We start from the raw sequence: 56833 nt of genomic DNA on the forward strand, positions 1-56833 counted from the left end.
CGCGCGCGCGGCGACCTCGGCGAGGGTCTCGCCCCGGGGCACCCCGTCCCGCCAGATCAGCCAGTCGGGACGGTCGGCCCGGATCTCGTCGGGGGTCATGCCCTCGTACGCGCCGTAGTCCCACTCCATGAGCGTGTCCCAGGGGGTCGCCCGGTCGCCGAACCCGGCGAGTTCGCAGGTCTCACGCGCGCGTGCCAGCGGACTCGTACGGATCTCCACCCCGGGCAGGCCGTTCAGCGGGGCCCTGTGCAGGCGCTCCCCGAGCAGTTTGGCGCCGCGCCTGCCCTCCTCCAGGAGGGGGATGTCGGTCCTGCCGGTGTGCTTGCCGGACAACGACCATTCCGTCTGTCCGTGCCGGGCCAGAAGGAAACGCGGTGCCATGGAAGGGGCCTTTCAGGGAAGATCGAGCGGTGAACCGCAGGGGAACGAGGGGTGGATCACTCCATCATCGCTCACTCACGGATTGAGCAACCCGGTGGGCGATCTCTGCGTCTATGACGACCAGGGGGCGCGGCCACGGGCGACGCGCGCAGAACGTAAATTGGGCCAGGTCATTGCGGCCGGGAAAAAGCAGGAGGGGGAGGGATCGGATGTTGCGGACCGATGCACCGAGCACCGAGGCGGCACCACGTTCCCGCCTCCGCTGGTGGACCGAGCTGCCACTGATCCTGCTGGTGTACGGGGCGTACTCGGCGGGCCGGCTCCTCGCGCGCGGGGACGTGACCAGCGCCGTCGACCACGGTCTGGCGATCCTGCGCGTCGAGAAGTTCTTCTTCCTCAACGCCGAGCACCCGCTGAACCGTCTCTTCACCCGCGAGCCCTGGATCGGCATACCCGCCGACTTCTGGTACGCGTCGCTGCACTACATGGTCACGCCGGCCGTCCTGGTCTGGCTCTTCCGGTCCCGCGCCGTGCGCTACAGAGCGGCCAGGACCTGGCTGATGACGTCCACGTTCATCGGTCTGATCGGCTTCACGCTGCTGCCGACCTGCCCGCCGCGGCTGCTGTCCGCGAGCCACGGGTTCGTCGACACGATGGCCCAGTACAGCGACTACGGCTGGTGGGGCGGCGAGGCGAGCGCGCCGCGCGGGCTCGGCGGCATGACGAACCAGTACGCGGCGATGCCGAGCCTGCACTGCGGCTGGGCGCTGTGGTGCGGTGTGATGCTCTGGATGTACGGCGGCACGCGGCTCACCAAGGTGGCGGGGGTCCTGTACCCGTTGATCACCACGATCGTGGTGATGGGCACCGCCAACCACTACTTCCTCGACGCGGTCGCGGGCTTCGTCGTGATGGGGATCGGCTTCCTGCTGACCCGGCCGGTGCTGCGGCTCGCGGACACGCTCCGGGCGCGGCTGGGGATCCGGCCCTTCGCACCGGTCGCCGGGGGTTCCACAGGCGCCTCGCACGGCGCAGGTTCCTCAATTGTCAGTGCGGGGTGCCAGACTTCGGCGGGTGAGCGAATTCCCCGACAGCGCAAGGTCCCAGCCGTCCCGGGTACCGCCGAGCCGGGAGCCCCTGCGGGAGCCGAACCGGGAGCGAGTCCCCCCGGCGCGGAGGACGGGGCTCCGGCAGCGGCTCGCTGAGCTGCGCGGCCCCGAGGTCCCGCCGCAGCCGCTCGACGCGCGCGCCCTCGCGGCCCTCGCCGCGAACCCGGGGTGCAAGCGGCGCGCGATCCTCGACGGGGCCGGCGTGAACAAGACGGCACTGGCGAGCGCGCTCGGCTCGCCCTCGGCCTTCGGCCAGTCGCAGTTCGCGTTCATGCGGGGCAACGCCTTCGAGGCGCGCGTCAAGGCCGACGGCGGCGCGGAGCTGCTGCGGCTCGTGCACGAGAAGCTGGACGCGGGGGCCGTACCGCCCACGGCCGGCGCCGTTCCCGACCTGTCCGCCGTGGGCCCCGAGGGCCGCACGGCGCGTACGGCCCTGGCGCTGCGCGAGGCCACCGAGGCGGGCGTCTGGACCCTGCTCGACCACCCCCTGCTCGCCCTGGACGTCGCGGGCTCCCCCGCCTTCCTGGAGCCGGACGCGGTGGTCGTGCATCCCGACGGGAGCTGGACCGTCGTGGAGATCAAGTCCTTCCCGATGCTGGACGGTTCGGCGGACGCGGCGAAGGTGGGCGCGGCGGCGCGCCAGGCCGCTGTGTACGTCCTGGCCCTGGAACGGGTCGCGGCCCGGCTGGATGACACACCCGAGGTCCGGCACACGGTGCTGCTGGTCTGCCCGAGGGACTTCTCCAACCTGCCCACCGCGTCCGCCGTCGACGTCCGCAAGCAGCGCTCGGTCACCCGCCGCCAGCTGGACCGCCTCACCCGCATCGAGGACATCGCCGACCTGCTCCCCGAGGGCACCTGCTTCTCCCCCGACCTCCCCACCGCCGACCTGACGGCCGCGGTGGAATCGGTCCCGGCGACCTACGCCCCCGAGTGCCTCTCCGCCTGCGAGCTCGCCTTCCACTGCCGCGACCACTCCCGGGCGGAGGGCGCGGTGACCTCCCTCGGTCGCTCCCTCCGCGCCGAACTGGGCGGCCTGACGACGATCACCGACGTCCTGTCGGCGGCCCGCGGCGAAACCGGCGACCCGACCGACCCGGCGGTCGCGGCCCTGCGGAGAGCGGCCCGACTCCGAGCCGAGGCACTGGGCGACCGGACGGGACCCCTGATCGGCGGGGAGAAGCAACTGGCCGAGGCACCGGGACACACGGCGTGCTGAGCCCCTTCGCCCCCGGCCCCGAAAGGGGCGCGGGGAACCGCACGAGCAACCCCCACCGACCCGCACGTCATGCGACACCGTTCCCCGCGGAGCGTCCGGCCCGGGAGGCAGCCCCATGTCCCTGATCACCACCCTCGCCCGGCTGGAAGCCGTGGACACCGGCCGGGCCCAGCCCCTGGCCACCACCCGCCACCGCCACCTCTCCGAGCACCCGCTCGTCTTCGTACCGCTCACCACCGCGGGAGAAGCCGGGGCCCCGCTGGGCGCACTGGTCGGCACGGACCGCGAAACCCCCCGCCTCCTCGTCGTCCCCCAGCCCCGCGACCGCGACCTCCGCTTCGCGTTCCTCGCCGAGCTGGCGGACATCGTCCTGCCGTACATCGACGCGTACGCAGCGGACGTCGAGGCGGCGGAGCGCAACGAGACCGACCCGGAGACCGGCAAGCGGGTCAAGGTGGAGGTCGAACTGTGCGCGGACGCCCCGCAGTTGATCGTCCCGAGCCGCTCGGGCATCGACTTCGTACGGCTGCTCGGCCGCTCCATGCGCTTCCGCCGCACCGCCGAACAGGACCCGGAGACACCGCACCCGGCGCCCCCGCACGTACCGCTGCTCGGCCGGTGGCTCACGCACTACGGCGAGCGGTCCCGCGTACCCGGCTCCTCGCTCCTCCTCGCACTCACCGACGTCCTGTCCCGGCACTGGGCGACCGGACAGTCCAGCCTGGAGGACCAGCACCTCGGGGCGCTGCTCGCCTGGATCGACCCGCCCGAGGGCGAGTCCGGCGCCGAGGCCGCGCTACGGGCCGAGCTGCGGCGGGACGGCAAGGGACAGCTCCTCTGCCCGCCGGCCGGGCCCGCCACCGACCCGGCGTTCGACAACAAACTGCTCGCCCCCGCCATCGAGCACTACGACCGCGCGCGTACGGCACTCGCGGCGGCCGAGGACGGCATCGAGGCGGACGACCGGCTCGGTGAACTCACCGCCGCCGAGCGGAAGATCCGCGACCTCGTGGAGAGCCGCACCCGCCCCACCTGGGACGCGGTGTGGCGCGGCCTCGACCTGCTGCGCGCCCTGCCCGAGGGCGCCCACGCGGCCGACCGGTGGACCCGGGACCGCTGGTCGTTCACCGGCCACCGGGACCGGGTCCTGGCCGGCGAGCCCCCGCAGCCGCGCCGCGACGACGCGGTCACCGCGGCGAACAAACTCGCCACGCGCGAGCGCGAACAGGCCCGTCTGGAGGCCCAGGAGGCCCTCGACGACCCGCTCGTCATGGCCGGCCGGCGGCTCGCGGGCGAGGCCTTCGCGGGCGAGGTCACGGATGTCGTGATGACGTACAGCGAGGGCAAGCGGCCCAGCCCGCGCCCCCTCGTGACCGTCCGCACGGACGACCGGCCGCACTTCGGCGAGCGCGCCAAGGTCTACCGCTCGCTCGGCGGAAAGCCGCAGGCGGCGGAGTTCGTCGAGTACGTCCGGCACGAGGCGGACGGCGCCCCCGACAACCACAGCGCCGGGCACGGCAATGACCCCACCGACACCCTCGGCTCCCTGGTCGTGCTGCGCGTGGTCGACAAGATGGGCCGCGGCAAGGAGCCCGAGACCGGATCCGTACCGGAGAAGGGCGATCTCGTCTGCTTCACGCTGTTCGAGCACGAGCAGCGGGGCGGGGCGAAGCTGCCCGACCCGGAGGACACGCCGTGGACGCACGGCGGGCCGCCGGGCGAGACCGATGCCGCCGCCCCGCAACTCGAGGTGCTGCCCGACGCCGTGACCGATGAGGACGTCCTGTGACCACCGTGTTCGATCCGGGCGCCGAGGCCGCCCGCGCCACCGACGCGATCCTGCGCGACACCCTCCACGGGACGTCCCGCGGGGTCGTGGTCGACTCCCCGCCCGGCGCCGGCAAGTCCACGCTCGTCGTACGTGCCGCGCTCGAACTGGCCGATGCGGGGCGCCCGTTGATGGTCATCGCGCAGACGAACGCGCAGGTCGACGACCTGGTGCTGCGGCTCGCCGAGAAGAACCCCGACCTGCCCGTCGGCCGGCTGCACAGCAGCGACGCGGACCCGTACGACAAGGCGCTCGACGACCTGCCGAACGTCCGCAAGTCCGCGAAGGCCGGGGACCTCGCCGGGCTCGACGTCGTCATCTCGACGGCCGCGAAGTGGGCGCACGTCAAGGGCGTCGAGCCGTGGGGGCACGCGATCGTCGACGAGGCGTACCAGATGCGGTCGGACGCACTGCTGGCCGTGGCCGGGCTGTTCGAGCGGGCGCTCTTCGTGGGCGACCCGGGCCAGCTGGACCCGTTCGCGATCGTCGGCAGCGAACAGTGGGCGGGGCTGTCGTACGACCCGTCGGCGTCCGCCGTCACGACGCTCCTGGCCCACAACCCGGAGCTGCCGCAGCACCGTCTCCCCGTGTCCTGGCGGCTTCCGGCGTCGGCGGCGCCGCTGGTCTCGGACGCGTTCTACCCCTTCACGCCGTTCCGCAGCGGCACGGGGCACGGCGACCGCCACCTCGCCTTCGCCGTCCCGTCGGACGGTTCGGGCCCCGACCGGGTCATCGACGAGGCGGCGGAATCGGGCTGGGGCCTGCTGGAACTGCCCGCCCGGAACACCCCGCGCACGGACCCGGAGGCGATCCGGGCGCTCGCCCAGGTCGTACGCCGACTCCTGGACCGGGGCGGCGCGGCGACCTCGGAGCGCTCCCCCGACCCGGCCCCGCTGACGGCCGACCGCATCGCCGTAGGCACCGCACACCGCGACCAGGCGGCGGCCGTCCGTACGGCACTGGCGGAGCTGGGCGTCACGGACGTGACCGTGGACACGGCGAACCGCCTCCAGGGCCGCGAGTACGACGTGACGGTCGTCCTGCATCCCCTGTCGGGCCGCCCCGACGCGACGGCCTTCCACCTCGAAACGGGCCGCCTGTGCGTCCTGGCCTCCCGCCACCGCCACGCCTGCATCGTCGTCTGCCGCGCCGGCATCACCGACCTCCTCGACGACCACCCGTCCACAGAACCGGTCCAGCTCGGCGTCACGGTGAAGTTCCCGGACGGCTGGGAGGCGAATCACGCGGTGCTGTCACACCTGGCGGAGCACCGGGTTCCGTGGGAGTCGTGAGGGAGCGCGAAGGGTAGGAGAGAGCGTGCATCAGGGCCGGTCAGCCGCGCCCCGAGGCACTCTTGCGCAGTCAAGGGACAATGGACGGTGGCCCACCAACATGGACGGGCCGACCACCGTACGAGGAGGAGAAGTCATGGCGGAGCCCACGCCGCGTCGGAACGAGCCGCGGCTTCGCCCCGCGCCGCTGCTCTTCGAGCCCGCGGAGGCTGCTGCCGATCCCGAGCACTTTTTCGACCTGGAATCGATAGAGGATCCCCAGGCGCTGCTGGACCGCGCCACGGAGCTGACCCTCGCGTTCCGCGCGGCCACCGACCGGGCGGTCGAGTTCCAGGCGATGGCCGCCGCACAGCTCGCCGATCCCCGCCGGTTCGACCGGCTGACGCCTGCGGAGATCGCCGAACGGGCCGAGTGGACCGAGGACTACGCGAAGAAGATGGTCGAGTTCGGCCGCGAACTCCTGCGCGGCGCGGACGCCGAGGGGTACGCGGACCCGGTCTGAGCGCCGGCGGCAGCTATAGCGAGTGCCCAACCAGAAGCCGTACAGGCAGCCGAAAACAACCCCTGGCATATGCCAGGCGGGCAAGATACCCCACCCCGCACCCCCCTGTCCCCCTTTCCCGCAACCCTCAGGGACAGGCCGTTCACCCCCGGTAGCTCTAGAAGACATGAGCAGCGACCGGAACCCGGCAAGCATCGCCCCCGACAGCCCCGGCTCGGGCCCCGGCCACGGCACCGTCGAGCCGTTCCCCGACCTCCCCGACCGGTTCGACGTCTCGGGGGTCACCTCCGAGGGGGCCGCCTGGCTCGCCTCGACGGGAACGTACCCGCGCAGCACGCTCGCGTTCTGGGAGGACCGGCCCGCCGCCCCGGTGGTCCTGTCCTGCGGCTTCGCCTTCGATGTCGTCAACGCGCCCGCAATCTTCGGCCGCCGCATGCTGGACCGGCTGTGGGACGAGGGCCCGGGATCGGGCCCCGTGGCCACCTACCGGGGCCGGATGCTCCTGTTCGCCGCGCCCGGCACCGCACAGCGGCTGCCCGCGCTCCTGGAGTGGGAGGAGTGGGGCTCGGGCGGCGCCTCCGAGCGGACCCGGACCGTCCCGCCGCTCCTCTGCCACGGCACCGGTGACGCGGTGACGGTCCCGCCCCCCACCCCGACCGTCCCGGCCGCTCCCCGCACCGGCTCCCGTACCCCCGCGGAATCCCGCTGGCTGGTCGCCCCCGACACCCGCCACCCCTGGCTGCCGACCCCGGCGATCCTGCTCTGGGCTGCGATACGAGCTGCCCGGTCAGCGGCCCGCCGACGCCTCCCCGAGCCCTCCCCCGAGGCCCCGATATCGATTTTTCCTCCCGCCGATCAGGATGCTAAGGTCTACGACGTCAGCAAGCGCCGCTAGCTCAGTTGGTTAGAGCAGCTGACTCTTAATCAGCGGGTCCGGGGTTCGAGTCCCTGGCGGCGCACAGACGGTGAAAGGCCCCTCGCGAGAGCGAGGGGCCTTTCGCATGCCCGGCATGCCACCCACCGCACCCACCGCCGACAGGACGCTCTCAGCTGCCGGTGGAGATCGTCACCGTCCACGCCCCCGAAGCCGTCCGGTCCTCCACCTCGACGCGTACGTTCTCGCCCGGCACGGTGAAGCTCTCCCCGAGCGCGACCGGCGCGTCGGCGAGCGGCGGATAGACCGAGTCGTCCCAGCAGGCCGCGGACGAGGGGTGCGCGTCGACGACCTCGATCGGGCCGCCGCCGGACTGGGTCCCGCCGCGGATGCGGTAGACGAGCACTCCCTGTGAGCAGACCGCCGCGTCGTTGCCGACCGGCCCGCGCGCCTCGAAGGCGACCGCGCTGTCCCGCCCGGTCCGCACCACCGCCAGTTTCGTCCCGTTCCCGGACCCGAATCCCATGCCGTCCGACTCCGGCCCGGCACCGGGAACACCCACCCTCTCGAAGGCCTCCGAACCCGCCGCGGCCACCCCGGACCCCGCCCCCAGAGACTCCAGCGTCAGCCGCGTACCCCGTGCGCCCGCGTCCCGCACACACGCCACCTGGCGTGTTTCCAGCCACCCGAGTTTCCACTTGTGCCAGCCGAACAGGTCGGGCGCCAGGCCGAACTGGCTGCCCATGAGGTCCCAGTCGCCGACGTACGTGTCCCAGTCGCCCTTGCCGTCGGAGGGGCGGTGGTAGAGGTCGGGCAGGTCGAAGACGTGTCCGGTCTCGTGGGCCAGGACCAGCCGGTCCGGCGGATGCTTCTCGAAGACCGTGACGACCCGGCGGATGTCCTTCCCGTCGGCCCGCAGCGGCGTGTCCATGTTCACCACCTTCGTCGCGTCCGAGTCCACACCGGGCGCGTCCGGGTCGGCGACGAAGTAGACGATGTCGTAGCGGGAGAAGTCGACCCGGTCGTCCGCCGCGGCGAGGGCGTCGCGCAGATACGCCGAGCGCGCCGCCGCGCTCCAGTCGCGCTGTATGGCGTACGAGGTGGAGGCCCGCGGCATCCGGATCCACTCGGTGAGCGGGTGCGGGCGGAGCTGGAACCTGCCGTACGAGGCCCGTTCGAAGAAGCGGCTGGTGGCGGGGAAGTAATCGGCCGTCAGTTCGTCCGGCGTGGTCAGCGGGTCGGCGTCCGGGAAGGAGAGGAAGACCATGACAGCGTCGAGGCGTCTGGTGGGGCGCGGGTAGGCGGCGTTCCAGGTGTCCAGGCCCTCCGAGTGGTGCGCGTCGGTGCGCTTGAGGGCGCACGGCATGGAGAGCGGGACGGCGACCGAGGGGCCCGTCACGAGGGAGGTCGCGGCGAGGGCCGTCATGGAGGTGAACACGGCCGCGGGCGCGTGCCACCAGCGTTCGCGCCAGGTCTGCCCCCACCATGCCGGTACCCACCGACCGGGACCGGGCCGACCCGCACCGGGCCGTCCGAGGCCTCGCCAACGGGGTCGAACCCCGCCACGGGTGAGCCCCTTGAGGGGGAGCAGACGCGGCACGTCGACCTCCGGATGCGGAATTCGGGATACCGCACCCAGCCTGTGCCGTTTTGATCGTTTACGCCCTGTTTATCTGAACCAAAGGAGTGAGAGGGCCGACATCCGACCGAGAACATCAGGGAGCGCCAGGGGGGCGCCAGGACACGCCGACACCCCGAGCACTCACGGAACGTCACAAGTGATCGACCAGGGAAGGAACCCGTCCAGCTGCGGGCAGAAACGATCTGTCAGAGAGAGGGGTTCATCCGGGACACTGGACAGTAGCTGGAAGGCCCTACGGCCAACCTCTATGATCGGCACACTTTCCTGCGCGGACACGGCTAGAGCGGCCGTCCACCACCGGCCGACCCCCCGACGAGACCTGTACGACGAACGAGTGCACAGCGGGAGCGAACGGTGAGCGGAACGTCCGATGGGCCGGCGCCCGCGGTAGACCTCGTCCGGCCGGCCGTCACAGAGAGTCACATCGCGGCCTCTCGTCGCGTCGGGACCCCTCCTCACGAGGAACGGGTCCCACGCGTCGAGTCCCTGGTCGCACCCCCTCTGGACCTCTCGGCGGGGCTGCCCGCCGAGCTACCGGCCGGGCTTCCGGCCGACTTCCTCGCCGGATTCCCCTCGGGTCTCTCGGCGGGACTGTCGGCGGGTCTTCCGGCGCGGCTCTCGGCCGGTGCCCCGGCGGGCCTCCCGCCGCGCCCCGGGATCGACTTCGAGGCCGACGGCCACCCCCACACCGGCACCGATCCGCGTGCCGACGCCCATCCCCACCCCCATCCCAGTACCGGCGCCGGAACCCGGGCCGGCACCGACACCGAGGCCGGTACACGTACATTCCGCGCCACTTTCGCCGCCGCTCCCCTCGCGATGGCCGTCGTGGACCGGGAAGGCCTGGTCGTCACGGCCAACGACACCCTGGCCGCGCTCCTCGGCGCGGGCCCGGAAGGGCTCACCGGCCGGATCGCCGCCGACCTGGTGGACCTCGCCTCGGACGCCCGTACATGGCACGCGTACCGCGAGGTGCTCCGCGGCCGGCAGGCCAGACTCCGCTGCACCCGACGCCTCAAACACCCCGACGGCCACTCCCTCTGGGCCCAGGTGACGGTCAGTCCGCTGCCCGAGGAGGAGCGCGCGGTGCTGCTCTCGGTCTCCGACATCAGCGCCCGCCGCGAACTCCAGGCCCGGCTGCGCCACCTGCAGATGCACGACCCAGTGACCCGGCTGCCCAACCGCACCCTGTTCTTCGAGCGGCTTTCGGCCGCGCTGGAGGCGGAGGCGTACGAGGAATCCGGAACCGGCCGGATCGGGCTCTGCTATCTGGACCTCGACGGGTTCAAGGCGGTCAACGACACGCTCGGCCACCGCGTCGGCGACCGGCTGCTCGCGGCCGTCGCCGAGCGGCTGACCCGCTGCGCGAACGAGGCCGGGTACGCGCGAGCGGCCACCCCGCTGGTCGCCCGGCTCGGCGGCGACGAGTTCGCGCTGCTTGTCGAGGACTCCACGGGTACGGAGCAGCTCGCGGACCTCGCCGACTCCGTACTGAAGTCCTTGCAGGTGCCGTTCGACCTGTCCGGGCAGCGGCTGTCGGTCTCGGCCTCGATCGGTGTCGTCGAGCGGCACGCGGCCGGCACCACCGCGACCGGTCTGATGCAGGCCGCCGACACGACGCTGTACTGGGCGAAGGCCGACGGCAAGTCCCGCTGGACGCTCTTCGACCCGGAGCGCAACGCCCACCGGATGACCCGTCAGGCCCTCTCCTCCACGCTCCGCCCGGCCATCGAGAAGGGCGAGTTCGCGCTGGAGTACCAGCCGCTCGTGTGCATGGAGGACGGCGGGGTGCGCGGGGTCGAGGCGCTGGTGCGATGGAACCATCCTCAGTTCGGCACACTGACGCCGAATCGGTTCATCGGACTTGCCGAAGAAGACGGTTCGATCGTGCAGCTGGGCCGCTGGGTGCTGGCCACCGCCTGCCGGCAGGCCCGCCGCTGGCAGCTGGACCACCCGGACGCGGAACCCATCTTCGTCAGCGTGAACGTGGCCGTGCGTCAGGTCTGGGACTCCGACCTGGTGGCCGACGTGGCCGCGACCCTCGCGGAGACCGGACTCGCCCCGCACCTCTTGCAACTCGAACTCACCGAGTCCGCGGTGATGGGCTCCGCGGGACGGCCGCTCCAGGCCCTCCAGGCGCTCAGCGACATGGGCGTACGCATCGCGATCGACGACTTCGGCACGGGGTACTCGAACCTCGCCTACCTCAGCCGGCTGCCCGTCTCGGTGCTGAAGCTCGACGGGTCGTTCGTGCGGGGCTTCCAGTACGAGACCGGCGAGAACGGCGCGGGTCCGGACCCCCGGTCCAACCCGGCGGACGAGGTCATCGTCGAGGCGATGATCCAGCTCGCGCACCGGCTCGGTCTGACGGTCACCGCCGAGTGCGTGGAGACCGCGGGTCAGGCGTCACGGCTGCGGCGCATCGGCTGCGACACCGGCCAGGGGTGGCTCTACTCCCGGCCGGTGGCGCCGGATCGTATCTCCGCGCTGTTGACGGCGGCGGCCTGCTCTCAGGCCTGAGTCCCGCCGGTCGTGGGCAACTGGTACGCGTCCGCGATCAGTTCGTAGGAGCGCAGGCGTACGTCACTGCTGTGGGCGTTGGCGGTGAGCATCAGCTCGTCGGCGCCCGTGCGCTTCTGGAGGTCGTCGAGGCCGGAGCGGACCTCGTCGGCGGTGCCGTGGATGACGTTCGAGTTCCAGGAGTCGACGAACTCCCGCTCCATCGGGCTGAACTCGTACGCCTCCGCCTCCTCCGGGGTGGGGACCAGGCCGGGGCGGCCGGTGCGCAGGCGGACCATGTTCAGCGCGGCGGCCATGATCTGGCGGCGGGCCTCCTTCTCGTCGTCCGTCGCGAGGGCGGAGACGCCGATCAGGGCGTAGGGCGAGTCGAGTACCGCCGAGGGGCGGAAGGACTCGCGGTAGAGGTCGAGCGCCGGGACCGTGTTCTGCGCCGAGAAGTGGTGCGCGAAGGCGAAGGGCAGACCGAGGGTGCCCGCGAGGCGGGCGCTGAAGCCGGAGGAGCCGAGCAGCCAGATCGGCGGGCGGTGCGGGGACTGTACGCCGCCGGGAGAGGTCGCCTGGACGGGGCCCGGGACCGCGTGGATGCGGGCGTAGCGGTGGCCGGGCGGGAAGTCGTCGTCCAGGAAGCGGGTGAGCTCCGCGAGCTGCTCGGGGAAGTCGTCCGCGCCTTCGTTGAGGCGGTCGGTGCGGCGGAGGGCCGCGGCCGTGGCGCCGTCCGTGCCCGGGGCCCGGCCGAGGCCCAGGTCGATGCGGCCCGGGGCCATCGCCTCCAGCGTGCCGAACTGCTCCGCGATGACCAGGGGGGCGTGGTTCGGGAGCATGACGCCTCCCGAGCCCAGGCGGATGCGGGTCGTGTGGGCGGCGAGGTGGGCGAGGATCACGGCGGGGGAGGTGGAGGCCACGCCCGGCATGGAGTGGTGTTCCGCCACCCAGTAGCGGTGGAAGCCCCTGTCCTCGGCGAGGCGGGAGAGCTTGACGCTGGTGCGGAGGGCGTCCGTCGCGGTGCGGCCGGCGCCTACCGTGACCAGGTCGAGGACGGACAGTGGCACCTGCGCGGTGCCCCTCGCCTCCGCCCTGATCTCGTCGGGTTCGCTGGTGGTGTGGTCCGGTGCCGCCACGGGGGTCCTCCTGTTTGGTACGACGCGTTGTCCGCGCCTCCCCTAACAGGAGGATGGCTCCGCTTTATTCCCTCGCCCCCGCCGCCCCTACCCATTCCCGTCACTTCCTCAGGGGCTCCGCCCCCGAACCCCCAAAAGACTGCGCAGTTCCCCGCGCCCCTAGGTTCCTAGGGGCGCGGGGAACTGCGCAGCCCAGCAACGACTCACCCGCACGCATCCCACCCACGCCAGCCCCCACCCACCCCGGTCAACCCACCCACGCCAGCCCCCAGCCCCTCCGGCGTTTGAGGAGCGGGGGTTCGGGGGCGGAGCCCCTGAGTAAGGGACGGGAATGGGTAGGGGCGGCGGGGGCGGAAAAAGCCCTGGCTCCGCCCCCGCCGGGACCGTCACGCCTGGACGATCGGTTCCCGCGTAAAGAGCGCGCCCAGTTCCGGGGCGTTCACGCGGCGGTCCGTGAGGCGTAGGGCCTCCCAGACCGTGACCTGGTTGGCGGTGAGGACCGGCTTGCCGAGTTCCTTTTCCAGGGTCGGGATGTGGGAGGCCGTGTGGAGGGCGGTGTCGGGGAGGAGGACGACCTCCGCCTCCGGATGGTCGCCCGCGCGGGCCAGGGCCAGGACTTCCGCCTCACCCCACGTGCCCACCTCGGCCGCCGTGATGATCCCGGAGCTGCGTACGCCGAGGACGTCCAGGCCCGCGTCCCCCAGGAAGGTCCCGAAGAGGACGGCCACGTCGTCGGGGTACGTCGCCGCGATCGCGACCCGCTTCACGCCCAGCTCCCGTACGGCATGGACGAACGCGAAGGACGTCGAGGAGGCCGGCAGCCCCGCCGTCGTGGCCAGCGTGCGGACCTGATCGTGGGCGCCCTCCCAGCCGTAGACGAAACTGCCGCTCGTGCAGGCCCAGACCACCGCCTCGGCACCCGACAGGCGCAGGTCCTCGACCCCGGCGCCGAGGCGTGCCGCCGAGCCCATCTCCAGCAATGCGTCCACGCGGTGGGCGTCCTCCCCGATGTCCGTGTGGACGACCTGGAGGCGGATGTCGCTGCCGAGGAGCTGCTCCATGCGCGGGTAGTCGTCCTCGGCCGAATGGCCCGGGTAGAGGAATCCGAGAGCCGTCATGCCCAACCTTCCTGTTCTTCCGGTAGCGCTGGTTCTGCCGGTAGCGCCGGCGGTACGGGCCGCTGTCGCGCCGACTCGTCGATCAGCGCCTGGTACGGCCCTACCGCCCGGGTACCCAGGTGACGCAGGGCAGCCCACATCGTCACCTGGTTGGCCGAGATCACCGGGATGCGCAGTTCCGCCTCCAGCTGTGGGATGACGTCGTAGGTGGGGAGATTCGTGCAGCTGATGAAGAGCGCGTCCGCCTGTCCCCGTACGGCGTCGCGGGCCATGTCGACCACGTTGCGGTACGGGACCTTCCAGATGTGCCTGGTCAGGCCCATGTAGGCGCGGCCGGTGACCGTGATGCCCGCCTCGGCGAGGTACTCCTCCAGGGACTGGGTCACGGAGACGGTGTACGGCGTGACGAGTGCGATCCGGCGTGCGCCCAGCTCCTCCAGTGCCTCCAGGAGGGCGCCGGACGTGGTCACGGAGGGGATCTCGCCGGCCCGGGTCATGGCCTCGCACATGGCGCGCTCGCCCGGGATGCCGCCGACGAAGCTGCCGGACGTACAGGCGTACGCGACGATCTCCGGCCCGACGGCGTTCAGCGCGCGCACCGCGTCGCCGAGCGTCTCGTGCTCGCTGACCAGTCGGGCCAGGTCGAGGCTGACCTCGACGGGCACGAACGGCGTACGGGTGAGGTGGAGCGAGACCTCGTCTGGGACCCAGCGCCACAGTTCACGGTCGAGAGCGAAATCGAAGGGAGCGACGACGCCGACACCCCTTTGAGGGTGTGGTCCACCAAGGAAGGAGACGTCCATGAGCAGCCCCAACTCAGGTCGAACGAGCGGTGGTGACCGGCCCGGAGGCCGGGGGGACACAGCCGGCGCATGCCGGGACGTCGGGACAGGGGAACGGACGGGACTCCGGGATTCCCACGGAAACTAGCCCTTGTTGACGAAGGTAGGTTCCGGTGCGAGCGTGGTCAATCCGCGCATCTGAGACGGCTGTGCGCCCCCGGCCCGACGGCCGGTCCCAGACGGTTCGGCCGATGTCCCGCAAGCACTCAGAGCCCGGCGTCCAGCGTCCAGACACCAGAGAAGCGGACCCTCGTTGCGAAATGGTTTCCCCCCGATGACCTCTGCCACGCCCCCGAACCTGGCCGAAAAGACAACCCTCCTGGTGCTCGACACCGACCCGCCGCCCCGGCTCGGCCGGCTCACCGGCCGGGTGCGCGTCGAGCACGCCGACGAGTCGTCGCTGGCCGAGCTCCTGCCCGCCGCGGACGTCCTGCTGGTCTGGGACTTCGCCTCGCACGCCGTGCGCCGGGCCTGGCCCGGCGAGGGCCCGCGACCACGCTGGGTGCACACGGCGAGCGCGGGCGTCGACCACCTGATGTGCCCCGAACTCGCCGCGTCCGACACGCTGGTGACGAACGCGCGCGGCGTCTTCGACCAGCCGATCGCGGAGTACGTGGCCGCGCTCGTCCTCGCCATGGCCAAGGACCTGCCGCGCACCTGGGACCTGCAGCGGGCCCGGGAGTGGCGGCACCGCGAGTCGCAGCGGATCGCCGGCAATCGCGCGTGCGTGGTCGGTTCCGGGCCGATCGGGCGCGCGATCGAGCGGACGCTCAAGGCGCTCGGTATGACGACGGCGCTCGTGGGGCGCACACAGCGCGAGGGGGTGCACGGCCCGGAGGACCTCGACCGGCTGATGGCGCGCGCCGACTGGGTGGTGTCCGCGGCGCCGCTCACCGATGACACGCACGGGATGTTCGACGCGCGGCGTTTTGGACTGATGCAGCCGTCGGCACGCTTCGTGAACGTCGGACGCGGGCAGCTTGTGATCGAGGAAGCGCTGGCCGAGGCTCTCGCGAGCCGCTGGATCGCGGGGGCGGCGCTCGACGTCTTCGAGCACGAACCGCTGGGCCCCGACAGCCCGTTGTGGGAGGCCCCGGGTCTCATCGTGTCGCCGCACATGAGCGGGGACACGGTCGGCTGGCGGGACGAACTCGGTGCGCAGTTCGTGGAGTTGTACGAGCTCTGGGAAACGGGAGAGCCGCTGCCGAACGTCGTCGACAAACAGCGTGGATACGTACCTGGCCACTGAAACACGCCACTGAAGCACGCCACTGAAGCACGTTGGAGGGGCGGATGACCGAGCTCACCGAGCTGACCGCTGTACGACTCGTCGAGGGATACCGCAAGGGCGAATTCAGCCCCGTGGACGTGGTGCAGGCCGCGCTGCGCAGGGCCGAGGAGGTCCAGCCCGCGGTGAACGCGTTCGTACGGGTCGAGGCGGACGAGGCCCTCGCACAGGCCCGGGAGTCGGCGGAGCGATGGCAGCGTGGTGAGCCGGCCGGGCTGGTCGACGGGGTGCCGGTCTCGGTGAAGGACATCCTGCTGATGCGCGGCGGGCCGACCCTGAAGGGCTCCAAAACGATCTCCCCGCAGGGGCGTTGGGACGAGGACGCGCCTTCCGTCGCCCGGCTGCGGGAGCACGGAGCCGTGTTCGTCGGCCGGACGACGACACCCGAGTTCGGCTGGAAGGGCGTCACCGACTCGCCCCAGGCGGGCGTGACACGGAACCCGTACGACCTCTCGCGCACCTCGGGCGGATCCAGCGGCGGCAGCGCGGCGGCCGTGGCGCTGGGCGCGGGGCCGCTGTCCCTCGGCACGGACGGGGGCGGCAGCGTCCGTATTCCCGGCGCGTTCTGCGGGATCTTCGCGCTGAAGGCGACGTACGGGAGGGTGCCGCTGTATCCCGCGAGCGCGTTCGGGACGCTGGCGCACGTCGGGCCGATGACGCGTGACGCGGCGGACGCTGCCCTGATGATGGACGTCATCAGCGGCCCCGACCCACGCGACTGGTCACAGCTCGGCCCGGTGAACGGCTCCTTCGTGGACGGACTGGCCGGCGGCGTGCGCGGGCTGCGCGTCGCGTACTCGCCGTCCCTGGGCGGCCAGGTCGCCGTGCAGCCCGGGGTCGCCGCGGCGGTGCGGCGCGGGGTGGAGGGGCTCGCGGCCCTCGGGGCGTACGTCGAGGAGGCCGACCCCGACTTCACGGATCCCGTCGAGGCGTTCCACACCCTGTGGTTCGGCGGGGCGGCCCGGGTCACCCAGCGGCTCGGCCCCGACCAGCGGTCACTGCTCGACCCGGGGCTGCGGGAGATCTGCGACGCGGGGGCCCGGTCCAGCGCGCTGGACTACCTCGCGGCGGTGGACGTGCGGATGGAGCTCGGCCGGCGGATGGGCCTCTTCCACGAGACCTACGACGTCCTGGTCACCCCGACGATCCCGATCACCGCGTTCGAGGCGGGTGCGGAGGTGCCTCGTGGCTCGGGGCACCGCCGGTGGACGGGCTGGACGCCGTTCACCTACCCGTTCAACATGACCCAGCAGCCGGCGGCGACGGTCCCCGTGGGCACGGATGAGACCGGCCTGCCGGTCGGCCTTCAGATCGTTGGTGCGCGTCACGCTGACGCGCTGGTCCTGCGGACGGCACACGCGTTGTACGAGGCGGGGGTCGCGGGGATCGCGCCGCCTGCACCTCGCTGAGCGCCCTCTTCAGGGGCGCGGGGAACTGCGCAATCTTTTAGGGGCGCGGGGAACTGCGCGGCCAGCCCTCACCGGCCCGCAGCTCCCCACCACCCCGCGGTACAGGCCCCTCAGACCCGGGAGAAGCTCAGCGTCTCCCCCAGCGCACCCGCACGCCAGAGGTCATTGCACGCCTCCGCCATCGCATCCAGCCCCTCCACCACCTGCCCCCACACGATCCCGGGCACCCACCCCACATCCCCGTTGAGCAGCAGATTGTTCCGCTCGTAGAACAGGGCGAGGTCGATCACAGGCGTACCCGCCTGCACGCCGGAGGCACCCCCGTACCCGTACGCCTGCGTACCCAGCTGCGTACCGGAGAAGGAGAAATAGCAGAGATCGCCCGGAATGGGCGTGACGGTCGGGTTCTCCAGCGGTGGCTCGGCCGGGGCGAACGCCGGGAACAGGGCGTAGATCTCGTTGCGGGCGTACTTCGCGTGATACACGTCACTGCTCAGCGGCAGCGCGTTCCACACCGCCTCGCAGGTGATCGGCGCACGGTCGTCGAGGAGCTTCGCAGTGCAGTGGACTCCGCGCTTGGACAGGGACACGTCGATGTAGCGGTCGGTCATGATTTCCATGGTCCACCCCGGGTCAAGAGGGCCCTTCGCAAACGGGGCGCAAACAGATCCGCATAACTCGCATCGTCCCGGGTAGCCGCGCGCCCATGGCTCCACCATTTGGGAACGACGCGAAGGAAGCTTCCGCGGAAGAGAAGAAACGCGGCCCGAGCCGCCGGTCACTGCTGGCCGGCGTCGCGGCGTTCGGTGCGCTCGGCGCGGCCGGATGCAGCCGTGTGGCCACGGCGTCCGGCAAGGACGGCGGTGATCTCCTGGACCGTCTGAAGGCCCAGGGCGTCGTACGCCTCGGCATCGCCGGCGAGATCCCATTCGGCTACATCGACAAGAACGGCAAGCTCACCGGCGAGGCACCGGAACTCGCGCGGGTCATCTTCAAGCGGCTGGGGGTGGACAGTGTCCAGCCCGTGCCCACGGAGTTCGGCTCGCTCATCCCCGGTCTGAGCTCCCAGCAGTTCGACGTCGTGGCCGCAGGCATGTACATCAACGCCGAGCGCTGCGAGCAGGTGATCTTCTCCGACCCCGACTACCAGATGCTCGACTCCTTCATCGTGCGCAAGGGCAACCCGAAGAACCTGCACGACTACAAGGACGTCGTGGAGTCGAAGGCGAAGTTCGCGACCGGGACCGGTTACGCGGAGATCCAGTACGCGGTCGACGCCGGGTACAAGGAGAGCGACATCCTGATCGTTCCGGACCAGGTCGCCGGTCTGAACGCCGTCGAGGCGGGCCGTGTCGACGTCTTCGCGGGTACGGCGCTGACCACTCGCGAGGTCGTCAAGAAGTCCCGGAAGACGGAGTCGACCAAGCCGTTCGCGCCTCTCGTGGACGGCAAGCCGCACGTCGACGGCGGCGGCTTCGCGTTCCGGCCGACGGAGACCGGGCTGCGGGACGCCTTCAACGTGGAGCTCAGGAAGCTGAAGGAGAGCGGTGAGCTGTTCCGGATCCTCCAGCCCTTCGGTTTCACCAAGAACGAGATGACCGATATGACCGCGAAGGAGTTGTGCGGCGGATGACATCGGGCCTCTGGGAACTCGTACTGAAGGGGATCTGGGTCACGGTCCAGCTGCTGGTGTTCAGCGCTGCGCTGGCCGCGGCCGTCTCCTTCGTGGTGGGCATCGCGCGCACCCACCGGCTGTGGATAGTCCGCTTCCTCGCGGGCTTCTACACCGAGGTGTTCCGCGGTACCTCCGCGCTGATCATGATCTTCTGGGTGTTCTTCGTGCTGCCACCGGCCTTCGGCTGGCAGCTGGTCCCCATGTGGGCGGGCACCCTCGCCCTGGGTCTCACCTACGGGGCGTACGGCTCCGAGATCGTGCGCGGTGCCCTGAGCTCCGTCGACCCGGCGCAGCGTGAGGGCGGTATCGCACTGAGCTTCACGCCCTGGCAGCGGCTGCGGCTGATCCTGCTGCCGCAGGCGGTGCCGGAGATGATCCCGCCCTTCTCCAACCTGCTGATCGAGCTGCTCAAGGGCACCGCCCTGGTGTCCGTGATGGGCATGGGCGACCTGGCGTTCAGCGGCAACCTGGTGCGGCTCGCGCTGCAGGAGAGCGCGGAGATCTACACGTACATCCTGCTGATCTACTTCGTGATCGCCTTCCTGCTCACGCGGGTCATGCGCGGTCTGGAGAAGAAGCTGAAGGCCGGGCTCGGCAGGGTGCCCGAGGGTGGCGGGAAGAAGCTTCCCGCGCCCCGCCCGGAGACCACGGCCGTCGGTGCCGAAGCGGCAGGGGGTCGCTGATGAAATGGGACTGGAGTGCCGTCGGCGACTTCATGCCGCACTTCTGGGACGGACTGCTGGTCACCCTGCAGGCCCTGGTGCTCGGCTCACTGATCTCCTTCGCCCTCGGGCTGGTGTGGGCGCTGCTGATGCGCACGCCGAGCCGCTGGGTCCGCTGGCCGGTCGGGGTCGTCACGGAGTTCATCCGGAACACCCCGCTGCTGGTGCAGCTGTTCTTCCTCTTCTACGTGCTGCCCGAGTGGAACATCACGTTCTCCGCGATGACCACCGGTGTCGTCGCGATCGGGCTGCACTACTCGACGTACACGATGCAGGTCTACCGGGCCGGTATCGAGGGTGTGCCGGCCGGCCAATGGGAAGCGGCCACGGCACTGAACCTGCCCATGACCCGGACGTGGACCGCGGTGATCCTGCCGCAGGCGATCCGCCGGGTGGTGCCCGCGCTGGGCAACTACGTCATCTCGATGCTCAAGGACACGCCGTTGCTGATGGCGATCACCGTCCTCGACATGCTCGGCGAGGCGCGGCTGTTCTCGCAGCAGAACTTCCAGTTCACCGAGCCTCTGACGGTCATCGGCGTGGCCTTCATCCTCATTTCCTATCCCGCTTCCCTCCTCATGCGAGCCCTGGAGCGACGTCTTGTCCGCTGACACCCCTCTGATGAAAGAGCCCGACGCCAACTCCGACGCCAACCCGGCGACGGACGGCAGCGAGCTGATCCGTTTCGACAAGGTCACCAAGCGCTTCGGGGACAACGTGGTCCTCGACGGGCTCGACTTCTCGGTCGCCTCCGGCAAGCACGTCACGCTGATCGGCCCGTCCGGCTCCGGCAAGACGACGATCCTGCGGCTGCTGATGACCCTGGCCAAGCCCGACGAGGGCACTATCAAGGTCAACGGCGACTACCTCACCCACGAGGAGAAGAACGGCAAGCTGGTCCCGGCCGGCGAGAAGCACATCCGCGAGGTCCGCAAGAACATCGGGATGGTCTTCCAGCAGTTCAACCTCTTCCCCAACATGAAGGTGCTGCGCAACATCACCGAGGCGCCGGTCACCGTGCTCGGCATGTCCAAGGACGCGGCCGAGGAGCGGGCCCGGGAGCTGCTCGAACTGGTCGGGCTGACCGAGCACATCGACAAGTACCCGAGCCAGCTCTCCGGCGGTCAGCAGCAGCGGGTCGCGATCGCGCGGGCCCTGGCGATGCGGCCGCAGGTCCTGCTCCTCGACGAGGTGACCTCCGCGCTCGACCCCGAGCTGGTCGCGGGCGTCCTCGACGTGCTCAGGGACATCGCCCGCACCACCGACATCACGATGCTCTGCGTGACCCACGAGATGAACTTCGCCCGGGACATCTCCGACCAGGTGCTGATGTTCGACTCGGGGCGCGTCCTGGAGTCCGGTCCGCCGGAGAAGATCTTCGGCGACCCGGAGCACGAGCGGACGCGGGAGTTCCTCGGCGCGGTGCTGTAGTCCTTCGTGCAGCCCTTCGGGGAGCGTCACCGCCGGTCTTCAAGAAGTGGAGACGGCAGGGTTCCGAGGCCGAGCCGATGGGGCATGACTTTGGCATATGCCAGAAGGATGCCCCGCTGTTGAGGGGACTGGAACGCGCCACCAATCTCGCCAACAGCCCCTCCACGTACACCTCTTGGCGGTTATCGTGGAGGGGGCCCGGCCGTCCGGGCTGCGTTGAAGTGAAAGCCGGGCCGAAAAGCGCAAGGGGACCCACCGTGGCGCTGAAGCACGAGCCGACCGTGCCGTACCACTCGACCCAGGACGCCCTGCGCGTCCTGGAGACCGTGGCCGCGCGGCACACCACCGGTGTCACGGACGCCGAACTCGCCAGCCTCACCGGCCTCGGCGTGGAACGCCTCACCACGCTCCTGCGGATGCTCCGCCGCGAGGGGTACGTCGAGCAGATCGCCGACGGGGCGTACGTCACCGGAGCGGCGCTCGGCAGGCTCGGTTCCGCACACGGCCGGGACGAGGCCCTGCGCGCCCAGCTCCAGCGGAACCTCGACCGGCTGCGCGACTCGGTCGGCGCCGCCGTCTACATGAGCCGGTACGTGGACGGCGAGATCCACGTCGCCCAGTGGGCCGACAGCCCGAGCACCCCCGCGGTCAACGAATGGGTGGACTTCCGCTCGGCCGCCCACGCCAGCGCGATCGGCAAGAGCCTCCTCGGCCAGCTCGACCTCAACGGCCGGCGCGACCACCTCTCCCGCCACAGGATGGCCCGCCTCACCTCGCGCACGATCACGAACGAGCGGGCCCTGCTGTCCCGGCTCGACGCCCAGGCACCCACCGTGCCCGTGCTCGACCTCCAGGAGTACGCGGTCGGCACGGTGTGCGCGGCGGTCCCCATCACGGCCGGCTCGGCCGTGGGCTGCCTCGCCCTCTCCCTCCCGGTGTCCCACGCCCACCGCCTGCGCGAGGCGGCGGCCACCCTGAACCGGGGCGCGGCACCGGTACTGCTCTCGCTCGCGATCTGACCGCAGGCGGCGTGGTCCGGAGCACCCTCACGGACCAGGTATTATTTTTTCTGTCGCCAGCCGCGAAAAGCGGTTGGCGAGAGTCATGCGCCGCTAGCTCAGTTGGTTAGAGCAGCTGACTCTTAATCAGCGGGTCCGGGGTTCGAGTCCCTGGCGGCGCACAGAAGGAAGGCCTCCGCGAGAGCGGGGGCCTTCTGCGTTGCCCCTCCCCCGGCGTCGAAGGGGCTCCGGCCCTACCTCACCAGCAGTTCCTCGCGTCCCCGCGCCCGGTACCGCGCCACGAGCTCCGCCAGGTCCGCCTCGTCCAGCCGCCGGTACCCGGACTCCCCCGGTGGCCGCCACCACACCGGATCCGCGCACCGGAACCCCTCCCTCCGCAGCCCGACCCGGTGGATCTTGTTGGTGGCGGTGACCGGCATTCGGTCCACGATCCGTACGAAGCGGGGGGCCATCTTGGTGCCCAGGTCCGGCTGGGCCAGCAGGAAGTCGGCGAACCGGAGCGGGTCGAAGTCCGTCCCCTCCCGCAACGCCAGGGTCGCCATGACCTGGTCTCCGGCCACCGGATCCGGCACCGCGTACACGGCGACGGCGGCGGCGTCCCCGTAGCGGGCGAGGATGTTCTCGATCACGGCGGCGGCCAGGTTCTCGCTGTCGACGCGGAGCCGGTCGTCCGTGCGCCCCGCGAAGTAGAGGAATCCGTCGGTGTCCCGGTAGAAGAGGTCCCCTGTCCAGTACCAGCCGTCGCGCTGCCGGGCGGCCTCCGCGGCCTCGTTGCGCCAGTAGCCCTCGAAGGGGTTGGGCCCGCGGTTCACCAACTCGCCTATCGCCTCGCGGCCGTTGAGCAGTCTGCCGTCGGCTCCGAAGGCCGCGGCGGGGCACTCGGTCCGGCTCACCGGGTCGACCACCGCGAGATCGTCGCCCGGGGCGGCCCGCCCGATCGCCCCCTTCGGTGTGCCGGGCGTCCGCTGGATCGCCGCGCCTCCCTCGGAGGACCCGTACCCCTCCACCAGCCGCACCCCGAACCGCTCCTCGAAGGCGGCCGCGTCCACCGCTCCCGCCTCCGTCCCGAAGCCCGTGCGCAGCGGGTTGTCCCGGTCGTCGGCCCGGGCGGGGGTGGCCAGGATGTACTGCACGGCCCGTCCCACGTACGTGAAGTAGGTGGCCCCGTACGCCCGTACGTCCGTCAGGAAGCCCGAGGCCGAGAACCGTCGGCGCAGGGCGACTCCCGCGCCGGCCGCGAGGGCGGGGGCCCAGTCCGCGATGACCGCGTTGCCGTGGAACATCGGCATGCAGATGTAGTGCACGTCGTCCGCGAGCACCCCGAAGTGGTCGACCAGCGACCGCCCGGCCGCCGCGAGCCGCCCCTGCGAGCAGATCGCCGCCTTGGGCGCCCCGGTCGAGCCGGAGGTGAAGTACAGGAGGAGGCGGCTCTCCGGAGCGGCCCGCGTCGGCTCGGGGCGCGCGTCCGCGTACGGCGCGAGCAGCTGCTCGTACGCCTCGGTGTCGGTCACCAGCATGCGTACGCCCGGGAGTCGGAGTCCGTCGAGGAGCGGGAGATGTGCCTGCTCGGTGACCAGGACGCGGCACTCGGTGTGCAGGATGTCGCGGGCGAGTTCGGGGCCGCGGCGGGTGGGATTGATCCCGGCGACGGCCGCGCCCGCCAGGGCCGCCGCGCTCAGCCACAGGGGGTACTCGGGGGTGTTGTCGAGCAGCACGCCCACGTGCGGCTCCGCGCCGGGCGGCAGCAGGTCCCTCAGCAGTGCGGCCCGCGCCGCCGCGCCCGCGGCCACCTCGTGGTGGGTCAGGGTCCGTTCCTCGAACCACAGCCCCGGCCGGTGGTCGCCCCACCGGTCCTGTACGAGCTCCGCGACGGTCCGTGCGCCGGTACCCACGCTCCTGGATCCCATGGAGGCGCACCATAATTGACGGAGCGTCAGATGTGGAGGGTCAGGCGCGGAGGGTCGGGTTCGGAAGGGTCACGGCAACTCGTCGTACGGCAGGTCGTCGATCGAGGAAGGCTCGTCCACCTTGCTGACGGAAGAGCCGTCGCCCATGAAGGAGTCGTCGGCGAAGACCTCGCTGTAGGTGACCATGAAGCCGACGCAGAACACCACGACCACGGAGAGGAACGCCAGGATGCCCACGGTGGAGGCCGTGTTCCTGACGTGGCTCGGCGCCTGGGCCGTGGCCTTCACGGTCTCACCCTCGGCGTAGTGCACGACGACGATGTCGCCCTCCAGCGTCGTGCCCGGCCCGTCCTCCTCCTCGAAACGGATGGTGCGCCCGTCGCGTGCCGTGAATTCGTATACGTGATGCAGCGTCGTGCGCACGGAGGAGTCGCCGCTGCCGCCGCTGGTCGTCGTGTACGTGCGCAGGCAGCGCGCCTCGGCGGTCAGCCCGCTGTTCCAGGCCCGTCTGAGCTCGAGCGCGCGGCGGATCACCCTGACAGCCAGGAAAACAGTCAGGGCCATGATCAGGCCCGGCACCGCATAGAACATGAAGTCCATCGACATCCCCCGATGTTCGGTACAGCTCCACGCACGCCGTCATGGTCATGTCGACGTGCGTGGAACCTACCCGTGGGGGGTGGGCAAGAGCCTCAAGGGATGCTCAGAGTTGCGCGGCGAACGGGTGTCGGGCGCTCAGAACGTCACGTCCGAGCAGGCGTAGAACGCGTTCGCCGTGTCGGCGATCGTCCACACCGCGAGGATGACGTGGTGACCGCTCTTGCCGGTCGGCAGGGTGCCGCTGTGCGAGAGCGTCGCCGGCGGCTGGCCACTGTAGGGGACGGTGAGGAACGGGGCGGTGACCAGCGCGGACCGGGTCAGCGGAGCGTTCTGGTTCCAGCCGTTCTTGGTGACGTAGTACTTGAAGTCCGTCGTGGAGTGCCGGGCCGTGAACTGCCAGCGGAAGGTGTAGCTCTGCCCGCCGTTGACCTTGGTCGTCGGCCAGGCACCGCCCGAGGGCGTCGTCGCCTTGTCGAGCGCGTTGAAGTTGGTGTGGTTCCCGGAGCAGATCTGCCCGTCCGCGGGCCCGGCCGCCGGGAAGCCCTTGGGGCCCTCGACGCTCTGGGGTTCCCACTGGATGGCGCCGCAGTTGGTCACGGAGCCGTTCTGGCAGAGCTTCTGCCGGCTGATGGGGAGGTCGGTGTAGCCGTGGCCGGTGGCACCACCACTGGAGAGCACGAACGCTCCGGTGGTGGCGAGGCCGACCGCGGCGGCGTACAACTTCGTCTGTTTCCGCATGCTGCCGCTCCTGGAGAACGTGGGGGAAGTTCCGTGAGCCGTGCAGGTCTAGACCAAGTCCCAGATTATTGCTGACTGTTGAACATGTCCATACCAATAGTGGAGAGGATTCGGTGGCACCGGTCCCGGGACTTCTCCACGAGTTCGCCGTTGGGGTCGTCGTTGGTCGCGACCCAGTCCCGGGCCTGCGCCTCGTCCCTCCCACCCGCCAACTGCCGCTCCACCAGCCTCTCCTGACGCACATCACCGGGCGCCTCGACGTACCAGCACTCCTCCATGAACACAAAGGCGTCCCGCCACCCCGGCAGATCGCAGGCGAGGTAGTTCCCCTCGGTGACGATCAGCCGGGCCGCCGGGGGCACCACGTGCCGCGCGGCGACCGGCTCGTCGAGCGTGCGGTCGTAGTCCGGTACGTAGATGTCGCGGCCGGTCTCGTCGAGGACCCGGCGCAGCAGGTCGACGTAGCCCCACACGTCGAAGCTCGGCTCGGAGCCCTTGCGGGCGGTCAGGCCGAGGCGCTCCAACTGGGCGTTGGAGAGGTGGAAGCCGTCGAGCGGGAGGTAGGCGGCGCCCTCGCCGATCTGTGCGACCAGGGCACGGGCGAGGGTCGACTTCCCGGCGCCGGGCGGGCCGGCGAGGCCCAGGACGGCGCGGGGGGTGTCGGCGGTCAGTTTCCAGGCGTACGCGGCGAGACTGACGAGATTCGGTGCGGGGGTGCGGCGGTCAGCGATCTCCATGTCCCGTATAGAACGCCACCGTCAGGTCCTTCACCAGAGCCTTGCGCTCGTAGTCGTCGAGTTCGACGAGCCCGCGCACGGTCAGCCGGGTCACCGTGTCCTCGACGGAGTCGACGACCGAGGTGAGGACCTTGTCGCGGTGCTGGGCGTCGAGTGCCGCGATCCGGCGGCGCTGCATCACGGCTGCGACCTCCGGGGCGTACTCGACGCGCAGCGGCTGCGCCGAGAACACCTGGAGGCCGGCCGCCGCCGCGTCCGCGGCCACGATGCGGGTCAGCGAGTCGCCGACGGCCTCGGTGTTGCGCAGCGTCGCGGATTCGGCGGCCCTCGGCGAGTTCGGTGCGACATCGGCCGGCAGCTGCGCGAGCACCCGGGCGAGCGCAGCCTCCACGCACTCGCGCAGATACCGCTGGTGGTCCTCGACGCCGAGCGTGGCGCGCGCGGTGTCCCGCACCCGCCAGACGACGAGGACGACGACCCGCAGCGCGACCCCGTTCGCATCGACCGCCGGCATCGGGTCGCTGCGCCAGTGCCGCAGCCGTACGTCGATCCGGCGGCGCAGCACCAGCGGGTTGACCCACATGAGCCCGGTGCGCCGGACCGTGCCCCGGTAGCGGCCGAAGAGGCCGAGCACCCAGGCGCGTCCGGTACGGCCGCGGGCCAGCCCGCCGAACCCGAACAGCGTGAGCGCCCCGGCCCCGGCGAGCGCCGCCCACTGCGGTCCACCGAGCGCGGCGCTCATCCGCACCGGCAGCCCCAGCGCGTCCACGGCGAGCGGCGGCAGCACACCCGCCCACCAGGACGCGAGGACGCAGCCGGCCGTGCCGACGGCACCGGCCAGTACCCCGACCGTGCCCGGCAGTACACCCGCGGGCCGCTCCACCAGGTCGGGGTCGACCTCCACCACCGGCCGCGGCCGGACCGGGGAGGGCGGGCGCCGGGTGACCCTCGGCTGCTCGCCGGTGCCGCGCCGCCGGCTCACGACGGCGGGCGCGAGCGGCACGGACACCGGCTCGGGCTCGTCGCGGAACAGCAGGTGGACCGGGATCTCCGTGGTCGCCTCGTTGTGGATGAGCCGCGCCCCGCGGCCACCCGTGTCCCGACCGCCCGCCTCAGAGGTCCCCTCGAACTCCGGGGACTGTTCAGTCGTCGTACTCATACGTGCCTCCGTGCCTCCGCGCCAGGAAGAACTGTCATGAGAGAAATGCCGTCAGGAGCCGCCCAGCCCCTCAAGAGATCCAGCCCTCAAGAGATCGCCCTCAGGAGAAGAGCCGCCGCCAGGTCTCCGGCCCTGGGTAGCCGTCGGCCGCACCGCCGCGCCACCCCTGCGCACGCTGGAACGCCTCGACGTTGCGCCGGTCGCCCTCGCCCCAGCGCGGTCCCGGCCCCTGCGTGTAGTGCTTGCCGAACCCCTTCTTCACCAGCTGCTTCCCGAGCCGGGTGACGTACTCGTTGCTGGCGCCCGGCCGGAACAGCGCCCGCCCGGGATAGCCGGGGACGCCGTGCGAGGCGACACCTCCGGCCGGGGGCCGCCCCGGCCTGCCCGAACTGCCGCCGCTCGGGGCGACGATGTCCCGGCCCTTGTCGCTCACCAGGTACGCCCAGGTCGCCGGCCCCGGCAACCCGTCCGCGTCCGCCCCCGTCCAGCCCTGAGCACGCTGGAACGCCTGGGTGGCCCTGCGGTCGGCCTCCGACCAGCTCGGACCGGGCCCCGCCGAGTAGAACGCGCTCGCGCCCCGCTCGACGAGCATCCGCCCCAGCCGGGTGACGCTGGCGTTGGTCGCCCCTGGCCCGAAGGCCGCCGCACCCGGGTAGGGCGGCGCCGCCGGTTTCGTCCCCGGCGAGGTGACGGGGGTGGCCGGAGTGGTCGGGGTGGCCGGTGTCTTGGGGTCGGCGGGAGAAGCCGGACCCTCACCCTCGGTTCCCCCTTTCAGCCCCTTGTAGCGGTACGCCAGATAGCGGTCCGAATACTTCCAGTAGGCGTACGGAGTGGCCTGCTTGCGGGCGCGCGGGCGGGCCTCCTCGTACGCGATGTAATAGTCCTGCGTGTAATCCGTCCAGCCGCCGAAAATCACGACGTGCGACCCCTTCTCGGGATCCGCCGGATTGTGGAACAGGAGAATGTCACCGGGCTCCAGCTGCTCCCGGGGAATCCGGACGCCGAACTTGTCGAGGCTGCCCGTCCATTCGTTGCCGCCGAGGTTCCAGGCCATCGAGACGAAGCCCGAGCAGTCCTGGCGGTACCCGTCGGACCAGTACGCGCTCATGCTGTAGGGCACCTCGGCGGCGACCCACTCCTTGGCCCGGTTGATGATCTCGGCCCGGGTCGTCGGAGGTGCCTTGACCTTGGCCGGAACGCCTCCGGGGCCGTGGAGCGGGGTCTTGCCGCCCTGCGGTGTGTCGGGTTCGTCGGCCGCCGGGGCGCCGGGCAGCCGCGGGGCGTGCGCGGCGGCCGCGACGGCCGGTACGACGTGGCCCGCGCCGAGCGCCGTGCCGGCCGCGGCGGCCAGGACGAGCGCTCGGTGGGCCGCCGGGTGGCCACCGAATCCGGTGGCCACGGAATGTGGCAGCACAAGCCGCCAGTGGGTACATCCGGGGCATTCACAGCCGCTCTCGGGATCGAATTCCTCGAATACCGGAGCCGCCATGCGATTCCCCTCACACTCCTGGTGGAAAAGTCCGCGCTTCTGCACGTCCGTCAGTTTCTCAACTGTCACCGGGTGTCGCATGTTGACGGTCCAAATGATGTAACCGCGAACCCCCGCCCCGCACCCCCCTCAATGCGGTGGCCCGGAGCACGGGCCGGGGTCCGGTAGAGTCTGCGGAGCAGCACGCGCCGCTAGCTCAGTTGGTTAGAGCAGCTGACTCTTAATCAGCGGGTCCGGGGTTCGAGTCCCTGGCGGCGCACCACCGAAGAGGCTCCTCGTCATGGCGAGGAGCCTCTTCGCATCCGGCCGAAACCCGATCGCGTATGGCCGAACCCTTTCGGCCCGCTACCCTCTGGCCATGGCGCGCGACCTCCAGGAGCGGATCAAGAAGCTCATCATCGACCGTCGGCTGCCCTCGGGCGCCGTCCTTCCGACCGAGCCCGAGCTCATGGAGCTGCTCGGCGCCAGCCGCAATTCCGTCCGCGAGGCGCTGAAGGCACTCCAGGCGATGGGCATCGTCGAGATCCGGCACGGCTTCGGCACCTATGTGGGACCGATGTCCATGGCCCCGATGATCGAGGGCCTGGCCTTCCGTACGGTCGCCGGGCACTACCGGGGCGAGGACAGCCTGCTCCAGCTCCTGCAACTGCGCGAGGCCGTGGAGACCGGGCTGATCGTCCGGCTCGCGGGCCGGGTCCCGGCGGACGATCTCGCCGAACTGGATGCCCTGGTGGACCGTATGGACTCCGAGGCAGCCGCGGGCACCGGTCTCGCGGACACCGACCGCGCCTTTCACGCCACTCTCTACCGGGGCCTGGGCAACCTGCTGCTGAGCGAGCTCCTGGAGGCGTTCTGGGACGCCTTCCACCGCGTACGCATGGATCTCGTGGGGCTGCCTCAGGATCCGAAGGTCACCTGCCGGCAGCACCGGGAGATCCTCGACGCGGTGCGCTCCGGCGACGCGACCAGGGCGGAGGACGCGATAAGGGAACACTTCGGCAACATCCGTACACGCTTGACCGTAACCACACCGAACGAGACCATCAGACACCCCAATGAGCGCGTATGACCGGTAAACACCATGTTTCGCATCTTGCGATCATGGTGAACGGCGTAGAACCCTGGGCGACAAGAGGCTGCAGCTACAGGGCAGTTGGGGGCTGGGAACCGGTTGCGTGCGAAGGCGGGGAATAGGGGCCCCGTTCATGAACGGATGTCGAGGGGGGCATCATGCAACCGGAAGGCCGGTGCGCCGTGTCTATAGGGTATGTGGATGATGCGGTGGCGGGGGCCTGCTGTTGATGCGCCTGTGAATGTCTAGGGGGACATGAGCAGGCGAACGGAACAACGAGCACGCGATGGTTCGCGTGTGGGGGGATGACTCATGACGTCGACGCCGACGGGCGCCCGGCAGAACTCCGATCCGTCCGAGACCACCCAACTGAGGGTGCCGTCACAGACTCGGACCGGCAGCTTCCGGAGAATCAAGAAGACACTGCCGAGATACGACTACGAGCACTACAGCAGGCTTGCGGGGCCTCTCACACAGCCCGATCCGACCCAGCCGTACAAGGTGCAGTACCGCTCGCTGCTCTCGCAGGAGCCGCACCGGCTGCGCGCTGCCCTGATGCTGGGCGCGGCGCCGCTGCTCTCGCTCGTCCTGCTCGTCTGGCTGCTCCAGCCCGCGCACTGGACCGAACGCGACTACCCGGCCTTCGACTTCCTGCCGGCGCTCGACATCGTGATGCTGGTCTCGATCGGTCTGATCGAGCTCTTCCGCTGCATGAACGTGCTGTCGAACGCGCACGCCACGCTGGTCGCCCGCGACCCGATCCCGGTGGTGCCCGAGACCGGTACGAGAGTGGCCTTCCTCACCTCCTTCGTGCCCGGCAAGGAGCCGCTGGAGATGGTGACGAAGACCCTCGAAGCCGCGGTCAAGATCCGCCACCGCGGCCTCATGCATGTCTGGCTGCTCGACGAGGGCAACGACCCCGAGGTCCGGGAGGTCTGCGAGCGCCTCGGCGTGCACCACTTCTCCCGCAAGGGCGTCGCGAAGTGGAACATGCCCAAGGGCCCGCACCGCGCGAAGACCAAGCACGGCAACTACAACGCCTGGCTGGACGCGCACGGCGACAACTACGACTACTTCGCCTCGGTCGACACCGACCACGTGCCGCTGCCGAACTACCTGGAGCGGATGCTCGGATTCTTCCGTGACCCGAACGTCGGCTTCGTGATCGGCCCGCAGGTCTACGGCAACTACGACAACCCGATCACCAAGGCCGCCGAGTCGCAGCAGTTCCTGTTCCACGCGCTGATCCAGCGGGCCGGCAACGCCTACGGCTCCCCGATGTTCGTCGGCACGTCCAACGCCGTACGCATCAAGGCGCTGAAGCAGATCGGCGGTCTGTACGACTCGATCACCGAGGACATGGCGACCGGCTTCGAGATCCACCGCCACAAGAACCCGGCGACGGGCAAGAAGTGGCGCTCGGTCTACACGCCGGACGTGCTGGCCGTCGGTGAGGGCCCGAACGCCTGGACGGACTTCTTCACCCAGCAGATGCGCTGGTCGCGAGGGACGTACGAGACGATCCTCAAGCAGTACTGGAAGGGCTGGTACTCGCTTCCGCCGAGCAAGCTCTTCAACTACACGATGATGATCATCTTCTACCCGATGTCGGCGCTCAACTGGATCCTGGCGGCGCTGAGCTGTGCGCTGTTCCTGGGTCTGGGCGCCTCGGGTGTGAACATCGACCCGGCGATCTGGCTGATGCTCTACGGCAACGCCTCGGCGCTGCAGATCGGTCTCTACGTCTGGAACCGCCGTCACAACGTCTCGCCGCACGAGCCCGAGGGCTCCGGCGGTGTGGCCGGCATGATCATGTCCGCGCTGTCGGCGCCGCTCTACGCGAAGGCGCTGATCGACTCCGTCCTGCGTCGCAAGAGCAAGTTCGTGGTCACCCCGAAGGGCGATTCCGCGAGCCCGGACACCTGGTTCGGGACGTTCCGGTACCACTGGTACTTCATGGCGATCTTCGCCGGTTCGATCGGCGCGGGCTTCGTCTACGGTCACGCCCACCCGGCGATGATCATCTGGGCGACCTTCGCGCTGCTCATCACGGCCTCGCCGATGTTCGCCTGGCGCTGGATGATGCGGCAGGACAAGAAGGGGCGCAAGCACCGGCAGGGCGGTCCCCAGGACCCGCCCGCACCCCCGCAGGACAGCCGCATTCCCCACCAGCCGCAGAGTTCGCAGCAGCCTCCGGTCGCACCGCACACGCCCCAGCAGAAGCCCAGTTGGGCGGCAGGCGGGGGCAACGACCAGACGGTGCAGATCGCCCTCGGGGGACGGCAGCCCCGATCCGGGGGCTGAGTCCCGGCGGCTCCGCCGCCGACCCCCGGACCCCCCAGCCGGAAAAGCCTTGTACGCCAGTCATCGAGACAAGTTAGACGGGAATTGAAGTGAAAGACGGTTCCAGCCGCCGCCGCGCCCGCCGCATCGCGATAGGTGCGGCGGTGGTGCTTGCGCTGGCCGGGATGAACGGACCCGCGCTCTACCGCTTCGGGACGGATCAGTACCACGAGTACAAGATCAACAAGCCCGAGTACAAGGCCGCCAACGGCAAGTGGGACATCGTCGAGTTCCCCGAGGAGTACCGGCTCAACACGATCCACGCCGCACTCCTGCACACCGGCAAGATCCTGCTGATCGCGGGCTCCGGCAACAACCAGGACAACTTCGACGCGAAGAAGTTCGACACGCGTGTCTGGGACCCGGTCAAGAAGACGATCAAGAAGGTCCCGACGCCGGCCGACCTGTTCTGCACGGGCCACACGCAGCTGCCCAACGGCAACCTGCTGATCGCCGGCGGCACCAAGCGGTACGAGAAGCTCCAGGGCGACATCACCAAGGCCGGCGGCCTGATGGTCGTCCACAACGAGAACCCGGACAAGCCGATCACCCTGCCCGCGGGCACCCGCTTCACAGGCAAGGAGGGCGGCAAGACCTTCGTGTCGAAGGACCCGGTCGTCGTCGAGCGGGCCAAGAAGGTCTTCGACCCGGACACCGGCAAGTTCCTGCGCAACGAGCCCGGCCTGGGCCGGATCTACGTCGAGGCGCAGAAGAGCGGCAAGAAGTACGAGACGGGTACGCAGGACAACTACCGCGTGCAGGGCCTGTCGGGCGCGGAGGCGCGCAACACGTACGGCATCGCCGAGAAGCTCGCCCTGGACAAGAAGGACTTCCAGGGCATCAAGGACGCCTACGAGTTCGACCCGGTCGCCGAGAAGTACATCAAGGTCGACCCGATGAACGAGGCGCGCTGGTACCCGACGCTCACCACCCTGTCCGACGGCAAGATCCTCAGCCTCTCCGGCCTGGACGAGATCGGCCAGCTGGTGCCGGGCAAGAACGAGGTGTACGACCCGAAGACCAAGAAGTGGACGTACACCAAGGGCGTCAGGCAGTTCCCGACCTACCCGGCGATCTCCCTGATGCAGAACGGCAAGCTGTTCTACTCGGGCGCGAACGCCGGTTACGGCCCCGACGACGTCGGCCGTGACCCGGGCATCTGGGACCTGAAGTCGAACAAGTTCAACAAGCTCAAGGGCATGTCCGACCCGAAGCTCCTGGAGACCGCGGGCACGGTGCTGCTGCCGCCCGCGCAGGACGAGAAGTACATGGTGATCGGCGGCGGCGGGGTCGGCGAGTCCGAGCGGTCCAGCAAGAAGACCCGCATCATCGACCTGCTGGCCGACGACCCGAAGTTCGTCGACGGTCCCGAGCTGGAGAAGGGTACGCGCTACCCGCAGTACTCGATCCTGCCCAACGACGACGTGCTGGTGTCCGGCGGCTCGGAGGACTACCGCGGTCGCGGCGCCTCCAACATCCTCCAGGCGCGGATGTACGACTCGAAGTCCAACGACTTCAAGCGGGTCGCCGACCCGCTGGTCGGCCGGAACTACCACTCGGGCTCGATCCTGCTGCCCGACGGCCGCGTGATGTTCTTCGGCTCGGACTCGCTCTACGCCGACAAGGCCAACACCAAGCCGGGCAAGTTCGAGCAGCGCGTCGAGATCTACACGCCGCCGTATCTGTACCAGGGTTCGCGGCCCTCGCTCTCGGGCGGTCCCAAGACCATCGAGCGCGGCGGCTCCGGGACGTTCACCTCGCAGCACGCCTCGTCGATCAAGACGGCCCGGCTGATCCGGCCGAGCGCGTCGACGCACGTCACCGATGTCGACCAGCGGTCCATCGCGCTGGACTTCACGAAGACGAAGGACGGCATCGAGGTCACCGTGCCCAAGAGCCGCAACCTCGTCGAGTCCGGCTGGTACATGCTGTTCGTCACGGACGACCAGGGCACCCCGAGCAAGGCCCAGTGGGTCAAGGTTCCCTGACCCGGAGCAAGTGATGTGACTGGGGGCGCCCTCCTTGGCGGAGGGCGCCCCCAGTCACGTATGCGCTGTTGCCTGCGGTCACCTACGAGCTGTTGCCCACGGGCTGTTACTTGGTCGCCTTCGCGAGCTTCAGTGCGTACTCGGGCCACCACTGGCCGGCCTTCGGGCCGCCCTTGCACGTCCCGTCGGACTCGCCGGGCCGCTTGACCCACACGTACGCGTCGACGATGTCGTCGTCGGTCTTGGTCGTGGGCGACTCACCGAGGGCGCGGCCGGGCGGGTTGCACCAGTTCTCCGCCGGATCGCCTTCCGTGTACGGGCCGTTGCCGTTGCGGCTGGTGTCGACCACGAAGGGCTTGTTGCCGACCTTCGACGACAGGTCCTTGCCGTACTTCGTGCTGTCGGCCGTCGTGTAGAAGTTGGACACGTTGACCGAGAAGCCGTCGGCCTGCTCGACGCCCGCCAGCTTCAGCGGCTCGGCGATGTCGTCGGTCTTGCCCCAGCCCGCGTTGCCCGCGTCCAGGTAGACCTTGGTGTTCTTCAGGGACTTGAACTTCTCGACGGCGCCCCGCAGAAGGTCGTAGCGCTCCTCGTGGAACTCGTCCGGGGTGCAGCCGTCCACCATGTGCAGCACGGCGTCCGGCTCCAGGATCACCGTGGTCGCCCGGTCGCCGATGCCCTTGGCGACCTGGTCGATGAAGCCCCGGTACGCGTTGCCGTCGGCGGCGCCGCCGCCGGAGAACTGGCCGCAGTCGCGGTGCGGGATGTTGTAGACGACGAGCAGCGCGTCCCGGTCGGCCTTCGCGGCGGCCTCGGTGAAGCCGCGCGCCTCCTGCTCGGCGTTCTCCGGAGTGAGCCACTCACCGGTGGGCTGCTCGGCGATCTTGCGGATCAGCTCGGCGTCGTCCTTCTTGCCGTCCTTCACATATGAGGCCACCTGCTCGGCAGCGTTCCCATCGGGATTGACCCAGAACGGGTCCTTGTCCTTGGGCTGCTGGCTCACCTTGGCGCCCGACTGGTCCTTCTCGCCGTCGCCGTCCGAGGATGAACACCCCGCCAGCAGCAGCACAGCTCCGGCCACCGCCACGGACGCCTTTGCCACCCCTCCAGTGGCGAAAAGAGACACAGCCCCCCTGCTCCCGTACATCAAACTCCCCCTCGGGTGCACCGTCCGAAGTCCCAATCCTGACATACGTGTCGGTCCGCCCACGAGCTCGTCCGCGCCTTGTCCACTAGCTGTTACACCCCCTTCCCACCGGGTAGGCGCCGGACGGACGTGCGGGGGCGGTGGCCGGACTCGGGAAGGGCGCGGACATGCACCACAGCAGTCGGGAGGGCCGGCTGGGGGCCGCCCTCGTGGAAGCCGCGGACACGCTCTCCGAGACCTTCGACACGGTGACGTACCTGCGACGGCTCTCCGACCACTGTGTGGCCCTCCTGGACGCCTCCGCGGCCGGCATCATGCTGATCGAGAGCGGCGAGACGGTGTCGTTCGGTGTGAGCAGCCGCCGACAGGAGCTGGCGCTGGACCTGTTGGAGGTCCAGCACCACGGCGGGCCCTGCCTGGAGAGCTACGGCAGCGGAGAACCCGTCCCGCCGGTCGCGATCCGCGCGGCCCACGCCTCCTCGCGCTGGCCCGACTTCACGGAACGGGCGCTGCGGTACGACATCGGGAGCACCTTCGCGGTGCCCCTGCGCCGGAACGGCACCCCGCTCGGCGCCCTCAACGTGTTCGTGCCGGGTCCGGCCCACCCGTCCCCGTCTCTGTCTCCGTCTCCGTCTCCGTCTCCGTCTCCGGCGGACGAGACTGGGCTGCTCCTCGCGCAGACCCTGGCCGACGCGGCCGCCCTCGGGCTCGCCAACCACCGCGTGTTCACCCAGTACCGGACACTGACGGGCCAGCTGCAGGAGGCCCTCTCCAGCCGCGTACGCATCGAGCAGGCGAAGGGCATGCTCGCCGAGCGCCGGCGGACCGGGATGGACGAGGCGTTCATCGCGCTGCGCCAGTACGCGCGCAGTCACCGGCTGCCCATCGACGAGGTCGCGACGGACGTGATCGCGGGCACGGAGGACGCCTCCGAACTGGGCCGCGAGCGCCCCGGACCCGCCTAGACCCCCGCGACTAGCTGCACGGATAACACAGCGCCACCGGTACGGGACTTGGCGTCAATCAGACCCTAGGCCGGAGCGCCCATCCGAACTAGAGTCTTATCAGACGGCCCCGGCCCCCGGCTGTCCGACCATTCCCGATGCGCGTCCGAGACGCGCGGACGGGCCCCTGAACCTCCCGTGCCGGCCGCCGGGTTACTCCCGCAGCCCGGGCGCCCACGGTCGAGGACCAGCCCGGTCGACGGCTCCGGGGGGAGCGGGTCGTCGACCGGGCCAGGTGCGATACGAGGGATCGGGCGAGGCTTCCTGGGTGCGGGGGCTCACAGACGCGTACCGCTGAGGTACGCGGAGACGACCACGTTCGCCGTGTAGGCGCGGCTCGCCCGGTCGAAGGTTCCGCCGCAGGTGATCAGGCGCAGTTCGGCGCGGCCGGTCTGCCGTGTCCCGTACACCTTCTCGGCGTCGAAGCGGTCCCGGGTGAAGACCTGGACGTCCTCGACGGTGAACTCGGCGACCCTGCCGTCGTCGCGGACCACCCGGACCGTCTCGCCCGGCCGTACCTCGCTGAGGTGGTAGAAGACCGCGGGCCGGGTCTCGGTGTCCACGTGCCCGACGAGCAGCGCGGTACCGGCCGCCCCGGGCCGCGCCCCGTCCCCGTACCAGCCGACGGTCCCCGGCTGTCCGTACGGCGGCGGATCGACCGCCCCGCGGGGGTCGAGGCCGCGGGTCACCACGGGTGCCTGCACGCCCAGTGCGGGGATGTCGACGCGCTGGGGTCGCGCGTCCCCCAACGGCTCGGCCGCGGGCGGCAGTTCGACACCGAGGGGCCGTCCGACCGCCGCCACGTCACCCGTGGTCGGCGCGGATATGCCCTGGCGCACGTCGGTCACTTCGCGCCCCCACAGCCACAGCCCGAGGAGCAGCAGCGCCCAGGCCACGCCCATGAGCAGCCGGCCGCCGCCGGAGGTGTGTTCCCGGTCGGACATGGCCGGTCAGTCCGTACCGCGGGTACTCCCGCGACTCCGACGGGCACTGCGGACCGCCACGGCGACGGCGGCGACACCGGCCAGGACCAGCCCGACCACCGCGTGCCGGGTACCGGGCCCCTCCGAGCGGGCGTCGACGACGGCGAGCCGCGCGGTACCGCCGCCGCCCGCGTGCACGGGCGCGACGGGGGAGGCGGGCGCGACGGGCGAAGCGGCCGAGTCCCCGGGCTGCTTCTCCTTCTGCCCCTGCTGTTCCTTCTTCTGCTGCTGTTCCTTCTGTTCCTGCTTCTGCTGCTTCTGCTGCTTCTCGCGCTGCTTCTTGTCGACGACGGTGAGGGCGCCCTTGACCTTGTCCTCGAAGCCGTCGCAGGTGACCTTGACGTCGTACGTGCCGGGGTCGAGCGTCGAGCGGACGCGGGTCTCGCCGGTGAGGACCCCGGGCGCCCCGGTGAGCTGCGCGTCGGCGACGAACGCCTCGGACGCGGCGGTGCCGGACATCCCCGAGCAGCCCTTGACCCGCAGTTGGATGTCGCTGCCGGGAGCGGGGGACCCCGGGGTCACGGAGACTCCCCCGTCGGCCGCGTACGCGGTGGGGGCGAGCGCGGCGGCAGCCACCACCCCGGCACAGAGAGTCAGTCGCAGTGAACCCATCGTGAACCTCCAGATACCTGGAGCGTCCTCCTCGGGGCGTGCGGTCGCATCCGGGGAGGGGGTCCGCTGCTCCGTACGGGTGGCTCAGACGCGGTCGACGAGGTCCGCGATGGAGTCGACGACCGTGGACGGGCGGTAGGGGTACTTCTCGATCTCCGCCCGACCGGTGAGACCGGTGAGGACGAGGAAGGTCTCCATGCCCGCCTCCAGGCCGGCCAGGACGTCCGTGTCCATGCGGTCGCCGATCATCGCGCTGGTCTCGGAGTGCGCCCCGATGGTGTTGAGTCCCGTACGCATCATCAGCGGGTTCGGCTTGCCCGCGAAGTACGGCTGCTTGCCGGTCGCCTTGGTGATCAGCGCGGCCACGGCACCGGTGGCGGGCAGCGCGCCCTCGGCGGACGGGCCGGTCTCGTCGGGGTTCGTGGCGATGAAACGGGCGCCGTCGTTGATCAGCCGCACCGCCTTCGTCATGGCCTCGAAGGAGTACGTACGGGTCTCGCCGAGGACCACGTAGTCGGGGTCGTGGTCGGTCAGCACGTACCCGATGTCGTGCAGCGCGGTGGTCAGACCCGCCTCACCGATGACGTACGCGGAGCCCTCGGGGCGCTGGTCCTCCAGGAACTGGGCGGTGGCCAGGGCGGACGTCCAGATGTTCTCGACGGGCACGTCCAGGCCCATCCGCCGCAGCCGGGCGTGCAGGTCGCGGGCCGTGTAGATGGAGTTGTTGGTGAGCACCAGGAAGGGCTTCCCGGACTCCCTGAGCTTCTTTATGAAGGCGTCGGCGCCGGGGATCGGCACGCCCTCGTGGATGAGCACCCCGTCCATGTCGGTGAGCCACGATTCGATGGGCTTGCGCTCTGCCATGTGCCGTCTCCTGCCGTACGCGTGCTGCGTGAGCCGTGCGGGTCTGCCGCGGGTGTGGGGGACGCCGTCACAGCTGTGTGCCGACGCCTCCAGACTAGCCATCCGCCCGATCTTGGTGGAGGGGGCGGCCTGCAGCCCGGGCAGAGAATCCCGCGACTCCCGCGGCGCCCTCAGCGCCTGCGGCGGGCCGCGAGCAGTGCGCCCAGTCCCGCGCCGAGGAGCAGGAGCGCGCCGGCCGTCGCGGCGAGGATCCCCCGGGTCGAGTGCAGCCCCGTCCGGGCCAGCTCCTCCGCGAAGGGAATGCCGTCCGGTACGCGCCCGGAGGCGTCGGCGCTGTCCCGCCCACCAGTGCTGCCGGCACTGTCCTTGCCGCCGACCTCGCCCTTCCCGACCCCGTCGCTGTCTCCCTCCTCCCCCTCACCCTCTCCGAGGATGCGGAAGCGGTAGTCGTTCGACTGCCCGACCCAGTCGCCGTCGTCGCCGTCGTCCCCCTGCCGCTGCACGACGGCCGCGTGCGCGACGACGTCGTTGGCCACGGCGTCCGAGGTGACCGCGAGCCGCACCTTGACGGAGAGGGTCGCGCCGGGCGCCACGGTGAACCCGGGGAAGGGAGCCTCTTCGGCTTCGGCCCCCTTGGCCGCGCTCGCGGGGCCGCCGAGGACCCCGATGTTCTCGTCCTGCTCGGTCCGCTCGAAGCCGACGGGGCGGGGCCGCTCCCCGTCGTAGAACTCGAGCCGCGGCTGCTCCGGCCGCAACGCCCGCTTCCCGTCCACGAGGACGACGACCGGATGGATGTTCCCGCAGGTCGCGTCGGTGGTGTTGGTGAGATCGATGTACCAGGTCCGGAACCCGCCCCCGGCGTCGTACTCGGCGGGCCCCCCATGGATCCGCGTACGCACGGGAAATTCCCCGCCCCCAGGCTCGGCACAGGTGGGCCGCCCCGGCCGTTGATCCACCCCGGCCGCGGCATCGGCGGGCACGGGAACGAGGGCGGCTGCAGCACTGACAGCGAGACAAACAGGCTTGCTCAGTCGCATGGACACGGGAGCCTGCCACGCCACCCCCACCCACCAACTCCGGCACGCTGGCACGGGGCCCGTTCGGAGGCGGAGGTTGCGCCCGATCGGCCCAGCGCAAGGCAGGGCCGACCCACCTCAGGGGCGCGGGGAACTGCGCAATCTTTTGTCTTCCAGGGGCACGGCGAACGGCGCAGCCCTTTCGCTTCCAGCGCTTCCAGGGGCGCGGGGAACGGCGCAATCCTTCGTCTTTCAGGGGCGCGGGGAACGGCGCAATCTTTTCGCTTTTAGGGGCGCGGGGAACTGCGCGCCCAGCCCCTCCCACCCGCACCCGACAACTCACCCCTCCCCCCGCCCGAACAACGGCACCAACAACAACTGAGCCGCCCCCTCAGCAACCCCCCGCACCCCGCCGGAGGCAACCCGTACAGGCACAGGCATCCCCACCCCCTCCCGCCGAGCCCGAGCATCAAGCACCGCCCCGACCCCCCTCACGAACCGCGCCGACTCCGCGGCAACCGTGCGCCCGCCCAGCAGCACAAGGTCGATGTCGAGAAGCCCCACAAGATTCGCGGCCCCTTCCCCAAGAACCCGCGCGGCCTCGTCCACATCCCCCCGGGCCACCGCCGCGAGGCACAACGCCTCGACGCACCCCCGGTTGCCGCAGGAACACGGCGGCCCGTCCAGCTGGATGACCTGGTGCCCGAACTCGCCCGCCCCGGTCCGGGACCCGCGATGCACGGCCCCTCCGAGGACGAGCCCGGCCCCCAGCCCCGTACCGAGATGGAGATAGGCGAAGGCCCCCGCCTCACCCCCGACCGCCAGCCCGAGCGCAGCGGCATTCGTGTCCTTGTCCAGCACGACCGGCACCCCGAGCCGCCGAGCCAGCGCATCACGCAACGGAAAGCCGTCCCACTCGGGAAACCCGGTCACCCGGTGCAGCACGCCATGCGTGTGATCGAGGGGCCCGGGCATGGCGACACCGGCCCCGAGAACGGTGGACCCGGCAACGGCCTGACCCTCCGCACCCGTCCCCAGCCCCGCCACCACCTCCCCGAACTCCGCCACGACCACGTCGAACACCGCGTCCGCCCCGGCCCCCAGATCCAGCGGAGCACACCGCTCCCCCACGACCGCCCCGGTGAGATCGACGAGCACGACCCGCAGCTCGTCCCGGTCGAGGTGCAGCCCCACCGCGTGCCCGGCCTCCGGCACCAGCCGCAGCACCGTGCGCGGCTTGCCGCCCGTGGAGGCCTGCCGCCCGGCCTCGGTCACCAGCCCGTCCTCCCGAAGGCGGGCGGTGATCTTGCTGACGGCCTGAGGCGTCAGCCCCGTACGCTCCGCGAGTTCGAGGCGGCTCATCCCCGTACGCCCGGCGCGTCGCAGCAGATCGAGCAGCAGGGCGGCGTTGTGACTGCGCAGCGCGAGCAGGTTCACCCCGCCGCCCACCCGGGCCGCTCCGGAACCAGCCCCGATCCCAGCCACTCAGTTCCTCCCTGTACCGCGTGCGCCTGTGCCGCGTGCACCTGCACTGCGTACGCCTGTGTCGCGTACGTCCACAGCCCCATTGTCCCCCGCGCTTGCACTTTGGCAACAGCGTTGCTTAAGTGGAAGGCATGACTGGTACAGGCACTGGCACCTCCCTCGGCGAAGGCCCCGTCCGCGAGGGCCCCTTCCGCGTAGGCCTCGTCGGCTACGGCCTCGCGGGCTCCGTCTTCCACGCCCCGCTGATCGCCGCCACCGAGGGCCTGACCCTCGACACGGTCGTCACGTCGAACGCGGACCGGCAGCAGCAGGCGAGGGACGAGTTCCCGGACGTACGGATCGCGGCGACCCCCGACGAGCTGTGGCCGCGCGCCGACGAGCTGGACCTGGTCGTCATCGCGTCCCCGAACAAGACGCACGTCCCGATCGCCACGGCCGCCCTCAAGGCGGGCCTGCCGGTCGTCGTCGACAAGCCGATCGCCGGCACGGCGGCGGACGCGCGCGAGCTCGCCGCCCTCGCCGACGAGCGCGGGCTGCTGCTCTCCGTCTTCCAGAACCGCCGCTGGGACAACGACTTCCTGACCCTCCAGAAGCTGATCACCGAGGGCGGCCTCGGTGACGTCTACCGCTTCGAGTCCCGTTTCGAGCGCTGGCGCCCCGAACCCAAGGGCGGCTGGCGCGAGTCCGGCGACCCGGCAGAGGTCGGAGGTCTGCTGTACGACCTCGGCAGCCACGTGGTCGACCAGGCGCTGGTCCTCTTCGGCCCTGCGGCCTCGGTGTACGCGGAGTCGGACGTACGCCGCGCGGGCGCGGAGGCCGACGACGACACGTTCATCGCGATCACGCACACGAACGGCGTCCGCTCCCACCTCTACGTCTCCGCGACGACCGCCCAACTCGGCCCGCGCTTCCGCACCCTGGGCTCGAAGGCCGGTTACGTGAAGTACGGCCTCGACCCCCAGGAGGCCGACCTGCGCGACGGCGAGCGCCCGGTCGCGGGCAAGGAGAAGGAGTGGGGCGTCGAGCCCGAGGAGCTGTGGGGCCGCGTCGGCTCCGGCGAGTCCCCGGCGACCGGCGGCGGCACCCCGGTCCCGACCCTCCCGGGCGCGTACCCCTCGTACTACGCGGCCGTCGCCGCCGCCCTGAGCGGCACCGGCGAGAACCCGGTCACCGCGCTGGAGGCCGCCACCGCCCTGGACGTCCTGGAAGGCGCGCGCCGCTCGGCCCGCGAGAACGTGACGGTGATCCTGTGAGCACCCCCACCGCACCGACCATTGCCGAACTGGAGGAGCAGGAGCGCCGCCTGACGCTCCCTCACTTCACGTACGACGACGCGTGGGCCCTCGGCACGCTCCTCGTCGAACTGGCCCGCGAGCAGGGCGCCCCGGTCGCCATCGACATCCGCCGGGCAGGCCAGCAGCTCTTCCACGCCGCCCTCCCCGGCTCCACCGCCGACAACGACGCCTGGATCGACCGCAAACGCCGAGTGGTCGACCGCTATGCCGCCTCGTCCCTCCTGATCGGCACCCGCTTCCGAGCCAAGAACACGACGTTCGAGGACTCCTCCCGCCTGGACCCCGACGTCTACGCGGCCCACGGCGGAGCCTTCCCGATCACGGTCGAGGGAGCAGGAGTAATCGGCACGGTGGTGGTCTCGGGCCTCCCCCAACTGGAGGACCACGCAATGGTGGTAGAGGCGCTGGAACGCTTCGCGGCCACGCTTTAAGGCACGGGGGGACTTTTCAGGGGCGCGGGGAACGGCGCAATCTTTTGGCTTTCAGGGGCGCGGGGAACTGCGCAATCTTTCAGCTCATTTCTTGGGGCGCGGGGAACGCACCGCAGTCCCCCGCCCCACCCACCCCACCCAGCGGAGCGCTACGCCGGCTTGAATTCCTGCCGCTGCCGCCCGAGCCCCTCGATCTCCAGCTCCACCACATCCCCCGCCCGCAGGAACGGCTTGGGCTCGGGCATCCCCAGAGCAACACCCGCCGGCGTCCCGGTGTTGATGACGTCCCCGGGATAGAGAGTCATGAACTGACTCACGTACCGCACGACTTCGGCAACGGGGAAGATCTGGTCGGACGTATTCCCGTCCTGCCGCAGCTCCCCGTTGACCCACAACTTCAGCCCCAGCCCCTGCGGATCGGGAACCTCGTCCGCCGTCACGAGCCACGGCCCGAGCGGATTGAACGTCTCGCAGTTCTTCCCCTTGTCCCAGGTCCCGCCCCGCTCGATCTGGAACTCCCGCTCGGACACGTCGTGCGCCACCGCATACCCGGCGACATGCGCGAGCGCCTCCTCGTGCGAGCCGAGATAGCGGGCCGTACGCCCGATGACGACGGCCAGCTCGACCTCCCAGTCGGTCTTCACCGAGCCGCGCGGCACCAGCACGGTGTCGTACGGCCCGACGACCGTGTCCGCCGCCTTGAAGAAGATCACCGGCTCGGCGGGCGGCTCGGCGCCGGTCTCCTTGGCGTGGTCGTGGTAGTTGAGGCCGATGCAGACGACCTTGCCGATCCGGGCGACCGGCGGGCCGACCCGCAGCCCGTCCGCGTCGAGCACGGGCAGTTCCCCGGCCTCGGCGGCGGTACGGATCCGGCCGAGCGCCGCGTCGTCGGCGAGCAGCGCCCCGTCGATGTCCGGCACGACGCCCGACAGGTCCCGCAGGACTCCCTCAGCGTCGAGGAGCGCGGGCCGCTCGGCCCCTGTCGTGCCGACTCGCAGCAGCTTCATGATCACAATCTCCCTTGATCGCGGGCGGCCCGTCCGACGGGTGCAGCCATCGGAGGACTGGTCGATCGTCCAAGGTCGACGTCCAGTCCGCAAGACCTGGTTCACGGACTGGACCGTAACCGCCCACCCAAGCCGCCCTCTCAAACTGCACGCCCGAGCCACGCGCCCCCGCCGCGTCAGCCGAGCACGGCGGCGGCCGGCGCGGCCCCCGGCATGTCCCGGTACAGCACGGCCCGCTCGATCGCGCTCCACGTCGTACTGGTCACCACGTACAGCGCGGCGGCGAGCGGCACCACCGCCACGGTGAACAGTGTGAGGAAGGACATCAGCGGCATGACCTTGGTGATCGCGCCGAGCCCGGGCACCTGCTGCTCACCCTGGGCGCCGCCGGTTACCGGGGTCACCGATGCACTGGCGGCCATCATCCGCTTCGTACGCCGGTAGTTGAAGGTGGCGACGACCGCGACGATCACGAACAGGGCCAGGTACACCAGCCCGGCACCACCGAAGACCCCACCGTCGCCGAGGGCGTCCGCCCACCGGCCGCCGAGCGGGGCGGCGAAGAGCTGGTGGGCGAGCAGGGAGTTGGCCTCGCCGCCGATCTGCGAGTTGGAGAACAGGTGGTAGAGGAGGAAGAAGGCCGGCAGCTGGAAGAGGCTGGGCAGGCAGCCGGAGAGCGGCGACACCTTCTCCTTGGCGTGCAGTTCCAGCACCGCCTTCTGGAGCTTCTCGGGGTTCTTGCCGTGCTTCTTGCGCAGCGCGGCGATCTGCGGCTGCAGGGCGGCCCGCGCCCGCTGCCCGCGCGCCGAGGCCCGGGACAGGGGATGCACGAGGAGTCGAACGAGCGCGGTGAACAGGACGATCGCGGCTGCCGCCGCCGAGGCCTGGAAGAGCGGTTCGAGCAGTTCGGCGAGCCCCTCGACGAGGCTCGCGAAGGCGGACATGAAGGAGGAGAAGAGAGAAGAGAAGCCGGACATGGATGAGCCCTCCGTGGGTCTCGTCGTGCCGAGGAGATGAGACGTGACGTACGTCGGCATGACGACCCGCGCGGGGGTCTGCTGAGGTTCTCCGGAAATCTCCCGCGAACGCTCTGAGAGCGTCCCGAAGTCTCGAATCCCAATTCCCGGAGTCCCGAGTCCCGGAGTCTCGAATCCCGAGTCCCGAGTCCCGAGTCCCGAAGAGTGGTCCCCTACGCGGCCGTCAGGAGGGAACGGCCGGGTGCTCGGGGACGCCTGCGCCCCCGGGCGTCGGGGTCGCGCTGCGGCAGGAACGCCGTGCGCTTCTCACGGTCGCGGAGGGCCGTACGGACCCGTGTACGGGGTACGGCGGGCGCGAGCCGTGAGGCGATGAGGGAACAGGCGGCGAGGGCGGACCCGGCCGCGGCGGTCGCCGCGAACGTGACGGCGACGGCTCCGGCGAGGCTGCCGGTGTCGAGGAGCGCCACCTGAAGGAGGAGGACGAACAGGAGAACGGCGGGCTTGAGCTGCGCCCAGGTCCGTGTCATCGGCTGCCCTCCCGTCCTCTGGTCCTGCTCGTTCTTCTGGTTCTTCTGGTTCAGCCGACTCTGCGGCCTCCTGCCGTTATACAGGATCGCCTCCAGAAGCCACTGCCACAGGTGAGCGGCCAGGAACAAGGAACAACAGGCTCCGGCAAGGCCGTAGTACCCCGGGGGCATAGTCGCTACGCTCCCAGCGGGGGAGGAACGCGCGTACGGGCGTGGGGAGTTGGGGGTGTTGCAGGTGTACCGAAGACGTGTGCGGCAGTGTGTCGGTGTCTTAGCGACCGGGCTGCTGCTGGCCGGATGCTCGGGGGACGGGGACGACGGGGGCGGCGGAGCCGCCAAGCCCGCCGATACCAGGACCAGCGGCTCCCCGCGGGCCACCGCGAGCGGTGACACCCGCTCCAGCCCGAGTCCGAGCCCCAGCCCCAGCGCCGGGGCCACGAGCCTGGACTTCACCCCCGATCCCGACCGCGCGCCGAAGACCCGCGCAGCGGCCCTACGCCTGGCCCGCACCGTCGTGGCGGCACCCGCCGACTGGGGCCCCGGCTTCGTCAGGCACAGCCCGTACGAGAGCGACCCCGCCTCCTGGCCCGTACTCGACCAGGACTGTGTCTGGCAGCGCGAGCCGCTGCCCTCGACGGTGCTCGCCAACCTCGCCCGCAACAGCGAGCTGCCCGCGGAGGATGGCAAGGGCCCGATCCGCGTCACCGCGACCGTCACCGTGCACCGGGCCGTGAAGGACGCCGACTGGGAGATGGCCGGGACCCTGGAGGAGGCGCTGCGCTGCCCCGATCAGCAGCTCCGCCAGAACGAGCGGATCAGCGGACTGCTCTCCCAGGGCGCGCACTTCGGCCTGATGGGCAACTTCACCTCCGAGGACACGCTCACGGAAGGCGGCGAGTACTACAGCGGTGAACTGGGGGGTCCTCTCTACTACTACTGGATACAGAGCCGTCTGGGCCAGGTCACCGTGGCCGTCGTCGGCAGGGGTTCCGAGGGGCGGTCCGACGAAGATGTCAACTCCGCCCTGCGGCAGGGAGCGCTCCAGATGCTGAACCGCGTCGAGACCGAGCTGGAGGCGGCGCGATGAGCGAGCGTCTGCTCCCCACCGACCCCGCCTCGATCGGCGGACACCGGCTGCTGGCCCGCCTCGGCGCGGGCGGCATGGGCGTGGTCTATCTCGGCCGTACGGAGGCCGGGTCCCTGGCCGCCGTCAAGGTCATCCAGGCCGAGTACGCGGACGAGCCGGACTTCCGCGCCCGGTTCCGCCGGGAGGTCGAGACGGCCCGCCGGGTGACGAGCCCCTGGGCGGTGCCGGTCACCGGCGCCGACCCGGACGCGGACGAGCCCTGGCTGGCCACCGCCTTCGTGCCCGGCCCCTCGCTGGAGGAGGCGGTCGCCCGCCACGGCCCGCTGCCCGCCCGCAGCGTGCGGGTCCTGGGCCGGATGCTCGCCGCGGCGCTGCGCGAGGTGCACGCCGCCGGTCTCGTCCACCGCGACGTCAAGCCCGCCAACGTGCTGCTCGCCGTGGACGGCCCGCGCCTCATCGACTTCGGGATCGCCCGCGCGACCGACGAGACCGCGATCACCTCCGCCGACATGGTGGTCGGCACGCCCGGTTTCCTCTCCCCCGAGCAGGCCGAGGCACGTGGCGAGGCGGTGGGCCCGCCGAGCGACATCTTCTCGCTGGGCTGCCTGCTGGCGTACGCGGCGAGCGGCCGTCCGCCGTTCGGCACCGGCACGGCCGACGCCCTGCTCTATCGCACGGTCCACGACGAACCCGACCTCTCCGGCATCGAGGCCGAGGAGGACACGGAGGACACCGGGGGCGTCGAACTGCTGACGCTGCTGCGGCTGTGCCTGGCGAAGGACCCGGCGGACCGTCCGACGGCCGAGCAGTTCGGCACTGTGCTGCTGGTCGAGGACGCGGTCCCCGACGGCGGGCAGATCGACTGGCTGCCCGAGGACGTCGTACGGGTCATCGCCGACCGTTCGGCCGAGATGCTGGCGCTTCCCGACATCGAGCCGACCGTCGCCGACGCACCGGCCGAAGCACCGACGGAAGCGGAACCGGCGTCGCCCGGCCGACGGCGGCTGCTCCTGGCCTCCGGCGCGGCACTGCTCCTCGCGGCGGGCGGAACCGCGGCCTGGGCCACCCTGCGCGACGAGGACACGCCGGGCGCGTCGACACCGCGGGCCCGCCGCTGGGCCATCGGCGTACAGGCGGATCTGAGCGGGTCCCGGCGGACGGCGGGAGAGGCGCAGGAGCGGGGCGCGCGGCTGGCGGTCGAGCAGTTCAACGCCCGCAGGAACAAGCCCTTCGAGCTCACTCTGAAGACCGTGGACGACGGGGGCAGCGCGGGTCGGGCGCCGGCCGCGGCGAAGAAGCTGATCCAGGACGCCGATGTCCTCGCCGTGCTCGGCCCGACCAACGACGAGACGGCCCAGGCGGTCCTCGGCACGTACGACGAGGCGCTGCTGTCCCTGCTGTCGGTCTCGGCCGGAGGACTGCTCCTGACCTCGCGGGAGTACCGGTCCTTCGTGCACTGCCGCCCGAGCGACGCGGCCCTCTCGCTCCCCATGAGCGTCTATCTCATGAAGCAGAAGGGAGCCCTGCGCCCCGGCCTCCTCCAGGACCGCACCGCGCAGACGTACGCCCAGGAGTCCGCCGGGATCAACGCCACCATGCTGCGCCAACTGGGCCGGCCGGCCTACCCCCGGGTGGTCCCGGAGGACACGCGGGACATGGGACCCGTCGTGGCCGACATGCTGCGGGCCGGGATCGGCTCCTTCATCTACGCCGGCTACACCGAGGGAGCCGCCCTGGTGGCCCGCGAACTGGCGGCGGCCGGCTTCGACCGGCCGCGGTTCGCCTCGCAGGCCGTGATCGACCCGGCGTTCCTGAAGCTGGCCGGGGACGCGGCCGAGGGATGGCTGATGACCGCGTCCTTCATCGACCCCGCGGCCGTACCGGCCGCGGAGACCTTCACCGCCGCCTTCCGCAAACGCTTCGGCGCCGCGCCCGGTTACTACGCGGCCGAGGCGTACGACACCGTCAACCTCGTCCTCCAGGAGCTGGTCAAGGCCACGAAGGGCGGACGGCCGCCGGGGCGCAAAGAGCTGGTGGGCCTGCTGCGCAAGAGCCGCTACAAGGGCATCACCAAGGAGTTCTCGTTCAAGCCGGAGGACGGCACGTTCGCCGGCTGGGGCATCTTCCTGCACCAGGTCGAGGGCGGCCGGTTCCGCTTCCTCGGTGATGCCCCCTCCGAGGTGTAGCGGTGAGCGGGACGCCGTCCGAGGGGCACTCGGCAGTGCGCGCCCTGAAACCGGGCGACCCGCCCTTCGTCGGCGGCTACCGGCTGCTCGGCCGGCTCGGCGCGGGCGGCATGGGCGTGGTCTACCTGGCCCGTTCGACGGGCGGGGCACTGGTCGCGCTGAAGGTGATCCGCGCCGAGTACGCGGCCGACCACGACTTCCGCGCCCGGTTCCGGCGCGAGGCGGAGGCGGCGAGCGGCCTCACCGGACAGTGGCTGGTACCGGTCACCGCGGCGGAGCCGGCGGCCCGCGAACCCTGGCTGGCGACCGCCTTCGTACCGGGTCCGTCGCTGGCCGAGGCCGTCACGCTGCACGGGCCGCTGCCGGAGCGTACGGTCCGCGCGCTGGGCGCCCGGCTGGCCGAGGCGCTCACCGAGGTGCACGCCGCGGGCCTGGTGCACCGGGACGTCAAGCCGGGCAACATCCTGCTCGCCCTGGACGGCCCCCGGCTGATCGACTTCGGCATAGCGCGTTCCACCGGTGCCACCGCGCTGACCGCGAGCGACGTGGTGATCGGCTCGCCCGGCTATCTCTCGCCCGAACAGGCACGGGCGCAGGGCGGTGACATCGGCCCGCCGAGCGACGTCTTCTCGCTGGGCTGCGTCCTGGCGTACGCGGCGACCGGCCGCCGCCCGTTCGGCACCGGTACCGCGGCCGCTGTCATCTTCCGCACGGTCCACGAGGAACCGGACCTGGACGCCGTGCCGTGGACCCTGGTCCCCCTGCTGACCGCCTGCCTCGCCAAGGACCCGGCGGCCAGGCCCACCGCACAGGAGGTGCGCGACGCCCTGGCCGGTGAGAGCAACCGGAAGGGCGAAAGCGAGGGTGAACGGGCGGATGACTGGAAGGCCGGACGGGCGGACGAAGAGGCGGGTGAACAGGCGGGTGAACAGGCCGGACGGGCGGGCGAAGAGGAAGGCGAACAGGCGGGTGAGGGGGCGGCTGAAGGGGTGAGTGAAGGGGCTGACGACTGGCTGCCGCCCTCGCTGCCCCGGCTGATCGCGGAACGCTCGTCCGCCGTACTGGCCCTGCCCGACCCCGGCCCCGGCCCGACCACGCTCGTGCAGCCGCTGGAGGAACCCGCCGTATCCCGGCGCCGCCTGCTGACGCTGGGCTCGGCGGCCGCGGTGGTCCTGACCGGCGGAGGCCTGGCGGCGTGGGCGGCCACCAGACCCAGGGCCGACGACGACGGCGACGGAGCGACGCGTTCGGAACCCCTGCCCCGGTACGTCATCGGTCTGCACGCGGACCTCTCGGGCCCGGACAAGGCGATCGGCCTGGCACAGGAGCGGGGCGCGAGGCAGGCCGTGGCGGACTTCAACTCCCGCTCCCGCGACGGCCGCACGTTCGACCTGGCCCTGAAGGTCCTCGACGACGCCGGGGAGGCGAAGCGGGCCACCGAGGTGGCCAGGAAGTTCGTAGCGGACCAGGACGTGTACGTCGTCCTCGGCCCGACCGGCAGCGTCTCCGCCGAGGCCGTCGTCAACCGCTACGAGAAGGCCCTGCTGCCCATCGTGACCGTCTCCTCCGGCGCCGATCTGTACGCCCGGTCCACCATCCAGTCCACCACCCGCGCGTACTTCCAGCTCAGGCCCGACGAGAACGCCCTGTCGACGCCCTTCATCCACTACCTCACCCATAGCGAGGAGAGCCGCAGGACCGCCCTCATAGACGACAAGGCGGCCGGCCTCACCAGCTGGCAGATCGTCAAGGACGTGGCCGCGTACCCGCCGTCCGAGGGCACGACCACGACCCACGTCGTCCCCGCGGACAGCGAGGACTTCGACCCGGTCGCCGCCGCCGTGCTCGCCGCCGACGCCGAGGCCGTCGTGTACGGCGGCTCCTCACCGCACCGGGCCGCCCGGTGCGCCCGCGCACTGGAACAGGCCGGATTCGGCGGTACGCGGATGGCGCCGGAGCCGGTCCTGGAGGCCGCGTTCCTCACGGAGGCGGGCGCGGCGGCCGAGGGCTGGGTGATCACCACGAGTTATGTCGACCCGGCCGAGCTGCCGACCGCGGCACGCTTCGTGGCGGCGTACAAGAAGCGCTACGGGGTACGCACCGTCGAACGCTTCGCGGTGGAGGCGTACGACGCGCTGCTCTTCGTCGCCCAGGGCCTGCGCGAGCTGGGCAGTGTCGAGCCCGAGCGGGGCGCCATGGTGCGCAGGCTCCGCCAGACCACCCACAAGGGGCTCGCCAAGACCATCGAGTTCGATCCGGTGACCAAACAGTTCCGCTGGGTCAACGGCCTCTTCCTCCACCGGATACGAAACGGCAGGCCGGACTTCCTGGGCCGCTACGACGAGGTGAAGGAGAAGTGATCCGGCGGGGGCCGGGCTGCTCGGGGGCCGGGCTGCTCGGGGAGGGGCTGGCTCAGCGAGGTGGCTCAGCGGACCGGCTCAGCGGGGCCGCATGGAACCGAGCTTCCCCCAGACCACCAGGCGGTACTTGGACGTGTACTCGGGAGTGCACGTGGTGAGCGTGAGGTAGTAGCCGGGGTCGGTGTACCCGTACGAGGGCCTGACCTCGCTGCGAGGGATCTCCCGGATCACTCCACCGTCCCCCGCCGAGGTCTGCGCCAGCGTCCTGTCGACGACGTACGTATAAACGGCGGCCGGAGTCTCCACCTCGATCCGGTCCCCCCGCCGCAGCCGGTTGATGTACCGGAACGGCTCACCATGGGTGTTCCGATGCCCGGCCAGCGCGAAGTTCCCGGCCCGCCCGGGCTGCGCGGTCCCCGGGTAGTGGCCGACGTACCCCTTGTTGAGCACGTTCCCCTTACCGATGCCTTCCGCGACGGGGACGCGGAGGCCGAGACGGGGGATGGCGAGGATGGCGTAGGCCTGGGTCCAGCGGGGGCGGGGGGTGGGGTTGGTGGCGGAGGCGGAGTCCGGCGCGGACCGGGAGCCGGCACCGGCACGGTCACCATCGCTGTCGCTGTCCCCGTCGCCGGGGGTGGTGGAGCCACGGTCCGAGACGGATCCCCCGTCCCCCTCTCCCGCCCACTCCTGTTCCAGGGCTTGGACCTTTCTCTCGGCGCCCTCCCTGGCCTGTCGGTTGGTCCACCACAGTTGGTGGACGACGAGGAGCATGAGGACGACACCGAGGGTTACGAGGATCTCGGCGCCGTTCCAGAGGAGGCGGGCGTAGCGGGCACGCCGCCGCCGGGCCTGTTGATGGACGACGGGGACTCGCATGCGCGTACGCCTCCCTCCGTGCGGTGGCCTCGGCGGTGGCTGGGGCCGCACGATAAGGGCTGAGGCCCCAACTCACCATCCCCATGAACGAGCCGCCCCCTCCCCACCGCTCACGACCACCCACGACTCCTCACGCCCCCACCGCCGATCTCACCCCTGGCCTGCCCATACCTCTCCTCCGCCGGGCGGTCGGCAGTACGGTGTCCACCATGCGCCCCGACACGTCTGCCGAGTACGTCGACCACAACGCCGAAGCAGCACGCCTGGAGCGGACCGCCGGCCTCTACCCCGAGGACGCCGAGCACCTGCTGCTGCAGGCTGCGGCCCACCTCGAACTGGCCGACGACCGCCCGCGAGCCACCGCCTTCTACGACCGTCTCCTCTCCAGCGAGACCCCCCTGGAGAACCCGTTCCTGGTACGGGCCCTCAAGGCGGCCAACCTCTGGGAGTACGGGCACGAGGCGGAGGCGAAGGCGATCATCGAGGGCGTCCGCGCGGCGTCACCCCGCGACCCGGCCCCCTGGGTGATCGTGGCGGAGTCCCTGGAGTCCCACGACGAGCTCGAAGCGGCACAGCAGACGTTCACGGAGGCGGCGACCCACCTCCTGACGGACGTACCCGAACCCCCGTACGCGACCCACCCGGTCCTCTTCGGCCGCCACCGCGTACGCCGCATGCTGGGCCTCCCCCACGACAACTGGGACTCCCTCGCGGACACCCTCCACTCCTCCCCGGTCTCCCTGGACGAACTCCACGACCCCAAGCGCGTCTGGTCCCTGGGCTCGGACAACCCGGCGGAACTGGAGGCGGAAATCTCCCGCCTGCGCGCCGAGTTGGGCACATACCGGGAGGCGCTGTCCCGCCCGTTCCCGGTGGCGGTCCTCCACTGGCCGGCCCCGGAACTGACGGAACTGCTGACGGCGTATCCGTCCTTGGCGGAGGAATACCCGTCCCATGAGGAGCACCTCGCGACGATAGAGGGCTCACTGAGGGAGCTTGCGGCTTCGGGCACCCCGAACTTGGGGATCGTGACGGGCACGGTTCCTTCTTATGAGGCGTTCGCCGCTTCGGAGGGGGCTTCACCTGGGGATGCCTCGCTGCTGCCGCAGTATGCGACGACGCTGGCGGCCCGGGGTCGGGCTGAGGCTTGGCCGCCGGAGCGGGGGGCGTCTTGTTGGTGTGGGTCGGGGCGGGGGTATGGGGAGTGCCACGGCAGCGACGCGTGATGTGGCTCCCTCGATTGCGTAGCACGCTCAAAGGCGATCACCTTTGGGTGTAACACCCTCGATTGTCAGCGGCTGCTGTTAGAACTGCAGTCGGGACGAGCCATATCAACGTGCGCAATCGAGGGAGTATCGGGTGGCGGAACCGGGGGATCTGGCGCAGCCAGTCGCAGGTGTCTACGAGCAGCTCATCACCCGGAATCTGCACAGTCAGATAGAGCAGCTCGAAGCATCAGGCTGGAAAGCCATCCACGAGGAAGTCAGTGCGGAGTCCTCTCCGCACGTGCTCGCCCGCCACATCGCTGAGGCAGTCGGACGCAGGCTAAGTCAGCTGCCCCACGACAAGCAGGTCGCCGCCGCGAACCAGATCCTGAAGTCGCTCGCTGAGAGTGCGCCGGACGCGGACGAGGCCGTCGGTACCATCGTCGATGGCCCACGGCAGCTCCTGACCCTCGCCGAGCAGGAGGCTCCAGGCGTCTACGCGCTGCGTCCCCTCACACCCCTCTCCGAGACGTCGCTCATCACCAACGCGTCGGATGACCCCAGCCTGGGCGCTGAGTTGAGAGCCGAGTTGGCCACGGCAGACCGCATCGACCTGCTGTGCGCGTTTGTGAAGTGGTACGGCATCCGGGTCTTGGAGGATTCGCTCCGTGCCGCCAAGGAGCGGGGCGTACCAATCCGGGTCATCACGACGACCTACATCGGTGCCACCGATCGGCTCGCGCTCGACCGCCTTGTCCGCGATTTCGGTGCCGAGGTCAAGGTCAACTACGAGATCCGGTCTACTCGACTGCACGCGAAGGCATGGCTGTTCCGACGCAATAGCGGCTTCGACACCGCGTATGTCGGCAGCTCGAACCTATCCAAGGCTGCACTGCTCGACGGCTTGGAGTGGAACGTACGCCTGTCGTCGGTGGCGACTCCCTCGGTACTGGACAAGTTCGAGGCGACTTTCGACGCGTACTGGAACGACATCGCCTTCGAGTCGTACGACCCCGACGACGATGGAGAGCGACTCGATCGGGCCCTTGCCCAAGCGGGCGGCACCGGTTCCGCAACCGACCTAAAGATCAACCTCTCCGGACTTGAAGTACGCGCCTTCCCGCACCAGCGGGACATGTTGGAACGCCTCACCATCGAGCGGGAGATTCGCAGCCGGCACCGCAACCTCCTTGTCGCAGCGACTGGCACGGGTAAGACGGTGATGGCGGCGCTGGACTACCGAGCTCTGCGCAAGAAGTTTGGCGACGGAAACCCAAGGCTGCTGTTCGTGGCCCACCGCAAGGAGATTCTTCGGCAGTCGCTGCGCACGTACCGCGAGGTACTCGACGACGCGTCCTTCGGAGAGCTGCTCCACGGCGGTGAAGACCCCCGAGACTGGAACCACGTCTTCGCCAGTGTCCAGTCCCTGAACGTTCGGCGACTCGAACAGCTCAGTCCAGACCACTTCGACATCATCGTCATCGATGAGTTCCACCACGCCACAGCCACCACCTACCGCCGGGTCATCGACCACTTCACGCCGAAGGAACTGTTGGGCCTCACCGCTACCCCTGAGCGGATGGACGGGCGGAATGTGCAGGACGAGTTCTTCAAGGGCCGCATCGCTGCGGAGATGCGGCTGTGGGAAGCCCTTGAGAACGATCTGCTGTGCCCCTTCCACTACTTCGGCATCCCGGATGGCACGGACCTGACCAACCTCGGTTGGCAGAAGGGCACTTACGCGGATCGCGAGCTCGGCAACCTCTATACGGGCGACCACGCTCGGGCTCGCATTGTGGTGAAGCAGATCCGGGACAAGATCTCCAACCCAGGGGCCATGCGAGCCTTGGGCTTCTGCGTAACCAAGGCTCATGCCCACTTCATGGCCGATTTTTTCCGCAAGGCCAGATTCCAGGCCGCAGCACTCGACAGCGAATCGCCTGCTGCCCTACGAGCGCAGACACTGAGTGACCTGCGCGACGGCAAGCTTCAAGTGATCTTCTCCGTCGATTTGTTCAACGAGGGTCTCGACATTCCTGACGTCGACACCCTGCTGCTTCTGCGCCCCACGAACAGCGCCACGATCTTTCTTCAGCAACTGGGCCGTGGCCTGCGCCGCACGGAGACGAAGCCAGTACTCACGGTCCTGGACTTCATCGGCCAGCACCGAGCGGAGTTCCGCTTTGAGGAGCAGTTCCGCGCACTGACGAACCTCACCCGGAACCGACTCGTCGACCACATCGAGCGGGACTTCCCACAGCTTCCCTCTGGGTGCCAGATCATCTTGGAGGGCAAGTCGAAGGACCTCGTCCTCGACAACATCCGCACCCAACTGGGCGCCACCATCAAGACGTTGGTGACCGAGGCCAAGGCATACGACACACCACGTCTAGCGGACTATCTCCGCGAGAGCCGCCGGGAGATCAAGGAGCTCTACAAGAGCGACAACTCCTGGACAGCGGTCCTCCGCAAGGCCGGCCTCGTCGACGATCCAGCACCGTCAGAAGAAGCGGCGCTTCTCAAGCGCGTCCACGCGTTCCTCCACATCGACGACCCCGAGCGAGCCAGCGCTTACCTTCGCTTGCTCTCAGACGACACTCCCTCGTACGAGGCCCTGACTCCCACCGACCAGACGTATGCCCACATGCTCTTCTTCAACCTGTGGGACAACGCCGGAGGCTTCACCAGCTTCCAGCAAGGCTTCGAATCACTGCGCTCGCAGCCCGTATTCCGCGATGAGCTCCGACAGGTCCTGTCATACGTGATCGAGCGGTCAGACCACTTCCCGATCCCACTGTCGGGCCCCCATCGCCACATCCCTTTGAAGGTCCACAGCGCCTACAACCGCTCTGAGATCCTGGCTGCTCTCGGCGTGGCCCGCTTCGGTGGCCAGATGCCTAGGTCCTTCGCTCAGGGCGTCCAGTGGGTCGACGAGATCCAGACGGACGCCCTGTTGATCACGCTGGAGAAGAACGAGAAGGACTTCTCCCCCACCATCCGCTTCAAGGACTACGCGTTGAGCCCCACCCTGTTCCACTGGGAATCACAGAACGCCACCGCGGAGACCTCGCGTACAGGTCTGCGCTATCGCTATCACACGCAACAGGGCAGCCACATCCTCCTGTTCATGCGCCGCTACAAGTACAACGACATCGGCAAGTCCCAGCCCTGGATGCTCCTGGGACCAGCAACGTACGTGGAGCACACCGACAGCAAGCCGATGGCGATCACATGGCGACTGGAGCATGATCTTCCGGCCGATGTGTGGACGTACTCTGCTATCGCAGCGGGACATTAGCCGCTAGCGATCAGGTTAAATTCCCTTGCAATCCGAGTCTCTGCATCATCCGCCACCCGGGTCGCGACCTCCTACTTCTCATCTTCCTGGAGATTATCCACGACGGTGGAAATCTCCTTGATGAGACCTTCGCCGGAAGCGATCGACTCTTGAATAATCGGCGACGCCTGATTGAAGACTACACATGCCGCGATCAGAGCGAGCAAAGCAGTCTTCCACCGGCTAGCATTGTTTGGCTGCGCATTTACTAGCGTCGCCCCAGCCTGAGCAAGCGAGCCAATAACAGTACTGGCCTCTCCCGATACCCTGGCACCACCGAACAAGCCTACATTCTCGATGAGCCAGATCAAGTGACGTATCTGGGAAATCAACTCATCTCGCACAGGCCCGAAAATTTCTCCCTCTCCCATAGAGGTCAATAGGTTAATCCACTCATGACACTGCCTCGTCA

At 70.3% G+C, this 56833-nt stretch carries 48 protein-coding genes and 3 tRNA genes (2 of these 51 only partly in view); 28 read left to right on the forward strand and 23 right to left on the reverse strand.

Going from position 1 to position 56833, the window contains the following annotated elements:
* Positions 1 to 381: the 5' portion of a histidine phosphatase family protein gene (locus ACN20J_RS19050; RefSeq protein WP_361887690.1), read on the reverse strand. 216 nt of this gene lie to the left of the window's left edge; the window shows 381 of its 597 coding nt (coding positions 1-381); the start codon lies at positions 379 to 381; its stop codon lies beyond the left edge, outside the window.
* Positions 382 to 590: 209 nt separating this feature from the next.
* On the opposite strand from ACN20J_RS19050, the gene ACN20J_RS19055 reads away from it, so the two are divergent.
* The 7 genes from ACN20J_RS19055 (at position 591) to ACN20J_RS19085 (ending at position 7290) form a co-directional block, all read left to right on the forward strand.
* Positions 591 to 1586 carry a phosphatase PAP2 family protein gene (locus ACN20J_RS19055; RefSeq protein ID WP_189843367.1) on the forward strand — a complete coding sequence of 332 codons (996 nt, stop codon included), beginning with the start codon at positions 591 to 593 and terminating at the stop codon, positions 1584 to 1586.
* Positions 1519 to 2709, forward strand: a complete 1191-nt coding sequence (locus ACN20J_RS19060) for a hypothetical protein (protein ID WP_419668911.1) — start codon at positions 1519 to 1521, stop codon at positions 2707 to 2709. Before ACN20J_RS19055 ends, ACN20J_RS19060 begins: the two co-directional genes overlap by 68 nt.
* Positions 2710 to 2824: 115 nt before the next feature.
* Positions 2825 to 4498 carry a hypothetical protein gene (locus ACN20J_RS19065; protein ID WP_419666391.1) on the forward strand — a complete coding sequence of 558 codons (1674 nt, stop codon included), beginning with the start codon at positions 2825 to 2827 and terminating at the stop codon, positions 4496 to 4498.
* On the forward strand, positions 4495 to 5829 hold the full coding sequence (locus tag ACN20J_RS19070) for an AAA domain-containing protein (RefSeq protein ID WP_419666392.1): 1335 nt from the start codon (positions 4495 to 4497) through the stop codon (positions 5827 to 5829). The genes ACN20J_RS19065 and ACN20J_RS19070 overlap by 4 nt, the downstream gene beginning before the upstream one ends.
* Positions 5830 to 5965: 136 nt before the next feature.
* Complete coding sequence (locus tag ACN20J_RS19075) at positions 5966 to 6331, forward strand: hypothetical protein (protein WP_189843370.1); 366 nt, start codon at positions 5966 to 5968, stop codon at positions 6329 to 6331.
* Positions 6332 to 6497: 166 nt separating this feature from the next.
* Complete coding sequence (locus ACN20J_RS19080; protein WP_419666393.1) at positions 6498 to 7226, forward strand: hypothetical protein; 729 nt, start codon at positions 6498 to 6500, stop codon at positions 7224 to 7226.
* Positions 7217 to 7290: transfer RNA gene (locus tag ACN20J_RS19085), tRNA-Lys, on the forward strand. The genes ACN20J_RS19080 and ACN20J_RS19085 overlap by 10 nt, the downstream gene beginning before the upstream one ends.
* An 87-nt stretch (positions 7291 to 7377) precedes the next feature.
* On the opposite strand, the gene ACN20J_RS19090 is transcribed toward ACN20J_RS19085, so the two are convergent.
* Positions 7378 to 8631, reverse strand: coding sequence for a M6 family metalloprotease domain-containing protein (locus ACN20J_RS19090; RefSeq protein ID WP_361887679.1), 1254 nt, complete (start codon positions 8629 to 8631; stop codon positions 7378 to 7380).
* A gap of 570 nt (positions 8632 to 9201) precedes the next feature.
* On the opposite strand from ACN20J_RS19090, the gene ACN20J_RS19095 reads away from it, so the two are divergent.
* Complete coding sequence (locus tag ACN20J_RS19095) at positions 9202 to 11367, forward strand: putative bifunctional diguanylate cyclase/phosphodiesterase (protein WP_246574980.1); 2166 nt, start codon at positions 9202 to 9204, stop codon at positions 11365 to 11367.
* On the opposite strand, the gene ACN20J_RS19100 is transcribed toward ACN20J_RS19095, so the two are convergent.
* From ACN20J_RS19100 to ACN20J_RS19110, 3 genes are all read right to left on the reverse strand, one after another.
* Positions 11358 to 12485 carry an LLM class flavin-dependent oxidoreductase gene (locus ACN20J_RS19100; RefSeq protein WP_189843372.1) on the reverse strand — a complete coding sequence of 376 codons (1128 nt, stop codon included), beginning with the start codon at positions 12483 to 12485 and terminating at the stop codon, positions 11358 to 11360. The two genes, ACN20J_RS19095 and ACN20J_RS19100, sit on opposite strands and share 10 nt — an antisense overlap.
* A 386-nt stretch (positions 12486 to 12871) precedes the next feature.
* Positions 12872 to 13603, reverse strand: a complete 732-nt coding sequence (locus tag ACN20J_RS19105) for a decarboxylase (RefSeq protein WP_190227766.1) — start codon at positions 13601 to 13603, stop codon at positions 12872 to 12874.
* A complete protein-coding gene (locus ACN20J_RS19110; protein ID WP_055615652.1) occupies positions 13600 to 14406 on the reverse strand; it encodes an aspartate/glutamate racemase family protein in 807 nt (268 codons plus the stop codon). The genes ACN20J_RS19105 and ACN20J_RS19110 overlap by 4 nt, the downstream gene beginning before the upstream one ends.
* A gap of 313 nt (positions 14407 to 14719) precedes the next feature.
* Between ACN20J_RS19110 and ACN20J_RS19115 the strand changes: the two genes are divergently transcribed.
* Positions 14720 to 15694 (forward strand): D-2-hydroxyacid dehydrogenase, encoded by a 975-nt coding sequence (locus ACN20J_RS19115; RefSeq protein ID WP_190227765.1) that lies wholly within the window; start codon positions 14720 to 14722, stop codon positions 15692 to 15694.
* A gap of 44 nt (positions 15695 to 15738) precedes the next feature.
* Positions 15739 to 17142, forward strand: a complete 1404-nt coding sequence (locus ACN20J_RS19120; RefSeq protein ID WP_419666394.1) for an amidase — start codon at positions 15739 to 15741, stop codon at positions 17140 to 17142.
* A 110-nt stretch (positions 17143 to 17252) separates the two neighbouring features.
* On the opposite strand, the gene ACN20J_RS19125 is transcribed toward ACN20J_RS19120, so the two are convergent.
* Positions 17253 to 17753: a DUF3830 family protein gene (locus ACN20J_RS19125; RefSeq protein ID WP_186001010.1), complete on the reverse strand. Its 501-nt coding sequence runs from the start codon at positions 17751 to 17753 to the stop codon at positions 17253 to 17255.
* Positions 17754 to 17848: 95 nt separating this feature from the next.
* Here ACN20J_RS19125 and ehuB point away from each other — a divergent pair, with 95 nt between their 5' ends.
* The 6 genes from ehuB (at position 17849) to ACN20J_RS19155 (ending at position 22150) form a co-directional block, all read left to right on the forward strand.
* Positions 17849 to 18775 carry an ectoine/hydroxyectoine ABC transporter substrate-binding protein EhuB gene (ehuB, locus tag ACN20J_RS19130; RefSeq protein WP_079053345.1) on the forward strand — a complete coding sequence of 309 codons (927 nt, stop codon included), beginning with the start codon at positions 17849 to 17851 and terminating at the stop codon, positions 18773 to 18775.
* Positions 18772 to 19500 carry an ectoine/hydroxyectoine ABC transporter permease subunit EhuC gene (gene ehuC, locus ACN20J_RS19135; RefSeq protein ID WP_419666395.1) on the forward strand — a complete coding sequence of 243 codons (729 nt, stop codon included), beginning with the start codon at positions 18772 to 18774 and terminating at the stop codon, positions 19498 to 19500. Before ehuB ends, ehuC begins: the two co-directional genes overlap by 4 nt.
* Positions 19500 to 20150 (forward strand): ectoine/hydroxyectoine ABC transporter permease subunit EhuD, encoded by a 651-nt coding sequence (gene ehuD, locus ACN20J_RS19140; RefSeq protein WP_055615646.1) that lies wholly within the window; start codon positions 19500 to 19502, stop codon positions 20148 to 20150. The genes ehuC and ehuD overlap by 1 nt, the downstream gene beginning before the upstream one ends.
* A 10-nt stretch (positions 20151 to 20160) precedes the next feature.
* Positions 20161 to 20970, forward strand: coding sequence for an ectoine/hydroxyectoine ABC transporter ATP-binding protein EhuA (gene ehuA / locus ACN20J_RS19145; protein ID WP_189843377.1), 810 nt, complete (start codon positions 20161 to 20163; stop codon positions 20968 to 20970).
* Between the two features lie 257 nt (positions 20971 to 21227).
* Positions 21228 to 21989 (forward strand): IclR family transcriptional regulator, encoded by a 762-nt coding sequence (locus ACN20J_RS19150; RefSeq protein WP_190227762.1) that lies wholly within the window; start codon positions 21228 to 21230, stop codon positions 21987 to 21989.
* A gap of 87 nt (positions 21990 to 22076) precedes the next feature.
* A tRNA-Lys gene (locus tag ACN20J_RS19155) sits at positions 22077 to 22150 on the forward strand.
* A gap of 72 nt (positions 22151 to 22222) precedes the next feature.
* Here ACN20J_RS19155 and ACN20J_RS19160 read toward each other — a convergent pair.
* The 6 genes from ACN20J_RS19160 to ACN20J_RS19185 form a co-directional block, all read right to left on the reverse strand.
* Positions 22223 to 23896 carry an AMP-binding protein gene (locus tag ACN20J_RS19160; RefSeq protein WP_419666396.1) on the reverse strand — a complete coding sequence of 558 codons (1674 nt, stop codon included), beginning with the start codon at positions 23894 to 23896 and terminating at the stop codon, positions 22223 to 22225.
* A gap of 69 nt (positions 23897 to 23965) precedes the next feature.
* A complete protein-coding gene (locus tag ACN20J_RS19165; protein WP_246575031.1) occupies positions 23966 to 24496 on the reverse strand; it encodes a DUF3592 domain-containing protein in 531 nt (176 codons plus the stop codon).
* A 135-nt stretch (positions 24497 to 24631) separates the two neighbouring features.
* A complete protein-coding gene (locus tag ACN20J_RS19170) occupies positions 24632 to 25234 on the reverse strand; it encodes a lytic polysaccharide monooxygenase auxiliary activity family 9 protein (RefSeq protein WP_189843380.1) in 603 nt (200 codons plus the stop codon).
* A gap of 65 nt (positions 25235 to 25299) precedes the next feature.
* A complete protein-coding gene (locus ACN20J_RS19175; RefSeq protein WP_189843381.1) occupies positions 25300 to 25971 on the reverse strand; it encodes a nucleoside/nucleotide kinase family protein in 672 nt (223 codons plus the stop codon).
* Positions 25958 to 27130, reverse strand: a complete 1173-nt coding sequence (locus ACN20J_RS19180; protein WP_419666397.1) for an SPFH domain-containing protein — start codon at positions 27128 to 27130, stop codon at positions 25958 to 25960. Before ACN20J_RS19180 ends, ACN20J_RS19175 begins: the two co-directional genes overlap by 14 nt.
* Before the next feature lie 100 nt (positions 27131 to 27230).
* Positions 27231 to 28619 carry a peptidoglycan-binding protein gene (locus tag ACN20J_RS19185; RefSeq protein ID WP_419666398.1) on the reverse strand — a complete coding sequence of 463 codons (1389 nt, stop codon included), beginning with the start codon at positions 28617 to 28619 and terminating at the stop codon, positions 27231 to 27233.
* A 185-nt stretch (positions 28620 to 28804) separates the two neighbouring features.
* Between ACN20J_RS19185 and ACN20J_RS19190 the strand changes: the two genes are divergently transcribed.
* The 4 genes from ACN20J_RS19190 to ACN20J_RS19205 all read left to right on the forward strand — a co-directional run bounded on the left by ACN20J_RS19190 (position 28805) and on the right by ACN20J_RS19205 (position 34022).
* Positions 28805 to 28881: transfer RNA gene (locus ACN20J_RS19190), tRNA-Lys, on the forward strand.
* Between the two features lie 96 nt (positions 28882 to 28977).
* Positions 28978 to 29688 (forward strand): FadR/GntR family transcriptional regulator, encoded by a 711-nt coding sequence (locus ACN20J_RS19195; protein WP_419666399.1) that lies wholly within the window; start codon positions 28978 to 28980, stop codon positions 29686 to 29688.
* Positions 29689 to 30003: 315 nt separating this feature from the next.
* Entirely contained in the window at positions 30004 to 31995 is a 1992-nt protein-coding gene (locus ACN20J_RS19200) for a glycosyltransferase family 2 protein (RefSeq protein WP_189843385.1), read from the forward strand.
* A gap of 89 nt (positions 31996 to 32084) precedes the next feature.
* Positions 32085 to 34022, forward strand: coding sequence for a kelch motif-containing protein (locus tag ACN20J_RS19205; protein WP_190227757.1), 1938 nt, complete (start codon positions 32085 to 32087; stop codon positions 34020 to 34022).
* Positions 34023 to 34128: 106 nt separating this feature from the next.
* Here ACN20J_RS19205 and ACN20J_RS19210 read toward each other — a convergent pair whose 3' ends face one another.
* Positions 34129 to 35169: a glycoside hydrolase family 6 protein gene (locus ACN20J_RS19210; RefSeq protein WP_189843387.1), complete on the reverse strand. Its 1041-nt coding sequence runs from the start codon at positions 35167 to 35169 to the stop codon at positions 34129 to 34131.
* Positions 35170 to 35336: 167 nt separating this feature from the next.
* Between ACN20J_RS19210 and ACN20J_RS19215 the strand changes: the two genes are divergently transcribed.
* A complete protein-coding gene (locus tag ACN20J_RS19215; protein ID WP_419666400.1) occupies positions 35337 to 36134 on the forward strand; it encodes a GAF and ANTAR domain-containing protein in 798 nt (265 codons plus the stop codon).
* 317 nt (positions 36135 to 36451) lie between these two features.
* Here ACN20J_RS19215 and ACN20J_RS19220 read toward each other — a convergent pair whose 3' ends face one another.
* The 5 genes from ACN20J_RS19220 to ACN20J_RS19240 all read right to left on the reverse strand — a co-directional run bounded on the left by ACN20J_RS19220 (position 36452) and on the right by ACN20J_RS19240 (position 41133).
* On the reverse strand, positions 36452 to 37117 hold the full coding sequence (locus ACN20J_RS19220; RefSeq protein WP_189843389.1) for a class F sortase: 666 nt from the start codon (positions 37115 to 37117) through the stop codon (positions 36452 to 36454).
* 6 nt (positions 37118 to 37123) lie between these two features.
* Complete coding sequence (locus ACN20J_RS19225) at positions 37124 to 37768, reverse strand: hypothetical protein (protein WP_190227755.1); 645 nt, start codon at positions 37766 to 37768, stop codon at positions 37124 to 37126.
* An 84-nt stretch (positions 37769 to 37852) separates the two neighbouring features.
* Positions 37853 to 38632, reverse strand: coding sequence for an HAD-IIA family hydrolase (locus tag ACN20J_RS19230; RefSeq protein WP_189843391.1), 780 nt, complete (start codon positions 38630 to 38632; stop codon positions 37853 to 37855).
* 170 nt (positions 38633 to 38802) lie between these two features.
* Positions 38803 to 39531: a hypothetical protein gene (locus tag ACN20J_RS19235; protein WP_364192645.1), complete on the reverse strand. Its 729-nt coding sequence runs from the start codon at positions 39529 to 39531 to the stop codon at positions 38803 to 38805.
* Between the two features lie 456 nt (positions 39532 to 39987).
* Positions 39988 to 41133 carry an ROK family transcriptional regulator gene (locus ACN20J_RS19240; RefSeq protein ID WP_189843393.1) on the reverse strand — a complete coding sequence of 382 codons (1146 nt, stop codon included), beginning with the start codon at positions 41131 to 41133 and terminating at the stop codon, positions 39988 to 39990.
* A gap of 131 nt (positions 41134 to 41264) precedes the next feature.
* Here ACN20J_RS19240 and ACN20J_RS19245 point away from each other — a divergent pair, with 131 nt between their 5' ends.
* Entirely contained in the window at positions 41265 to 42386 is a 1122-nt protein-coding gene (locus ACN20J_RS19245) for a Gfo/Idh/MocA family protein (RefSeq protein WP_419666401.1), read from the forward strand.
* The gene (locus ACN20J_RS19250) at positions 42383 to 42859 is read left to right on the forward strand and encodes a heme-degrading domain-containing protein (protein WP_419666402.1); all 477 of its coding nucleotides are present in this window, start codon (positions 42383 to 42385) and stop codon (positions 42857 to 42859) included. Before ACN20J_RS19245 ends, ACN20J_RS19250 begins: the two co-directional genes overlap by 4 nt.
* A gap of 149 nt (positions 42860 to 43008) precedes the next feature.
* Here the strand turns inward: ACN20J_RS19250 and ACN20J_RS19255 are convergent, their stop codons facing one another.
* The 3 genes from ACN20J_RS19255 to ACN20J_RS19265 form a co-directional block, all read right to left on the reverse strand.
* Positions 43009 to 43866 carry a fumarylacetoacetate hydrolase family protein gene (locus ACN20J_RS19255; RefSeq protein ID WP_419666403.1) on the reverse strand — a complete coding sequence of 286 codons (858 nt, stop codon included), beginning with the start codon at positions 43864 to 43866 and terminating at the stop codon, positions 43009 to 43011.
* Between the two features lie 176 nt (positions 43867 to 44042).
* A complete protein-coding gene (locus ACN20J_RS19260) occupies positions 44043 to 44810 on the reverse strand; it encodes a YidC/Oxa1 family membrane protein insertase (protein WP_419668912.1) in 768 nt (255 codons plus the stop codon).
* Between the two features lie 245 nt (positions 44811 to 45055).
* Entirely contained in the window at positions 45056 to 45370 is a 315-nt protein-coding gene (locus ACN20J_RS19265) for a DUF6412 domain-containing protein (RefSeq protein WP_361887614.1), read from the reverse strand.
* Positions 45371 to 45620: 250 nt separating this feature from the next.
* Between ACN20J_RS19265 and ACN20J_RS19270 the strand changes: the two genes are divergently transcribed.
* From ACN20J_RS19270 to ACN20J_RS19280, 3 genes are read left to right on the forward strand one after another with little or no spacing between them, the layout of a single operon-like run.
* Entirely contained in the window at positions 45621 to 46457 is an 837-nt protein-coding gene (locus ACN20J_RS19270) for a hypothetical protein (RefSeq protein WP_189843399.1), read from the forward strand.
* Positions 46454 to 48643, forward strand: coding sequence for a bifunctional serine/threonine-protein kinase/ABC transporter substrate-binding protein (locus ACN20J_RS19275; protein WP_419666404.1), 2190 nt, complete (start codon positions 46454 to 46456; stop codon positions 48641 to 48643). Before ACN20J_RS19270 ends, ACN20J_RS19275 begins: the two co-directional genes overlap by 4 nt.
* A gap of 35 nt (positions 48644 to 48678) precedes the next feature.
* Entirely contained in the window at positions 48679 to 51003 is a 2325-nt protein-coding gene (locus ACN20J_RS19280; RefSeq protein WP_419668913.1) for a bifunctional serine/threonine-protein kinase/ABC transporter substrate-binding protein, read from the forward strand.
* A 78-nt stretch (positions 51004 to 51081) separates the two neighbouring features.
* On the opposite strand, the gene ACN20J_RS19285 is transcribed toward ACN20J_RS19280, so the two are convergent.
* Entirely contained in the window at positions 51082 to 51879 is a 798-nt protein-coding gene (locus tag ACN20J_RS19285; RefSeq protein ID WP_419666405.1) for a class E sortase, read from the reverse strand.
* 209 nt (positions 51880 to 52088) lie between these two features.
* On the opposite strand from ACN20J_RS19285, the gene ACN20J_RS19290 reads away from it, so the two are divergent.
* Together ACN20J_RS19290 and ACN20J_RS19295 are read left to right on the forward strand one after the other, a co-directional pair.
* Positions 52089 to 53105 carry an SEC-C metal-binding domain-containing protein gene (locus ACN20J_RS19290; RefSeq protein ID WP_189843402.1) on the forward strand — a complete coding sequence of 339 codons (1017 nt, stop codon included), beginning with the start codon at positions 52089 to 52091 and terminating at the stop codon, positions 53103 to 53105.
* A 133-nt stretch (positions 53106 to 53238) separates the two neighbouring features.
* Positions 53239 to 56382 (forward strand): DUF3427 domain-containing protein, encoded by a 3144-nt coding sequence (locus ACN20J_RS19295; protein ID WP_419666406.1) that lies wholly within the window; start codon positions 53239 to 53241, stop codon positions 56380 to 56382.
* Positions 56383 to 56453: 71 nt separating this feature from the next.
* Here the strand turns inward: ACN20J_RS19295 and ACN20J_RS19300 are convergent, their stop codons facing one another.
* On the reverse strand, positions 56454 to 56833 hold the 3' portion of the coding sequence (locus ACN20J_RS19300) for a hypothetical protein (RefSeq protein ID WP_419666407.1). Its footprint extends 442 nt past the window's final position; the window shows 380 of its 822 coding nt (coding positions 443-822); its start codon lies beyond the right edge, outside the window — the gene reads right to left on this strand; its stop codon occupies positions 56454 to 56456.

Source organism: Streptomyces sp. 2-1, assembly GCF_048564895.1.
In the GTDB taxonomy this organism is placed as follows: Bacteria; Actinomycetota; Actinomycetes; order Streptomycetales; family Streptomycetaceae; genus Streptomyces; species Streptomyces phaeochromogenes.

What these genes read in the sequence shown, in the direction of transcription:
- ehuC (WP_419666395.1), top strand. Translation starts at nt 18,772, where the DNA reads ATGACATCGGGCCTCTGGGAACTCGTACTGAAGGGGATCTGGGTCACG.
- ACN20J_RS19075 (WP_189843370.1), top strand. Translation starts at nt 5,966, where the DNA reads ATGGCGGAGCCCACGCCGCGTCGGAACGAGCCGCGGCTTCGCCCCGCG.
- ACN20J_RS19175 (WP_189843381.1), bottom strand. Translation starts at nt 25,971, where the DNA reads ATGGAGATCGCTGACCGCCGCACCCCCGCACCGAATCTCGTCAGTCTC.
- ACN20J_RS19110 (WP_055615652.1), bottom strand. Translation starts at nt 14,406, where the DNA reads ATGGACGTCTCCTTCCTTGGTGGACCACACCCTCAAAGGGGTGTCGGC.
- ACN20J_RS19105 (WP_190227766.1), bottom strand. Translation starts at nt 13,603, where the DNA reads ATGACGGCTCTCGGATTCCTCTACCCGGGCCATTCGGCCGAGGACGAC.
- ACN20J_RS19180 (WP_419666397.1), bottom strand. Translation starts at nt 27,130, where the DNA reads ATGAGTACGACGACTGAACAGTCCCCGGAGTTCGAGGGGACCTCTGAG.
- ACN20J_RS19160 (WP_419666396.1), bottom strand. Translation starts at nt 23,896, where the DNA reads ATGGGATCCAGGAGCGTGGGTACCGGCGCACGGACCGTCGCGGAGCTC.
- ACN20J_RS19245 (WP_419666401.1), top strand. Translation starts at nt 41,265, where the DNA reads ATGACTGGTACAGGCACTGGCACCTCCCTCGGCGAAGGCCCCGTCCGC.
- ACN20J_RS19065 (WP_419666391.1), top strand. Translation starts at nt 2,825, where the DNA reads ATGTCCCTGATCACCACCCTCGCCCGGCTGGAAGCCGTGGACACCGGC.
- ACN20J_RS19230 (WP_189843391.1), bottom strand. Translation starts at nt 38,632, where the DNA reads ATGGCAGAGCGCAAGCCCATCGAATCGTGGCTCACCGACATGGACGGG.
- ACN20J_RS19200 (WP_189843385.1), top strand. Translation starts at nt 30,004, where the DNA reads ATGACGTCGACGCCGACGGGCGCCCGGCAGAACTCCGATCCGTCCGAG.
- ACN20J_RS19185 (WP_419666398.1), bottom strand. Translation starts at nt 28,619, where the DNA reads ATGGCGGCTCCGGTATTCGAGGAATTCGATCCCGAGAGCGGCTGTGAA.
- ACN20J_RS19225 (WP_190227755.1), bottom strand. Translation starts at nt 37,768, where the DNA reads ATGGGTTCACTGCGACTGACTCTCTGTGCCGGGGTGGTGGCTGCCGCC.
- ehuD (WP_055615646.1), top strand. Translation starts at nt 19,500, where the DNA reads ATGAAATGGGACTGGAGTGCCGTCGGCGACTTCATGCCGCACTTCTGG.
- ACN20J_RS19125 (WP_186001010.1), bottom strand. Translation starts at nt 17,753, where the DNA reads ATGACCGACCGCTACATCGACGTGTCCCTGTCCAAGCGCGGAGTCCAC.
- ACN20J_RS19115 (WP_190227765.1), top strand. Translation starts at nt 14,720, where the DNA reads ATGACCTCTGCCACGCCCCCGAACCTGGCCGAAAAGACAACCCTCCTG.
- ACN20J_RS19220 (WP_189843389.1), bottom strand. Translation starts at nt 37,117, where the DNA reads ATGTCCGACCGGGAACACACCTCCGGCGGCGGCCGGCTGCTCATGGGC.
- ACN20J_RS19055 (WP_189843367.1), top strand. Translation starts at nt 591, where the DNA reads ATGTTGCGGACCGATGCACCGAGCACCGAGGCGGCACCACGTTCCCGC.
- ACN20J_RS19120 (WP_419666394.1), top strand. Translation starts at nt 15,739, where the DNA reads ATGACCGAGCTCACCGAGCTGACCGCTGTACGACTCGTCGAGGGATAC.
- ACN20J_RS19260 (WP_419668912.1), bottom strand. Translation starts at nt 44,810, where the DNA reads ATGTCCGCCTTCGCGAGCCTCGTCGAGGGGCTCGCCGAACTGCTCGAA.
- ACN20J_RS19265 (WP_361887614.1), bottom strand. Translation starts at nt 45,370, where the DNA reads ATGACACGGACCTGGGCGCAGCTCAAGCCCGCCGTTCTCCTGTTCGTC.
- ACN20J_RS19090 (WP_361887679.1), bottom strand. Translation starts at nt 8,631, where the DNA reads ATGACGGCCCTCGCCGCGACCTCCCTCGTGACGGGCCCCTCGGTCGCC.
- ACN20J_RS19290 (WP_189843402.1), top strand. Translation starts at nt 52,089, where the DNA reads ATGCGCCCCGACACGTCTGCCGAGTACGTCGACCACAACGCCGAAGCA.
- ACN20J_RS19165 (WP_246575031.1), bottom strand. Translation starts at nt 24,496, where the DNA reads ATGGACTTCATGTTCTATGCGGTGCCGGGCCTGATCATGGCCCTGACT.
- ACN20J_RS19275 (WP_419666404.1), top strand. Translation starts at nt 46,454, where the DNA reads ATGAGCGAGCGTCTGCTCCCCACCGACCCCGCCTCGATCGGCGGACAC.
- ACN20J_RS19255 (WP_419666403.1), bottom strand. Translation starts at nt 43,866, where the DNA reads ATGAAGCTGCTGCGAGTCGGCACGACAGGGGCCGAGCGGCCCGCGCTC.
- ACN20J_RS19195 (WP_419666399.1), top strand. Translation starts at nt 28,978, where the DNA reads ATGGCGCGCGACCTCCAGGAGCGGATCAAGAAGCTCATCATCGACCGT.
- ehuA (WP_189843377.1), top strand. Translation starts at nt 20,161, where the DNA reads ATGAAAGAGCCCGACGCCAACTCCGACGCCAACCCGGCGACGGACGGC.
- ehuB (WP_079053345.1), top strand. Translation starts at nt 17,849, where the DNA reads ATGGCTCCACCATTTGGGAACGACGCGAAGGAAGCTTCCGCGGAAGAG.
- ACN20J_RS19215 (WP_419666400.1), top strand. Translation starts at nt 35,337, where the DNA reads ATGCACCACAGCAGTCGGGAGGGCCGGCTGGGGGCCGCCCTCGTGGAA.
- ACN20J_RS19210 (WP_189843387.1), bottom strand. Translation starts at nt 35,169, where the DNA reads ATGTACGGGAGCAGGGGGGCTGTGTCTCTTTTCGCCACTGGAGGGGTG.
- ACN20J_RS19285 (WP_419666405.1), bottom strand. Translation starts at nt 51,879, where the DNA reads ATGCGAGTCCCCGTCGTCCATCAACAGGCCCGGCGGCGGCGTGCCCGC.
- ACN20J_RS19080 (WP_419666393.1), top strand. Translation starts at nt 6,498, where the DNA reads ATGAGCAGCGACCGGAACCCGGCAAGCATCGCCCCCGACAGCCCCGGC.
- ACN20J_RS19170 (WP_189843380.1), bottom strand. Translation starts at nt 25,234, where the DNA reads ATGCGGAAACAGACGAAGTTGTACGCCGCCGCGGTCGGCCTCGCCACC.